Source organism: Tumidithrix helvetica PCC 7403, from assembly GCF_965232925.1.
GTDB lineage: Bacteria > Cyanobacteriota > Cyanobacteriia > Pseudanabaenales > Pseudanabaenaceae > Tumidithrix > Tumidithrix helvetica.
The window spans coordinates 170673-228343 of the sequence record NZ_CBDDRA010000003.1; the positions used below are offsets into that span (position 1 = coordinate 170673).

51 protein-coding genes, 2 tRNA genes and 1 pseudogene (2 of these 54 cut by a window edge) are annotated in these 57671 nt (G+C 44.1%); 34 read left to right on the forward strand and 20 right to left on the reverse strand.

All coding sequences use genetic code 11. The features are described 5' to 3' along the window. Nucleotides 1-1560: the 5' portion of a PAS domain S-box protein gene (locus ACP2WE_RS04445; protein ID WP_425214386.1), read on the reverse strand. It extends 1047 nt beyond the left edge of the window; only the first 1560 of its 2607 coding nucleotides appear in the window; the start codon lies at nucleotides 1558-1560; its stop codon lies beyond the left edge, outside the window. A 422-nt stretch (nucleotides 1561-1982) separates the two neighbouring features. On the opposite strand from ACP2WE_RS04445, the gene ACP2WE_RS04450 reads away from it, so the two are divergent. After that, nucleotides 1983-3107 carry an iron-containing alcohol dehydrogenase family protein gene (locus ACP2WE_RS04450; RefSeq protein WP_425214387.1) on the forward strand — a complete coding sequence of 375 codons (1125 nt, stop codon included), beginning with the start codon at nucleotides 1983-1985 and terminating at the stop codon, nucleotides 3105-3107. Nucleotides 3108-3113: 6 nt separating this feature from the next. Here the strand turns inward: ACP2WE_RS04450 and ACP2WE_RS04455 are convergent, their stop codons facing one another. The 5 genes from ACP2WE_RS04455 to ACP2WE_RS04475 form a co-directional block, all read right to left on the reverse strand. Beyond that, nucleotides 3114-3611: a DUF1648 domain-containing protein gene (locus tag ACP2WE_RS04455; protein WP_425214388.1), complete on the reverse strand. Its 498-nt coding sequence runs from the start codon at nucleotides 3609-3611 to the stop codon at nucleotides 3114-3116. A gap of 276 nt (nucleotides 3612-3887) precedes the next feature. Next, nucleotides 3888-4751, reverse strand: a complete 864-nt coding sequence (locus ACP2WE_RS04460) for a DUF350 domain-containing protein (protein WP_425214389.1) — start codon at nucleotides 4749-4751, stop codon at nucleotides 3888-3890. 5 nt (nucleotides 4752-4756) lie between these two features. Next, complete coding sequence (locus ACP2WE_RS04465) at nucleotides 4757-5842, reverse strand: lipid II:glycine glycyltransferase FemX (protein ID WP_425214390.1); 1086 nt, start codon at nucleotides 5840-5842, stop codon at nucleotides 4757-4759. A 9-nt stretch (nucleotides 5843-5851) separates the two neighbouring features. Then, the gene (locus tag ACP2WE_RS04470) at nucleotides 5852-7426 is read right to left on the reverse strand and encodes a spermine/spermidine synthase domain-containing protein (protein ID WP_425214391.1); all 1575 of its coding nucleotides are present in this window, start codon (nucleotides 7424-7426) and stop codon (nucleotides 5852-5854) included. Between the two features lie 3 nt (nucleotides 7427-7429). After that, nucleotides 7430-8110 carry a hypothetical protein gene (locus ACP2WE_RS04475; protein WP_425214392.1) on the reverse strand — a complete coding sequence of 227 codons (681 nt, stop codon included), beginning with the start codon at nucleotides 8108-8110 and terminating at the stop codon, nucleotides 7430-7432. Between the two features lie 829 nt (nucleotides 8111-8939). Here ACP2WE_RS04475 and argZ point away from each other — a divergent pair. The 10 genes from argZ to ACP2WE_RS04525 all read left to right on the forward strand — a co-directional run bounded on the left by argZ (nucleotide 8940) and on the right by ACP2WE_RS04525 (nucleotide 21177). Beyond that, nucleotides 8940-11048 carry a bifunctional arginine dihydrolase/ornithine cyclodeaminase gene (gene argZ, locus ACP2WE_RS04480; RefSeq protein WP_425214393.1) on the forward strand — a complete coding sequence of 703 codons (2109 nt, stop codon included), beginning with the start codon at nucleotides 8940-8942 and terminating at the stop codon, nucleotides 11046-11048. Between the two features lie 302 nt (nucleotides 11049-11350). After that, nucleotides 11351-13048 (forward strand): iron uptake porin, encoded by a 1698-nt coding sequence (locus ACP2WE_RS04485; RefSeq protein ID WP_425214394.1) that lies wholly within the window; start codon nucleotides 11351-11353, stop codon nucleotides 13046-13048. Between the two features lie 141 nt (nucleotides 13049-13189). Beyond that, nucleotides 13190-14311 carry a putative 2-aminoethylphosphonate ABC transporter substrate-binding protein gene (locus tag ACP2WE_RS04490; RefSeq protein WP_425214395.1) on the forward strand — a complete coding sequence of 374 codons (1122 nt, stop codon included), beginning with the start codon at nucleotides 13190-13192 and terminating at the stop codon, nucleotides 14309-14311. Between the two features lie 128 nt (nucleotides 14312-14439). After that, the gene (locus tag ACP2WE_RS04495) at nucleotides 14440-15630 is read left to right on the forward strand and encodes a putative 2-aminoethylphosphonate ABC transporter ATP-binding protein (protein WP_425214396.1); all 1191 of its coding nucleotides are present in this window, start codon (nucleotides 14440-14442) and stop codon (nucleotides 15628-15630) included. Between the two features lie 24 nt (nucleotides 15631-15654). Continuing rightward, the gene (locus ACP2WE_RS04500) at nucleotides 15655-17427 is read left to right on the forward strand and encodes a putative 2-aminoethylphosphonate ABC transporter permease subunit (RefSeq protein ID WP_425214397.1); all 1773 of its coding nucleotides are present in this window, start codon (nucleotides 15655-15657) and stop codon (nucleotides 17425-17427) included. A gap of 63 nt (nucleotides 17428-17490) precedes the next feature. Continuing rightward, the gene (locus ACP2WE_RS04505) at nucleotides 17491-18231 is read left to right on the forward strand and encodes an HAD family hydrolase (RefSeq protein WP_425214398.1); all 741 of its coding nucleotides are present in this window, start codon (nucleotides 17491-17493) and stop codon (nucleotides 18229-18231) included. A 124-nt stretch (nucleotides 18232-18355) separates the two neighbouring features. Further along, nucleotides 18356-19489: a TIGR03364 family FAD-dependent oxidoreductase gene (locus ACP2WE_RS04510; RefSeq protein ID WP_425214399.1), complete on the forward strand. Its 1134-nt coding sequence runs from the start codon at nucleotides 18356-18358 to the stop codon at nucleotides 19487-19489. A gap of 5 nt (nucleotides 19490-19494) precedes the next feature. Continuing rightward, complete coding sequence (locus tag ACP2WE_RS04515; protein WP_425214400.1) at nucleotides 19495-20136, forward strand: ureidoglycolate lyase; 642 nt, start codon at nucleotides 19495-19497, stop codon at nucleotides 20134-20136. A gap of 28 nt (nucleotides 20137-20164) precedes the next feature. Further along, entirely contained in the window at nucleotides 20165-20710 is a 546-nt protein-coding gene (locus ACP2WE_RS04520) for a phosphonate degradation HD-domain oxygenase (RefSeq protein ID WP_425214401.1), read from the forward strand. A 17-nt stretch (nucleotides 20711-20727) separates the two neighbouring features. After that, complete coding sequence (locus ACP2WE_RS04525) at nucleotides 20728-21177, forward strand: NUDIX domain-containing protein (protein WP_425214402.1); 450 nt, start codon at nucleotides 20728-20730, stop codon at nucleotides 21175-21177. A gap of 389 nt (nucleotides 21178-21566) precedes the next feature. On the opposite strand, the gene ACP2WE_RS04530 is transcribed toward ACP2WE_RS04525, so the two are convergent. The 3 genes from ACP2WE_RS04530 to ACP2WE_RS04540 form a co-directional block, all read right to left on the reverse strand. Then, nucleotides 21567-22469, reverse strand: coding sequence for a Sll0314/Alr1548 family TPR repeat-containing protein (locus ACP2WE_RS04530; protein ID WP_425214403.1), 903 nt, complete (start codon nucleotides 22467-22469; stop codon nucleotides 21567-21569). 129 nt (nucleotides 22470-22598) lie between these two features. Next, complete coding sequence (locus ACP2WE_RS04535; RefSeq protein ID WP_425214404.1) at nucleotides 22599-23435, reverse strand: hypothetical protein; 837 nt, start codon at nucleotides 23433-23435, stop codon at nucleotides 22599-22601. A 52-nt stretch (nucleotides 23436-23487) separates the two neighbouring features. Beyond that, nucleotides 23488-23886, reverse strand: a complete 399-nt coding sequence (locus ACP2WE_RS04540) for a GIY-YIG nuclease family protein (protein ID WP_425214405.1) — start codon at nucleotides 23884-23886, stop codon at nucleotides 23488-23490. A gap of 120 nt (nucleotides 23887-24006) precedes the next feature. Between ACP2WE_RS04540 and ACP2WE_RS04545 the strand changes: the two genes are divergently transcribed. The 9 genes from ACP2WE_RS04545 (at nucleotide 24007) to ACP2WE_RS04585 (ending at nucleotide 31827) form a co-directional block, all read left to right on the forward strand. Then, a complete protein-coding gene (locus tag ACP2WE_RS04545) occupies nucleotides 24007-24141 on the forward strand; it encodes a hypothetical protein (RefSeq protein WP_330483408.1) in 135 nt (44 codons plus the stop codon). 162 nt (nucleotides 24142-24303) lie between these two features. After that, a tRNA-Gly gene (locus tag ACP2WE_RS04550) sits at nucleotides 24304-24375 on the forward strand. A gap of 1001 nt (nucleotides 24376-25376) precedes the next feature. Beyond that, the gene (locus tag ACP2WE_RS04555; RefSeq protein ID WP_503473940.1) at nucleotides 25377-26777 is read left to right on the forward strand and encodes a DNA phosphorothioation system restriction enzyme; all 1401 of its coding nucleotides are present in this window, start codon (nucleotides 25377-25379) and stop codon (nucleotides 26775-26777) included. 49 nt (nucleotides 26778-26826) lie between these two features. After that, on the forward strand, nucleotides 26827-27000 hold the full coding sequence (locus ACP2WE_RS04560) for a hypothetical protein (RefSeq protein WP_330486039.1): 174 nt from the start codon (nucleotides 26827-26829) through the stop codon (nucleotides 26998-27000). Next, the gene (locus tag ACP2WE_RS04565; RefSeq protein ID WP_425214406.1) at nucleotides 26997-29075 is read left to right on the forward strand and encodes an AAA family ATPase; all 2079 of its coding nucleotides are present in this window, start codon (nucleotides 26997-26999) and stop codon (nucleotides 29073-29075) included. The genes ACP2WE_RS04560 and ACP2WE_RS04565 overlap by 4 nt, the downstream gene beginning before the upstream one ends. Before the next feature lie 29 nt (nucleotides 29076-29104). Further along, complete coding sequence (locus tag ACP2WE_RS04570; protein WP_425214407.1) at nucleotides 29105-30148, forward strand: PDDEXK nuclease domain-containing protein; 1044 nt, start codon at nucleotides 29105-29107, stop codon at nucleotides 30146-30148. A 6-nt stretch (nucleotides 30149-30154) separates the two neighbouring features. After that, nucleotides 30155-30400 carry a DNA phosphorothioation-associated 4-like protein gene (locus ACP2WE_RS04575; protein ID WP_330486035.1) on the forward strand — a complete coding sequence of 82 codons (246 nt, stop codon included), beginning with the start codon at nucleotides 30155-30157 and terminating at the stop codon, nucleotides 30398-30400. Next, nucleotides 30401-30859, forward strand: coding sequence for a DNA phosphorothioation-associated protein 4 (locus tag ACP2WE_RS04580; RefSeq protein ID WP_425214408.1), 459 nt, complete (start codon nucleotides 30401-30403; stop codon nucleotides 30857-30859). Then, nucleotides 30856-31827 (forward strand): HNH endonuclease, encoded by a 972-nt coding sequence (locus ACP2WE_RS04585; protein WP_425214409.1) that lies wholly within the window; start codon nucleotides 30856-30858, stop codon nucleotides 31825-31827. The genes ACP2WE_RS04580 and ACP2WE_RS04585 overlap by 4 nt, the downstream gene beginning before the upstream one ends. Here ACP2WE_RS04585 and ACP2WE_RS04590 read toward each other — a convergent pair. Then, on the reverse strand, nucleotides 31821-32045 hold the full coding sequence (locus ACP2WE_RS04590) for a helix-turn-helix domain-containing protein (RefSeq protein ID WP_330486032.1): 225 nt from the start codon (nucleotides 32043-32045) through the stop codon (nucleotides 31821-31823). The two genes, ACP2WE_RS04585 and ACP2WE_RS04590, sit on opposite strands and share 7 nt — an antisense overlap. Before the next feature lie 233 nt (nucleotides 32046-32278). Between ACP2WE_RS04590 and ACP2WE_RS04595 the strand changes: the two are divergent. The 6 genes and pseudogenes from ACP2WE_RS04595 to dndE form a co-directional block, all read left to right on the forward strand. Further along, a pseudogene (locus tag ACP2WE_RS04595) lies at nucleotides 32279-32371 on the forward strand (type II toxin-antitoxin system RelE/ParE family toxin); the annotation flags it as partial. 11 nt (nucleotides 32372-32382) lie between these two features. Next, nucleotides 32383-32691: a HigA family addiction module antitoxin gene (locus ACP2WE_RS04600; protein ID WP_425214410.1), complete on the forward strand. Its 309-nt coding sequence runs from the start codon at nucleotides 32383-32385 to the stop codon at nucleotides 32689-32691. Between the two features lie 7 nt (nucleotides 32692-32698). Further along, nucleotides 32699-32890 (forward strand): hypothetical protein, encoded by a 192-nt coding sequence (locus ACP2WE_RS04605; RefSeq protein WP_425214411.1) that lies wholly within the window; start codon nucleotides 32699-32701, stop codon nucleotides 32888-32890. 178 nt (nucleotides 32891-33068) lie between these two features. Next, nucleotides 33069-34691, forward strand: coding sequence for a DNA phosphorothioation system sulfurtransferase DndC (gene dndC / locus ACP2WE_RS04610; RefSeq protein ID WP_425214412.1), 1623 nt, complete (start codon nucleotides 33069-33071; stop codon nucleotides 34689-34691). Beyond that, entirely contained in the window at nucleotides 34688-36682 is a 1995-nt protein-coding gene (gene dndD / locus ACP2WE_RS04615; protein WP_425214413.1) for a DNA sulfur modification protein DndD, read from the forward strand. Before dndC ends, dndD begins: the two co-directional genes overlap by 4 nt. 35 nt (nucleotides 36683-36717) lie before the next feature. Further along, the gene (gene dndE, locus ACP2WE_RS04620; RefSeq protein ID WP_425214414.1) at nucleotides 36718-37113 is read left to right on the forward strand and encodes a DNA sulfur modification protein DndE; all 396 of its coding nucleotides are present in this window, start codon (nucleotides 36718-36720) and stop codon (nucleotides 37111-37113) included. 38 nt (nucleotides 37114-37151) lie between these two features. Here dndE and ACP2WE_RS04625 read toward each other — a convergent pair whose 3' ends face one another. From ACP2WE_RS04625 to ACP2WE_RS04660, 8 genes are all read right to left on the reverse strand, one after another. Next, a complete protein-coding gene (locus tag ACP2WE_RS04625) occupies nucleotides 37152-37727 on the reverse strand; it encodes a Uma2 family endonuclease (RefSeq protein WP_330486340.1) in 576 nt (191 codons plus the stop codon). Nucleotides 37728-37963: 236 nt separating this feature from the next. Then, nucleotides 37964-39115, reverse strand: a complete 1152-nt coding sequence (locus ACP2WE_RS04630; RefSeq protein WP_425214415.1) for a cysteine desulfurase family protein — start codon at nucleotides 39113-39115, stop codon at nucleotides 37964-37966. Next, on the reverse strand, nucleotides 39105-40040 hold the full coding sequence (locus ACP2WE_RS04635; protein ID WP_425214416.1) for a phospholipase D family protein: 936 nt from the start codon (nucleotides 40038-40040) through the stop codon (nucleotides 39105-39107). Before ACP2WE_RS04635 ends, ACP2WE_RS04630 begins: the two co-directional genes overlap by 11 nt. Continuing rightward, nucleotides 40033-41865 (reverse strand): ATP-binding protein, encoded by a 1833-nt coding sequence (locus ACP2WE_RS04640; protein WP_425214417.1) that lies wholly within the window; start codon nucleotides 41863-41865, stop codon nucleotides 40033-40035. Before ACP2WE_RS04640 ends, ACP2WE_RS04635 begins: the two co-directional genes overlap by 8 nt. Then, nucleotides 41865-43481: a DEAD/DEAH box helicase gene (locus tag ACP2WE_RS04645; protein ID WP_425214418.1), complete on the reverse strand. Its 1617-nt coding sequence runs from the start codon at nucleotides 43479-43481 to the stop codon at nucleotides 41865-41867. The genes ACP2WE_RS04640 and ACP2WE_RS04645 overlap by 1 nt, the downstream gene beginning before the upstream one ends. A gap of 37 nt (nucleotides 43482-43518) precedes the next feature. Further along, nucleotides 43519-43989, reverse strand: coding sequence for a hypothetical protein (locus tag ACP2WE_RS04650; RefSeq protein ID WP_425214419.1), 471 nt, complete (start codon nucleotides 43987-43989; stop codon nucleotides 43519-43521). A 3-nt stretch (nucleotides 43990-43992) separates the two neighbouring features. Beyond that, entirely contained in the window at nucleotides 43993-45765 is a 1773-nt protein-coding gene (locus ACP2WE_RS04655) for an ATP-binding protein (RefSeq protein WP_425214420.1), read from the reverse strand. Nucleotides 45766-45810: 45 nt separating this feature from the next. Beyond that, on the reverse strand, nucleotides 45811-46623 hold the full coding sequence (locus ACP2WE_RS04660) for a phosphoadenosine phosphosulfate reductase family protein (RefSeq protein ID WP_425214421.1): 813 nt from the start codon (nucleotides 46621-46623) through the stop codon (nucleotides 45811-45813). Nucleotides 46624-46678: 55 nt separating this feature from the next. Between ACP2WE_RS04660 and ACP2WE_RS04665 the strand changes: the two genes are divergently transcribed. Together ACP2WE_RS04665 and ACP2WE_RS04670 are read left to right on the forward strand one after the other, a co-directional pair. Then, on the forward strand, nucleotides 46679-46921 hold the full coding sequence (locus tag ACP2WE_RS04665; protein ID WP_425214422.1) for a ribbon-helix-helix domain-containing protein: 243 nt from the start codon (nucleotides 46679-46681) through the stop codon (nucleotides 46919-46921). Continuing rightward, entirely contained in the window at nucleotides 46903-47271 is a 369-nt protein-coding gene (locus ACP2WE_RS04670) for a type II toxin-antitoxin system PemK/MazF family toxin (RefSeq protein ID WP_425214423.1), read from the forward strand. The genes ACP2WE_RS04665 and ACP2WE_RS04670 overlap by 19 nt, the downstream gene beginning before the upstream one ends. Here ACP2WE_RS04670 and ACP2WE_RS04675 read toward each other — a convergent pair. Both ACP2WE_RS04675 and ACP2WE_RS04680 read right to left on the reverse strand, forming a co-directional pair. Further along, nucleotides 47257-50745 (reverse strand): hypothetical protein, encoded by a 3489-nt coding sequence (locus ACP2WE_RS04675; RefSeq protein ID WP_425214424.1) that lies wholly within the window; start codon nucleotides 50743-50745, stop codon nucleotides 47257-47259. The genes ACP2WE_RS04670 and ACP2WE_RS04675 overlap by 15 nt on opposite strands. Then, the gene (locus ACP2WE_RS04680) at nucleotides 50738-51646 is read right to left on the reverse strand and encodes a DUF4007 family protein (RefSeq protein ID WP_425214425.1); all 909 of its coding nucleotides are present in this window, start codon (nucleotides 51644-51646) and stop codon (nucleotides 50738-50740) included. The genes ACP2WE_RS04675 and ACP2WE_RS04680 overlap by 8 nt, the downstream gene beginning before the upstream one ends. A 90-nt stretch (nucleotides 51647-51736) precedes the next feature. Here ACP2WE_RS04680 and ACP2WE_RS04685 point away from each other — a divergent pair, with 90 nt between their 5' ends. The 6 genes from ACP2WE_RS04685 to fabD form a co-directional block, all read left to right on the forward strand. Continuing rightward, nucleotides 51737-53800: a DNA phosphorothioation-associated putative methyltransferase gene (locus tag ACP2WE_RS04685; RefSeq protein WP_425214426.1), complete on the forward strand. Its 2064-nt coding sequence runs from the start codon at nucleotides 51737-51739 to the stop codon at nucleotides 53798-53800. A 151-nt stretch (nucleotides 53801-53951) separates the two neighbouring features. After that, nucleotides 53952-54083 carry a helix-turn-helix domain-containing protein gene (locus ACP2WE_RS04690; RefSeq protein ID WP_425214427.1) on the forward strand — a complete coding sequence of 44 codons (132 nt, stop codon included), beginning with the start codon at nucleotides 53952-53954 and terminating at the stop codon, nucleotides 54081-54083. 126 nt (nucleotides 54084-54209) lie between these two features. Next, a tRNA-Leu gene (locus ACP2WE_RS04695) sits at nucleotides 54210-54275 on the forward strand. A 145-nt stretch (nucleotides 54276-54420) separates the two neighbouring features. Then, complete coding sequence (locus ACP2WE_RS04700) at nucleotides 54421-56649, forward strand: AAA family ATPase (RefSeq protein WP_425214428.1); 2229 nt, start codon at nucleotides 54421-54423, stop codon at nucleotides 56647-56649. 128 nt (nucleotides 56650-56777) lie between these two features. Then, nucleotides 56778-57269, forward strand: a complete 492-nt coding sequence (locus tag ACP2WE_RS04705) for a hypothetical protein (RefSeq protein ID WP_425214429.1) — start codon at nucleotides 56778-56780, stop codon at nucleotides 57267-57269. Nucleotides 57270-57434: 165 nt separating this feature from the next. Continuing rightward, a protein-coding gene (gene fabD, locus ACP2WE_RS04710; protein ID WP_425214430.1) for an ACP S-malonyltransferase crosses the window boundary here: on the forward strand, nucleotides 57435-57671 show its start. Its footprint extends 642 nt past the window's final position; only the first 237 of its 879 coding nucleotides appear in the window; the start codon lies at nucleotides 57435-57437; its stop codon lies off the right edge, out of view.

Here is a 57671-nt window from a genome sequence, read left to right on the forward strand (position 1 = left end):
CTTCACCGTAAAATGGGTGCGAAGCCCATCTGTATGAGGAATAATTTCTTCAACTTCGCTAGGCTGTCTTGATTTAATAATGCCAATGTAACTGTCGATAAAAGCAGCGGCAATTTCGGGCTGCCAGACATCTGTGACATTTTTACCCATCAGTTCGCGATCGGTTCTTGCTACCAAGCGCTCGTAGCTGCGATTGACCAGCATATATTTGCCTTGCCAATCTACGACAAAGATCGAAGAAGGCGAGTTATCTAAAATTGCTTGTAAGAGTTGTTGGGCTTTACGTAATTCAAATTCAGCCTGCTTGCGTTTGGTAATATCGTGAGAAATACAGACACTGCCACCATCGGCCAATAGGGTGAGAGATAGTTCGTGGGGAAATCCCGAACCATCTTTGCAAGTTCCTGTCAGTTCGCCATTCCAATAGCCGATCTCAAGGGCTGAAGGCAGCACCTGAGATTCAATGAAATGTACGATTGCGGAACTATAGAGGTTTAGCCAATTTTTACCAATTAATTCCTCGGCACTGTCATATCCAAAAATATGGGCATGAGCTTGGTTTAAGTAGGTGTATTCCCCCTGTGCGTTCATGATCGCAATGCCATCTGCCGAAGTCTCCATTGCCGCCAACTGTTTTTTGAGCGTTAATTCGGTGGTTTTTCGTGTAATAGCCACAGAGGCATAGGTGGTGATAGTTTTTGCGAGTTGAATTTCCTCCTCAGCAAATTGGTGGGGTGTATCGTAATAGACAGAAATCCTACCTAGTTTTTTGCTCTGATATCGCATTGGAAAGGAAGCGATCGCTTTAATTCCTTCCTTTTCTCTAATCGCATCCAAAAATTCAACGCCCTCTTGATTTTCAAGGTCAGGAATAATCAATGTTCCTGTTTCCTGTCTTTCATTGATAGCCGTAAAGTAATCTTCAACAGCCTGGGTATAGACTTTACTCAAACCTAAAGAAGCCTGATAGCGACCAATGCCATCGCTGTCGGGGATCAGTAAAGCAACTCGTTCTATTTTCAGCGTGTCACGAATCCCTTCCAATACAACTTTATAGATATCCTGTAATGTCTCGGTTTGATTGAGGGCAGAGACCAGGCGATAGAGTCCATTTAGCCTTTCTAATTGCAAATTGAGGGCAGCTTCAGTTTGTTGCCTTTCGGTAATTTCTACCAGCAATCGCTGATTTAGCTGGGTTAATTCCTGCGTGCGCAGCTCGACGCGTTCCTCTAACTCAACATTCAGTTGCTGTAAATCAGACAATTTGACTTCAGGCACTGTTGTTGTAAAGGGTAAGAGACAGTGGGCAAAAAAATCGGCACCCCTTTCGACCGCAGCAAAGATTGCTTCGCGATCTAAGAGATTTTGGCAGCAACGACGCAGCGATCGCTTGTGTAAGCGATTGAGTTCGGTGATATCTAGTCCTGCTTCGATCGCCAGACAACCGATCTGATAGGCTCTCTCTAAATACAAGAATGCCTCATCACCCGAAATATAGCTTGCGATTGCGACATTGTACTGTTCGCAAATCTCTTCAAAAGTTGCCTGTCTAAGCATCATACTTTTTGACTAGTGAAGCTGCTTTCGATCGTTCTCTATTAACTATTTATAATTACTTTAGCTGAAATTACTGAAAATCCAGAGAAATTTTAGCTAAAGTACCTCATTTGCCCATTGACGATTACTTTGCCAGCAGGTTACAAACGCGATATGAACTGAAAGCTCGTTTGCCTGCACTACAATGAAGTACAACTCATTGAGGATCGCCATGTACTCAGTTTTTACTCAGAAAACTGTATTTCTAATCGTTTTTCTTGGTAAAAATCGAAATCTGGTTCTCAAAACACTTTGTCATAAGAAAATACTGGCATTAATATTCTGAAGAGCCTAATTCTAATTGGTTTTAGGCTCTTTTTCTCTCCTCAAGATGAATCATTCAGGTTAGACAATACGAACACTAATTGCGGGAAAAATGACAAACTATGATCGATGCCGAACCTCTTCCTATGCTTGCGATCGCTCCAGCTCAACTACTGCGCGGGCAGGGCATTTTGTCTCAGTTAGCCGAGCATCTCCTCGCTTTAGGGGGACAAGGCGGAAAAAAAGCGTTGGTTGTTTCTGGTGCCACGGCAAGATCCAAGTTTGAAGCCAAGCTCGAACCATTTAGCTTAGAAGCAGCAGAAATTCAACCGATCTTTGCCCCAAGCATTAAAGGTTGCACCGAAGCAAGTTTGGCATCCCTACACCAAGAGATCGCCACGCATCAGCCTGATGTGATTTTGGGCGTAGGGGGTGGCAAAGTGTTGGATACGGCGAAGTTAATTGCCTATCAATCCAAATTACCCATTGTTACGATTCCGACAACGGCCGCTACCTGTGCGGCATGGACGGCTTTAAGCAATGTTTACACCCCAGCAGGTGCGTTTGATTACGATGTCTCCCTGCCAAAATGCCCCAACATGATGCTGGTAGATTACGACCTAATCGCCACAGCGCCACAGCGCACTCTGGTGGCTGGCATTGGAGATGCGATCGCCAAGTGGTACGAGGCATCGGTCAGTAGTGGGCATAGCGATCGCACCTTGGTAATTGCGGCGGTGCAAGAAGCAAGAATTTTACGGGATATTTTGCTACAAAAATCTGTAGAAGCAATACAAAATCCCCAGAGTGCTGTTTGGCAAGAGGTTGTCGATGCTACGGTTTGTCTGGCAGGTGCGATCGGTGGGTTGGGGGGTGCTAATTGCCGAACGGTGGCGGCTCACGCCATCCATAATGGGCTGACGCATTTGCCCCAAGCCTATGGTACGCTCCATGGCGAAAAGGTTGCCTATGGCATTTTGGTACAGTTACGACTGGAAGAATTTCAAGGAAATGCACTTGCAGCAACGTCAAGACAGCAATTACTCAAGTTTTACGATCGGATTGGTTTGCCTAAAACCTTGTCTGACTTGGGTTTAAAAGACGTGACCTTGGCAGAATTGGAAACCGTTGCAGCGATTACCTGTCAACCCAACTCTGATATTCATCGGATGCCTTTTGAGGTTGTTCCCGATCGGGTTTTAGCTGCAATGGTGTCTACAACTAGTCCAGTTGGAGTCAAAGTCTAAAGAGGATTAGGCAGGGGGCTTTCCAAAGCGCTTATATAGCGCTACTGTCCAGACCACGATCGCGATCAGATAAGCGCCCAAACCGACAAGAAACCAAACAGAAGGGAAAGATTTCGCAGGATCGAGGTTTGCCAAAAAAGTAAGCTGAAAGGCAAAGATGACCAGCAATAGGGTAATCACGCCAAACCATGCAAAGCTCTGCTTGAGATAGGCGATCGAACTATGGCGATTATCGTCAGAGAGCCAATATTCTTTATTGGGTAGATTGATGATAGAAATCGGAAAGAGATTGAGTAGATTTGGAAGACCAAGGCTAATTCCGATCGCGATCGCTACGACCAGAAAATAGAGCCCAAAATAGGCAGCTTTAGATGACGCCCCATTTGCTTGACCAGCAGCGTTGAAGTGCGATGCCACCGTGTCGGGAAGCAAGGGGAAATAATAGACAACCTGCGCGATCGCCAAACCCAGCAAAACCAGAATTCCATAAAAAGGAAACTTCATTGAGTACCTCTATAAATATCAATTTTAATGGAGGAAATAAAAAAGGAGGAAATAAAAAAAGACTGAGTTGGTAGTCCAAATCTATTCAATCATTGAACAGCCTACTAACCCTAACGATCAGCTTAAAAGAATTGTTATGTTCTGTCGATGACTTTTAGCAAAAGTTTGAAAAGGATATTTCCGCCAGCAATTCCTATAAGGTGCAACAGTTCGAGCCTGCTGGGAAATCGACTCTCGCCCTCCCCAAACGACTGACACGGACGAATAGAGGCAATTTCAGAAGCTCCATGCCACTAAAAAGGAACCTGCAATATAAGCAAAGGCTTCTACTAAACCCGCACCGAGATTGGGAACTTCTTGCCGCACAATTTCATCGGAGATTTTTACCCCAGGAACGAGGATGAGGTCAGCCAACCAACGAATCCCTACGAGCAGAGTTAACCCAAAAGGTAGTGCTAAGGCGTAGATTGTCAGACTAACCGTCCAATTTTCAAACTCTGGCAAGAAAGCGACGCGAATCACATTGCCTACGGCAATCAACAGCCCCGCAAACGCAACACCCGCCGCAGGGTTATTCCGCTTTTGAATCTCCCCAAATACATCGTAAGCCGCAATCCTTGGGTAGGCTAGACTCGCCAAAATCAGAGTTGCCAAGCCCAAGAGCCAACAGACTAAGCTTACCCATACCGTGCCAGTGTTTCCAGCGATCGCACTACTCAAAATCAAACCAGTGGCGACATGGCATCCTGCTTCTAAAGAAGCCGCGCCCAGATTATGCTCCTCTTCAATTTCTCTAGCACAATCACAACGACACAAGATCGCGCGATCGCATATCCACGCACTGAATAACATCAGCAAAATCGTCATAATGCCGTAGCTAGCTAAGTTCATCAGTATTTCAAGCCAACTACCCGTATCTTTTCTCAATACGCCGCCAAGGGCGACAATGATACCTAGGTAATAGCCCACCAAAGCGATCGCCACCGCCACATTGTCGCGCACAAATAGCTGTAGATTTAACTCCATGCGCCGAAATAGTTTCTGGTAAGCGAACTGCCCCACCCAAAACAGCGCAAAGCCAAGGAGGATCTCGGTTAGTACGAGAGGGACACGACTAAGTTCTTGCCAGACTCTTTCCATGGGGGCTACTCCAGCGTTTCTAATTTGTTGAATAATTCTATGATTGTATCGGCTAGGCGATCGTAGAAAAAATAATCCTGCGCCCCAATTGTGTTTGCAACTGTGCCACCAAATTGCCGCTTAAATTGAGAAAACTTGGCGTAATTATGATTTGGGTCAGAACTATAGCCATAAAAGTCATAAACCTTGCAGCCCCTCAGTTTCGCTCTCTGCATGGCGTCCCAATGTAAGGCATAACTCGACATCACCTGCGGATTCTTGTCCGTGCGTCCACCATAGAGATAGGTGCAGCGATCGCCCCAATAAACGACCAGAATCGCTGTCAGCAATTCCCCTTGCCACCACGCCAAACCAATTTCTGCCATATTCTCGCGAAACAAAGTCTGACAAAGATTGATAAAAAAGCCAAAGGGTTCGCCAAAAAACTCCTGTCGCTGCACGGTTTCCCAAAACAAATCGTAAAACAACGCAATCGCTTGTTCGTCCGTAGTGAATTCCGTCTTAACCCCATATCGTTGACTCAGACGCAGGTTATAGCGCCCTTTGGGTTTCATGGCTGCTAGCATTTGGTCAGAAGTTGGTTGCAGATCGATTAAGAGCGTTTCTTTGGGCATCAGATCCGCAGGCGATCGCACAAAATCTTTTGGCAACCACACAGGCTTCTCTTGCCACAACGGCTCTATACGCAAGGCAATCGCACCATAGGACTCAGATATCTTTGCGGCAAGTTCTAGAAACAACACCATCCCCAAAGCAGCGAACTCTGGCAAAAACAATGGTCCCCCTGTAGCAATTAACAAACTAGACTGAGATCTCTGAGCGTAGAGATGCAGAATACAACCACCCACTAGATTTTTAACTTCCAAATGGGATAACGAAGCTGGTAACTGATAACTTTCTGCTCCCGACACCTGACCACCGACAACTGATAACTGACGACTAAAAAGCCCATATCGAAACGTCTTATAGCCTTCTAATTCTCGAAAGTTTGCCCATGTCCAAGATTGCATAAAGCAACTATTTGGATGGGATTTGACAAAGTCATCCCACAAATGGCGATCGCTTTCGATTAAAGGCTCAAAATACAACAAATTCTTTTCTTATGAATTTTCATCACCAACAAGACAAATGAGCCAAATTACACCCCCCATGGTTAAAAACAGACCCAGTAGACCAGGGCTCAAATCATCGCCATTACTGGATCCGCCAGACCCACCATAATAAGTTCCTTTAGCAAACACAGAGTCAGGTGCGATTACGTTGGCTACCAATAAGGTCACACTAAGGGCAGCGATCAACTTAGCGATTGTGGTCGGAACAGTGGAAAATTCTTGGTCGGTTGTTTGAGGCTCCCAACGTTGGAATTCTTGCATATCCCGCTTGAATTCCGTCGAGGTTCCCGAATCTGATGCTTTCAACTTGGTGAGAAGTTGGTTTAAGTCATTGCGAATATGGTTGGGCAAGGCTTTCCCGCGTTCCAAAATTGTCTGGAGTAAGCGAGGCAAATCGATTTGCGCGATGAACTGTTGGGTTGACTGTAGCCAAGATGCAGTCATCTTAGGCGTGTGATAAGGATGCTGAACTGGCAAAAGAGAAGGCAAAAAAGAACGCATCTGAGGGTGAGAGGATTGTATTTGGATGAGCCAATGCCTCGCCAAAGATTCCAGCTTAAGCGGATCGGCATTTAGCTCTTTCCTTTCGGATTCATCCTGCCAAATCAAGCTCCGTGTCACACTCATTAGCTCGTCGAGTTCTGAAATCTCTAAGAAGTTACATGTTCCATCTGGTAGTGTTTTTTCGGTCAGATCGAGGCTGGGATCTAGAATCAAAGGATTGAGCAAATAGTAAAGGATCTGAGGATTTGCAAGGCTATGAATGGGAACTTGCGTGCGTTGGTCAGCGATCGCCCGCTCAAAAATAAAGGTTGAAAGAAAATTCTCTAGGCTAAAGGTTTTTAAATTATTTGGGAATTCTGCGTTCAAGATTTCCGATTTAGCGATCGGCTGACCAGAGCTAGCCAGAAAAAAGCCCCATTTCCCATAGTCATGACGATGAAATGAAGGAATGGAAATCACCATTGGTTTAGGCTGTAGACCTGCACTCCACATAGTTTGATAGATGCACCAAAATCCTAATGTCTCTTTTTCGGGAGAAACAGCATTCTCGGCTACAATACCCTGCGGATAAAGAACTTGGTAGAGAAGTTCATACCATTCTTGACTTTTGACTCTTGTCTCAGCATCGGAACTAGGGTAGGTAAAGTCACAGATCGCCACATGGTAGAAATCGTGGGATGGAGCATTTGTAACGATATTCTCTAAAAACTCAAAGGCATCCTGCGAGTGAGTAGTCACTTTGTGATTTGTTAAACTATTTTGATTAAAAGCCGAGAATACCGTCCTGCCCAATTCCAAAACATCGGGGTTGTAGTCCACCAAGTCAATGTGGCTCACTTCTGGAAATCTCAGCACATCTCTCGCCGCTAAGCCATCGCCCCCACCACAAATCAAGACACGTAAAGGCACTTGAGGAAATCGTTTGACTGCCAAAGAGATCGCAGGAATCACCAAATATTCATGATAAATCTGCTCGTCTTCGGTATGAAACTGCAATTCCCCATTGATATAAAAGGCAAGTCCATTCGGGCAATGTTCGATAAATAACGAAGCTGGCATGCCTTACCAACCTCCAAATAACATGAGACAAATGCCCAAGATCGTCAAAGACCAAGCGGCAACCCACTGCCATGTCTTTTTGGGTTTGCTCCGTTTTGGCGCCGAAGCCATGGCATAACGCATAGAAGTCATAGACTTTTCCGAGTTTTCAATCTCTGAAAAATCACTCGGATCGACCTTTTTGGTGGAGTAAACATATAAACCGCCATCTTCCCAAGCTTCGATCGCAAGATTCCAGAGGCGATCGCTGTCCCAATAGTCCCAAGTCGTGCGAGAGGTTGCACCTTTCTCCCCCCCAACGTAAGTCCCTGTGGTCTTAGACTCAAAAAAGTAGTCTCGCCCCAAAGCCCTTAGTCTTTCATGGGGGTGCTCGCCCTCGCGCATCGATCGCCACAAACTAAATTTCAGATTGTCCCCAGGATGCTCGCTCGCGACCTGCTCGATTTTAATTTCTTGGGAAAAGTACCAATTTACAGAGGTCTCAGGATTGGCGGGATCGACTTCGCGCAGTAGGTAATAGCAGGTATTACCACCAGAGTTGAGTTCCCATTCCTCAGTCTCGTAGCCCTGCGGATCTGTATAGGTACTGTAATCGAGGACATCCCACTGGACACCCCCCCCATAGGTGACGCGATCGCCTGGTCGCAGCCGACGCAGTTGTGCTTGAGTAAAAAGGCTAGGCATAAAAATCTTGCCCTACTGAATTTCTAAATCTAGATAACTAAGAATATCTCGAAGATCTGTACATAATCGGGTCAATTCATAAATCGATCCGACAATTCTAGATAAAGCACAAATCTCATGTACTGTGTGGGATTGCGATCGCAACATTCAATCAACAAGAGCTTAAAAAACTATCTCTAGCATTACAAAAATATTCTATTGTAAAATATAAAGTATCCCTTCGGCATCAGCAACATCCATGCCCTTGTAACGTCGGTTTAGGTATGCTGATTTGCGCCTGAGTCTTTCAACTACAGTAGCCATTTCGGGGATAGCTGGGCTACACGGGGGGGAATAGGATAGCCCTACAAATTAATTTAGCGGAATCAAAGAAAATCTGCAAGAGAAATATGGAGAAAACTTGGATTTATTACATAACTTTACAATCAATTGTTGCGGTCCTGAAACTTTCAGCAATGTTTTCCATCTATAATTCTTGCGAATTGTAACGAGTTTTGCTCAAAATATTTTGCCAATTGAATTCCAAGGAAATCGTCATTCAATTCCTCTAGGTAAAACCGTTGAAATTCATACACTGCTGAAAATTGCTGCACTATCAAAATTTCACGAGGAAACATCACCATCTAAACAAAACTAGGAATCCTTTTGCGTATATGCTCCTTGCCGTTAAGTACTTTGCCTGTAAGACGGATAAACCCTAGATACTCTCACGCAAATCCCTGAAATGTCATATCAAGAGGTGATGACATTTGGTACTAAGTATGCTCCAAAGTGGAGAATCTCCTAATTAAACCGCTATCATGAATGCTTGTCAGCTTTTAACTTGATTATGACCGCCCCAATAAGTATTTTAATGTGTTCCCCCGATCACTACGACGTCGATTACGTGATCAATCCTTGGATGGAAGGGAACGTACATCGTTCTAGTCGCGATCGCGCTGCCTCTCAATGGGAAGGACTCTACCGCATCCTCAAAGATTTAGCCGTAGTGGACCTAGTAAAGCCTCAAAAAGGCTGGCCCGACATGGTTTTTACTGCAAATGCAGGGTTGGTTTTAGGAGATAAAGTCGTCCTCAGTCGTTTTTTTCATAAAGAGCGGCAGGGTGAAGAGCCCTACTTTAAGGAATGGTTTGAGTCTAAAGGATATGAAGTCTTTGAATTACCCAAGGATCTGCCTTTTGAGGGCGCAGGCGACGCTCTCCTCGATCGCGAGGGGCGCTGGTTGTGGGCAGGCTATGGATTTCGCTCTGAGCTTGATTCTCATCCTTACTTAGCAAAATGGCTAGATATCGAAGTGTTATCCCTACGTTTGATGGACAATCGCTTTTATCACCTAGATACTTGCTTTTGCCCCTTACTAGATGGATATCTACTCTATTACCCACCAGCCTTTGACTCTTATTCCAATCGTTTGATTGAGATGCGCGTGCCCGAACACAAACGCATTGCGATCGAAGAAGCCGATGCCATTACCTTTTCCTGTAACGCCGTGAATGTCGATCGCACGGTCGTCATGAATAAAGCCAGCGATCCGCTCAAAAAGAGATTGGAAGCCTGTGGATTTACGGTAGTCGAAACCCCGCTCACAGAGTTTCTGAAAGCGGGTGGTGCTGCGAAATGCCTGACCTTACGAGTGACGGAACCGCTTGCACCTTTGCACACCGAGCATATCGGCGTAGAGTCGCGCACCATTGAACTGAACGGACATTTGCTGGATTCGGGCATTGTCAATCGCGCTTTAGATCTTGTCAACGAAGGTGGCGGCAGTTTCCAAGTTTTAGAATTCAATCTCGGTACGCAAAAGCAAAGTACTTCACAGGCAAAAATTCGGGTTTCTGCACCTTCTCATGACGTGATGTCATCGATCATGAGTCAGTTGATCGACATGGGAGCCGTATTACCTGAAGTAGAAGTCTGCGATGCGCTTTTAGAGCCTGTTATCCAAGCAGGTGTTGCTCCTGACGACTTCTATGTTTCCACAATTTATCCCACAGAAGTTCGGGTGGGTTGCGAATGGATTCGATGCCAACAGCAGCGCATGGATGGCGCGATCGCGGTAACCACTAAAGATGGTAAACCGACAGCAACCTGCAAGCTTCTACGCGATCTAGAAGTTGGTGAAAGTGTCGTTGTTGGCGTTGACGGTATTCGTACTGCTCATAAAAAGGAAACTCGCGATAATTTGCAAAAAGAGTTCTCATTTATGGGTGCAGGGGTCTCTAGTGAGAGACGCGTCGAATTGATAGTCGAACAGATTGCTTGGGAATTGCGCCAGATTCGCGATCGCGGCGGTAAGGTAGTCGTCTCTGGTGGGCCAGTAATCGTTCACACGGGTGCATCTCCGCATCTTGCCTATTTGATCCGTGAGGGCTATGTGCAATCTCTTTTGGGTGGCAATGCGATCGCGGTTCATGACATCGAGCAATCTACATTAGGAACTTCATTGGGTGTAGACCTGCAACGTGGTATTAGCGTGCGTGGTGGTCATCGCCATCATCTGAAGGTGATTAATATGGTACGTCGCTACGGCAGCATTCAAAAAACCGTTGAAGCAGGTGTCATCAAGTCTGGTGTCATGTATGAATGCGTCACCCATAATATTCCCTTTGTATTAGCAGGCTCCATTCGCGATGATGGACCTTTGCCAGACACAGAGATGGATTTGATTAAAGCCCAGCAAAAGTATGCTGAGCAGATTCGTGAAGCCGATATGATTTTGATGCTCTCATCGATGCTACATTCGATTGGAGTCGGTAATATGACTCCAGCGGGCGTCAAGATGGTGTGTGTGGACATTAATCCTGCGGTCGTAACGAAGCTCAGCGATCGCGGCTCCGTAGAATCCGTCGGTGTTGTCACAGATGTGGGATTATTCTTGAGCTTGTTGGTTCAACAGTTAAAGAAACTTGTGAGCCCAATTACGCAAGTAAGTGCTTAGAGGAAAACATTTAATCAGACAGTTTCCAACCTAATAAAGCAGGGGGAATTCCATCTGGATTGCGGGCATGCTTTCGCTTCCAAGAAAAAGAATTTCCCCTGTTTTTTGTGCTCATACTTCACCCCTTTTGAAGCATATCTTTTGTAATGCATCTTCAATGTCCAGAATATTCCCTGAAACTAAATCTCTGGCTAAATTTAGAGATTTTGAAATTCAACCAAAAGCATAAACGAAGCTTAACCCAAACTTAAATTATGGAAGCTGGTGCAAAAGTATGATGACTGAAAGTGTGAGGAAATGTCATGGTATTTTATCAAGGAAAGTTCTCTATACAACCGTTTGTGGTTGCCTCGGTTCTATTAGCTCCAGCATTCAATATTGGTAGCGCAAGTGCGAATGAAGTTTTCACAAACGCTGCTTCTCAGAATGTCGCGAATGTAACCAGTACTGTTGAAAAAATTGATGCTGACAAATTAGCTCAGCCTTTAACTGTCGAAGACTTCAAGACCTCCCAGAACGTTACCTCTGTTTCTCAACTCTCTGATGTGAGACCGACGGATTGGGCATTTACAGCATTGCAGTCTTTAGTGGAAAGATATGGATGTATTGCAGGCTACCCCGATCGCACCTATCGCGGACAGAGAGCCCTATCTCGTTACGAATTTGCCGCTGGTCTCAATGCTTGCTTAGACAAGATTAACGAAATTATTTCGGCTGGTTTAGCAGATAAGGTCAGCAAAGAAGACCTCGCCGCACTCCAAAAATTACAAGAAGAATTTGCTGCTGAACTTGCCACCCTCAGAGGTCGTGTAGATGCATTAGAAGCAAAAACAACTAAGTTGGAAGCTCAACAGTTCTCCACAACCACCAAACTATATGCAACCGTAATTTTTGCTCTTGCTGATACATGGGGTGGCACTGGATCCACATCCGTACCTGCTGCAAATAGAGTCGTGGATAACACCAACTTTACCTTTTCTTACCGCGCTCGTTTAAACTTCGACACCAGTTTCACTGGCAAAGATCTGCTTCGCACCCGTTTGCAAGCAGGGAATAATCCTAACTTGGGCGCTGGTGGGGCAACAAACACAAACATGGCTCGTCTGGCATTTGCCCAAGATACTGGCGGTGGCTTTGAACTCGATAAGTTGTACTACAGATTTCCAATTGGCGAGAACTTGGTGGGATATTTAGGAGCGAATGCTCTCGATCCCGATGATATCGCCGATACGCTTAACCCATATTTTGAAGGCAGCGACAGAGGTGCTTTATCAAGATTTGGTCGTTTCGATCCGTTGCTTTTCCGCGCTCCGTCGGGTGCTGGAGCTGGTCTGGTTTTCAAGCCCAGTTCTCAATTTACAATTGTTGCAAGTTACCTAGCCAAGACAAATAATGGGAGTACGACTTTCACCGCTGGTTCTGCTACTGGTCAAGGCGGTTTAACCAATGGTGGTTATTCTGCAAACATCCAACTAGTTTTTGCTCCTGCAAAAGAGATTAAAATTGGCTTAGCTTATGTACGAGCCTTTGAACCAGGTGGGATCGTGAACGTGAGCGGCAGCACTGGCAGTTCTTTTGGTGGCGCACCTTTTGGTGCTGTAGACACTTCAACAGATCGCTATGGTGCTCAATTTAACTGGCAGGTATCTAAAGCCTTTAACTTTGGCGGTTGGATCGGTTTTGCGAACGCGCGGCAAGAGTCAGGGGGCTCCAACAATGCAAGTTTGTTCAACTGGGCTATCAATTTTGCCTTCCCAGACTTGTTTGCTGAGGGTAACCGAGGCGGCATCCTATTTGGTCAGCCGCCAAAGGTAACTTCCAACTCTTTTGCAGGAAGAACCGATGTTGACACCTCTTACCTCTTGGAACTTCAGTATGGTTTCAGGGTCAGCAAAAACATCACGATTACCCCAGCTATCTTTGCTGTGTTCAACCCCAACCATAATAATGGGAACCCCACAACTTGGGTAGGAACGATCAGAACGCTATTTACTTTCTAAGTGGAGATAACAGAGATTGTCCTAGATTGCAGGAATTGAGATAGCAAATCAAGAGAGTAGTCTTTGCTGCTCTCTTTGGCATTTTAGAGAAATGAGCGTGAATCCTAACAAATTAAGAAATCCATATACAGGTATTTCATTATGCTTATCTATAAAAAGTGGGTGCGTTTTGCCTTAAGAGCTTTATCTGTGTTTCTGTTAACCGTATTTGTAACTGCTTGCGTTCAGACACAAACCCCAGAAAATAAGCCACAATCCAGTACATCTGCAAAACCTGCCTCCACAGAAGTTGCTAAAGCGCCTTCAGGTGGAATTACCGTTTACACGGCTCTCGAAGACGATCAGTTGGCAGAGTATTTACCTTTGTTTGAGAAACAATATCCAGATATCAAGATTAACAAAGTTCGCGATTCTACGGGTGTAGTGACTGCGAAGCTACTGGCAGAAAAAGATAACCCTACCGCTGATGTGGTTTGGGGACTTGCAGTCTCTAGTTTACTTGTTGCAGACAAGCAAGGACTACTAGAGCCCTATGCACCCAAAGGCATTGAAGCCGTTCAACCCCAATTTAAAGACAGTCAAAACCCACCACATTGGGTTGGGATCGATGCTTGGGAATCTGCTTTTTGCGTCAATACCGTGGAATCTGGGAAAAAGAATTTACCGATCCCTCAATCTTGGGCAGATCTGATCAAGCCTGAGTATAAGGGACAGATCGTCATGTCCAATCCCGCTTCCTCTGGAACTGGTTTTCTTTCTGTTTCTGCTATCCTACAAATGATGGGCGATACCGAAGGCTGGAAGTATCTAGATGCTTTACACCAAAACATTGCCCAGTACGTGCATTCTGGGTCTAAGCCTTGTAAACTCGCTGGTTCGGGTGAATATGCGATCGGGATTTCCTTTGGCTATCGCGCGGTCAAACAGAAAAAAGCTGGAGAACCCATTCTACCCGTTTTTCCTAAGGAAGGTTCGGGATGGGATATTGAAGCCAACGCACTGGTTAAGAAAGCCAATATTAATCCTGCGGCGAAAACCTTCTTAGATTGGGCGATTTCTTCTGAAATCTCTAAGAAATATGCCAAGAACTTTCCTTTGACTGCGGTTAAAACGGATGTTCCCATTCCTGAGGGGTTTCCAGAGGATCCGATCAAGCAGCTATATCCTAAAAATGATTTCAAATGGGCTGCTGCCAATCGCGATGCGATCCTGACAGAATGGACGAAGCGATACGATTCCAAATCTGAGCCTAAAAAGAAGTAAAGCAAATATCTTGAATAGAATCGATCTGTAGGGATAGTGTCCCTGTGCCTATCCCATAAGTACTTGTGGAACCACAGGGGACTATCTCTCATCGTTTTATCCCATTTTATTAGCTCCCACAAAAAGTTATGGCAAATTCTCCAGAACGGATAGATGCGATCGCGCAATCAAAGGAATCCCTCAAAAAACAAGAACGTACAGCTTCTTTGGGGGATTCAACCCATCAACAAGACCTCGGACAACCCTATCTCCAAGTTCAGAACATTCGCAAATCATTTGGGCAATTTGTCGCCCTCCACGATATCAGTCTTAATGTTTATGCTGGAGAGTTTGTCTGCCTGTTGGGCCCCAGTGGTTGTGGCAAAACCACCCTACTGCGAATTATCGCGGGATTGGAACAACAAACTAGCGGGCGGGTAATTCAAGGGGGTAAAAATGTTTCCCATTTACCTCCATCTAGGCGCGATTTTGGCATTGTGTTTCAATCCTATGCCCTATTCCCCAATCTGACTGCGGCACAGAATATCGCCTATGGGTTGCAAAACACGCCCATGCCTAAGCCTCAAATTGACCAGCGCGTCAAAGAATTATTGGAAACTGTCGGTTTAGAAGGATTTGGGCAAAAATATCCCGCCCAGATGTCTGGAGGTCAACAACAGCGGATTGCTTTAGCCAGAGCTTTAGCCCTATCGCCCAGCTTGCTGCTTTTAGACGAACCGCTCTCGGCATTGGATGCCAAGGTCAGAAATCGTTTGCGCGTCGAAATTACCCAGTTACAAAAGCGTTTGGGTGTGACAACGGTAATGGTAACCCACGATCAAGAGGAAGCCTTGACGATGGCCGATCGCGTTGTGGTGATGGACAGAGGTTCGATCGCTCAAGTGGGAACACCGCGTGTCGTGTACCAAAATCCCAGCAATCCTTTTGTGGCAAACTTCATTGGTTCCACCAATCTTTTGACGGGCGAAGTTGTTTCCGAGACCCAAGTGCGATGTGGGAATATCTTGCTCGATGCAAACATTGGAGAGTTTTCTGTAAATAGCCCGATCGCGATCGCCATTCGTCCCGAAGCAATTCAGCTATGCGATCGTAGTGAAGAGGATGAGGCTGCATCGAATGTTTTATCCGCTGAGATCGAAGGCATAGAATTTCTCGGCTCGGTGTATCACCTCACCCTGCGCCCAGATGGGAATTCTAAATCCGTCGTGACCATTGAGGTCTCGATTCATCAAGCCCAACAAATTGATTTGAATTTAGGCACGTCCTTAAGAATTCAACTTCCTGCCCAGCATATTCAAATCTTTCCCAATCGCGTCTAAATGACACCTTGAATTGGCAATCCTATGACATTAGCACCATCCAAGAAATCTATCTTCCCATTTCCAGCTCAAGCGGAAGTTCGCCAAATTCCTACCAAGGAAGACTGGATTTTGAGAATCGCGATCGTTGTCAGTACGCTATGGCTTTTGGTTGGCGTGTTGCTGCCGCTTTATCCCATGTTGATTCGCAGTTTTCAGGATATGGATGGGCAGTGGATCGGACTCGACAATTACCTTCGCTATTTTCAAACACCTTCGCTTTCTGTTTCTCTTTTTAACACGTTTTATATCGCGATCGCCAGCGCCGCTATCTCCGTAGTTTTGGGATTTATTTATGCCTATGCCCTCACCCGCACCGCCATGTTTGGCAAGCCATTTTTTCGCATTCTTGGTTTGCTACCCCTCTTCATCCCTCCCCTAGCGCATAGTATTGGGTTAGTTTACCTATTTGGGAACAAGGGTTTGATCACCACGGGGTTCTTTTCTCTGTTGCCGGGGTGGGACATTAATTTATACGGCTCGAATGGCATCATTATTGGCGAAGTTTTGTATTGTTTTCCCCAAGCTGTGATTCTTTTGATTACGGCATTAAACATTACCGATGCCAGACTTTATGAAGCAGCGGCAGCCCTACGTACCCCCGCCCATCGCGTATTTTTGACCGTGACTTTACCGAGCGTAAAATACGGACTCATGAGTGCGATTTTTGTTTGCTTTACCCTAGCCTTCACTGATTTTGGCGTGCCCAAAGTTGTAGGCGGCGGTTTTAACGTCCTCGCCACGGATATCTACAAGCAGGTGATCGGACAGCAAAACTTCTCGATGGGAGCGACGATTGGCGTATTTTTATTACTTCCAACAGCGATCGCCTACGTTCTAGACCGCGTTTTTCAAAGACGCCAAACTGCTTTGGTCAGCAGCAGATCGGTTCCATTTCAACCGAGTCCGAATCCAAAGCTAGATTGGCTGATGTTTGTCATTTGCAGCGCGATCGTCGCTTTTATTCTGCTCGTGTTTGGCACGATCGTTTTGGCATCTCTCGTCAAGGTTTGGCCTTACAATTTCGCCCTCACAACAAAACACTACGATTTTAATGCTGTGGGAGGCGGAGGGCTTGCTGCCTATTGGAATAGCATCCAAGTTTCTCTCTATACGGCAGTTTTTGGCACGATCGCTGTTTTTCTGGGTGCTTATCTGGTCGAGAAAGGTAAAGGATTGACAATACTGAGATCGTTCAATTATTTCTTGTCCACGATTCCCTTAGCCCTCCCTGGTTTGGTCTTGGGACTCTCCTACGTGTTTTTCTTTAACAAGCCCTTATGGAATATTCCCTATACAAATCTGGCTTTAGTGAATCCTTTCCACGGACTTTACGGCACGATCGCTTTGCTGGTGATTTGTAACATCATTCACTTTTATACGGTCGGTTTTCTCACGGCAAGTACGGCTTTAAAGCAAATTGACCCAGAGTTTGAATCTGTTTCTGCTTCTATGAGGGTGCCATTTTACAAAACTTTTTGGCGAGTCACAATTCCTTTAACAATTCCTGCGATTCTGGAATTAGGTAGTTACTTTTTTGTGAACTCAATGGTAACAATCTCGGCAATCATCTTTTTGTATCCACCCAATGCTCCTTTAGCTGCGGTAGCGATCGTAAATATGGATGATGCGGGGGATGTGGCTCCTGCCGCTGCGATGTCTACGGCGCTCGTACTGACAAGCATTGGCGTAAGGATTCTCTACTGGCTTCTAACTCAAGGTTTAGCCAAACGCACTCAAACCTGGTTAAAACGTTGAAACATTCAATTTTAACAGAAGGATACCTACGATGGCTTGTCGATTTCACATCAGGAAAACCCCATGACTGCAATTAAATTAGTCGCTTTGGATATGGCTGGCACGACCGTCAAGGACGATCGCGAGGTAGAAACCTGTTTCATGCGTGCTGCTGAAAAAACAGGACTGAAAGCCTTGCCCGAACGAGTAATCGCCATGATGGGACTCTCAAAACGACTCGTTTTCCAAACCCTCTGGGCAGAGCAAATTGGCACAAACGATCCGAACTATCTTGCAAATGTGGAAACATCCTTTTCAGCTTTCAAACATATTTTAGAAAATCACTATCTCACCCAACCCGTAGAACCGACCATCGGATGCCTAGAACTATTTGACTGGTTGCGATCGCGACGAATTCAAATTGCTTTGACTACAGGGTTTTATCGCGAGGTTACGGATATTATTCTCAAGCGTTTGGGGTGGGATCGGGGATTGAACCCTCACTATATCGGCTCCGAATCATCAATAATTCAAGCTTCGATTACGCCCTCAGAAATATACGATCTAGAAGGTCGTCCCGCGCCATATATGATTCAAAAGGCAATGTATCAGCTAGGAATTATCGATCCCAAACAAGTGGTCTGCATCGGCGATACGCCTTCCGATCTCTTAGCAGGACGCAATGCTGGTTGCCTCTATACCTATGGTGTTACCAACGGAACCCATACAAGAGAACAATTAGCGATCTTTCCCCACGATGGTCTTTTTGCATCCTTGACTGAATTCCAAAAGACCTTAGCGAGTTTATATAGCGCTCCTGAATGATATAAGAGATTCTTTGTCCTGTATAGAATCGTAGGGGCAATTCATGAATTGCCCCTACACACAAATCAAATTAGGATTGCTATAGACTTTCAAATCACAAAGAATTGACGATAATGAGCCGAACATGAGTCAAACAAATCATACAGAAATTGCGATCGTGGGTGCCGGGATTGTCGGTCTCGCCCATGCACTCGCGGCTGCCAAAAAAGGGTTCAAAGTAACTGTATTCGAGCGAAATCTCGCTGCTGTAGGAGCTTCCATTCGCAACTTTGGCATGGTGTGGCCGATCGGTCAACCTGCTGGGAAATTGCGCGATCGCGCCCTCAGGTCTAGAGAGATCTGGTTAGAAGTTGCTGAAAAAGCTGGACTTTACTGCGATCGCTGCGGTTCTTTACTGCTTGCCTACCGCCAAGACGAACTCGACGTGCTCGAAGAATTTATCGCCACCAACGAACCCAACGATTCCATTGCTTTGTTGATTGCCGATAAAGTAGCAGGAAAAAGCAATGCAGTTAATTCAGATGGTCTGCTCGGCGCACTCTGGAGCGATACGGAAATGACGGTCGATCCGAGAGAAGCAATTCAAAAGCTCCCAGCGTTTTTAGCGCATCACTATCCGATTGAGTTCCAGTTTGGCAAAACCGTAACGGCTATTTCCCATCCCAATTTCCAAGTAGGAAGCGAACTATGGACTGCCGATCGCATTTTTGTCTGTAGCGGCGCAGATATGGAGACGCTGTATCCCCAGATATATGCGGAAACAGGGATTACAAAAGTCAGGCTACAGATGATGCGAACTGTACCTCAACCAGAAAGTTGGAGATTGGGTCCTTCGCTCTGTGCGGGATTGACCCTAACGCACTACGCATCGTTCGGTCACTGTAGTACGTTGGATGCCTTAAGAAAAAGGATAGAGCTTGAAACACCAGATTTTCCAAAGTGGGGAATTCACGTCATGGCTTCTCAAAATGGATTGGGAGAAGTAATCCTTGGAGACTCCCATGAATACGGATTGAATCCCGATCCCTTCGATCGCAGCGAAATCAACGACCTCGTTCTCGATTATTTACAGAAATTCGCTAAGTTCCCATCGTTAGCGATCGCGGAAACTTGGCATGGGGTTTATGCAAAACTTCCTGGTAAAACCGAATTTATCGCTCAGCCAGAACCCAATGTCGTTCTGGTGAATGCCCTTAGCGGTGCGGGTATGACCCTATCCTTTGGCTTAGCTGAGGAGAATATAGCAACTTATTTGTAGCTTCTATGACCGTAGATTATCTCAACCCCAACCTACCCTCTGGACTCAAGCGGATTGTGATGCCAGCGATCGAGGCAACCGATGCCACGTTAGCTGGATATGGATATTTAGTGAACGATCCTGCTATCGCTCAAATAGAAATTGTGCAATGGCCTGCCCAAGGATGGCGATCGGTCGATCTGGGTAGCGGCGATGGCGCAGGTACTACTGAAGGAATTTTTTGGAGTGAATGGCAAGGAGAAATTTTATTTGGGCATAATGAAGCCGTTGATGGCAACTATATTCTAGCCTATGCCACAGAGCCATGCCTTGCCGTTCTTGAAAGCGATCGCGTACCAGAGCAAATCCTCCTTTGGCATGCAAACTATCACCCTGATGGCGGACAGCTATTCTTTCCTCTCGATCGCAAACCTTTCTTCGTTCCTCTCGCATTACCGGGCGATGATGTGAAGCCTGAAGATTTCATCTGTTTTCGATTTGATGGAAATTGTGGACTTTATATCCATCCAAATGTTTGGCATGAAGGTGTATTTCCCCTCTCTGGGAAGCAACGTTTTTTTGATAAACAGGGAGCAGTCCACGCTCGTGTTTCCATCGATTTTGCGAGGGAATTTGGTTGTTTGCTCGCAGCGAAGTGCAGGTTTTAATTGGCAATTGGTAATTTGGAGCGATCGCATGAAATTTAGCCTCGATGAAATTCTCGATATTTTTGCCACGAGAGGGCACGCTCAATATGGTGGAGAACCTGTGAGCCAGTTAGAACATGGATTGCAATGCGCCACACTGGCGAGAGAACGGGGTGCAAGTTCAGAACTGATTACCGCTTGTCTCCTGCACGATCTGGGACATTTGTTGCATGATTTAGGTGAGAACTGTGCAGAGAAAGCGATCGACAGTCGCCATGAATATGAGGGTGTAAAACCACTGGAACTGCTTTTCCCACCAACGGTCACAGAGCCAATTCGGCTACATGTGGAGGCTAAACGCTATCTCTGTGCTGCCGATCCTACTTACCTTGCAGGTTTATCTCTCGCATCTCAAAGCAGCCTGATTCTGCAAGGCGGGATTTTCTCTAAAGAGGAAGCATTCGTGTTTATGGGAAAGCCCTATGCTAAAGATGCTGTAAGCCTCAGAGCATGGGACGATCTCGCGAAGGTAGAAGGATTAAAAACACCAGATTTAAACGATTTCGTAACCATTGTGGCAAGTTGTCTACGGTAAAACAGAAAAGCATGCAAATGACAGAACAGACGAGATTGAGAGTTACGGTCAATGGCTTCTTTGTGGATGCCGATGAGGTGTTATTAATCCACCAAATGACTTTACCCGAAATAGACTGTTGGGATCTGCCCGGCGGTGGGTTGGAGCCCAATGAGACCGTTCTTGAGGGGCTGCATCGCGAAATCCAAGAAGAGACAGGAATCGCAGTCTTTGATGTGCTGCAGTTATTAGCGGTCACAGATAGCTTTTTTCCCGATCCGCTGATTTCGGGGGGGGTACTCCATAATGTCAATATTATTTACCAATGCTCCGTAGACCGCCAGTCTTGCGTTCTGAGCAGCTCCGACCCAGAGATAGGCTCAAAAGGAATTCAGTGGCTCCCTATTCGTACAATTACTTCTGATATTTGTTCTGTGCGCTGTTGGCAAGCTCTAACAGCATTCAGAAGAACCAATACTCTTGAGTAATCCCATTTTCAAAAAACTGCATGTAGCACGGAACTCATACCAATTTAAAGACCAAGGGTAACAGATCTAGCATGTGGTTAAGAATTACAGTGTCTTGCATTTCCTATCTGTTGCTTTCACCAATTAAATTGGTATGATACCAATTTCTCTTAAAATTGCGACAGATCGGGTTTTGTGTTCCGCGCTCCGCGCGGTCTTTTCAAAAAGATGCGTTGCATCACTTTTTGAAAATGGTATCAAATTCAGAGCTGTGGCAAATTTATCGGAAATCTTGTGAAAAAATCACCCTCAACGAAGTCTTCGCTGAGGGTGAAATGATTCAAGGAGCTAAGTAAACAGAACCTGTTTATGCAAACTGAAATTTTATAGAAAAGCGATTTAACTTTGTCCTAATTCTGTATGGGGCAACTATCTGGTCTACCCGTAAGTTCGTTTGTCAGGTTTCGGCATTCTGTACTGATAACACCGACCAAAGGTGGAGGTAACTGTTTAGCTTTGCTCAATGCTTTAACGTAATTTTGTTTGGCATCTCCCAGGCTACTGCCTCCCTTGAGCCAAAGAATTTGTCCCTTGAGGTAATACAGCTCTGGATTGTTTGGTGCTGCAATGAGAGCCTTATTCACTGCTTCTAACGCAAGGTCGGTTTTTCTAGCATCGCGGTAGGCTAAAGCAACTCCACGCCATTTGACATAATCAGGAGAAGCATATTGTTTTAAACTGGTAAGCGCATTCTCTAGATCGGAAAGCGGCAAAACGGAAGCAATCAGCATATCCATATAACCTTTGACCACATTTAGCTCTGGGTCTTGAGGGTCAATGTCTTGGGCATTCTTAACTTCGTCAAGAGCTTGTTGAACTAGCGGTAATGCTTTAGGTGCACTCGTGAGCCCTTCTGTCTTTACGACATAGCCTGCTTCAATGAGATTGCTAGCAGCGAGGTAAATATGACCCCGTAATTTGTCAGTACTCAGCAATCTCCGAGCCTGGGCCCGAGTTTTGTCACCATAGACCTTCATATCGAGATAATCTTCACGAATAAAGGCAACAGAAGCTCTTAGGGCTTGAATCAACGGCTCATCGTATTCAGTTTTGAGCGCGATGTCAATTTGTTTGACAGCATCAGAAAAGTTCCCTTCCCTAAATAGCAGTTCAAAAGCTTTTTGCGTATCTGCACCAATCGGACGCGGATTTGATGTGCGAAAGGGATCGCCCGCCCAGCTCGGCAGTACGATCACTGTTGCCAAAACGCTGGCAATCAGGGAAGCTGAAACAAAGTTAACAGGTCGCATCATATATTGAGTTCCTTGCTTATCTCAAACGAGAGATGTTTTTGGTAAAGACAGATTTTGAGGAGATGAGCTTCTTAGATCGTAAGTCACAATCTTCAAGACGCTACGATCGATCGTAAGGTTTCCACCTGATTAAATTCTACGCTTTAGAACATTGGGAGCAGCGATAGTTGCCGAAAATTCAGCCAAATCTTGTATTTGAGATAGGTCATAAACTCCAGCCCAAGCTGCCAATAAGCGATCGCCCATTAGCCTGCCAGTTTCTAAGATTTCCAAACCTATATCATCCTTGTATTCTGCTGGCACTTGTCCTTGGTAAGCCCCTGCGATCGCACCGATACTCGCCCCAATAATCGGATTCATTAGCTGGGTGCGCTTTGTGGCAAGTCCCCAATGACGGGGGGTGCTAAGAAAGCAATAGAGTCCATAGGCGATCGGTTGATGTAGGGTATGACGAGCAATTACCCCACTTTGTCCGCGATCGACCAAATCTTGTGCCAACCGCAACTGCTGAATTAAAGTTTTCAAACCCTCCGCATTAAGTTCCTCCTCTAGTTCCTTGGGTAAATACGCACAAATATGACCGATCAGATTTCTTGGATAGAGTGCATCTCGACAGCAGAGCGCGATCGCATAGGCCAAAATCAAATGCTCTGGAGTCGCCACATAGCTAGATAGCACCTTGGATAAAGTATGTACGTCTTGATGCCAAAACAAACCTAGGGCGATCGCTTGGCAAACCTTTGTCCAGACATCCAGTTCTTGATTGGCTATGGGTTCAATCGGGAACTTTGTCTGAGATGCGATCGCGATTTCAACCGCACCAGATATTTTCTCGCGCTGATGGGATGGCAAAACAAGCAATGCACCTGTTAAGGCCGCCCGAAACCGACTTTTGAGTGAATGATGATTTACCAAAATGCCCTTAAAGTTTTGAGCGAAGTTTTGAGCCTTGAAGTATTTTCGCAAAAATAAAAACAAACAAATTTTGCCAGAAAAACCTAAGTCTGAATCATTAAATTCAAAGAAACCAAATGAGATAGATTGCGATCGCAACCAAAGCGAGCATCATCAGGGTGTAAACAATAACACGCAACCATACACCTAGAAATAAAGTTAACAGCCCAAAAAAATCTGGCACCCTGCTGTAATTCCACACAGGTTTATAGTACTTGATTTCAGCCTTTTCGTAGGTAGCGATCTGGGATGCAGGCATGGTCTTATAGTGAAGCCGACCAAAGGGGGCAAGCAGTTTGAATTGGTTATACCTCTGATGGTTTTTACGCCAGCGATTCCGTAGATTTTTTGCCTGCCCCACATAAAACACTAGCCAAAAAGCCGTGACGTAATAAACTCCAGCTTCAGTGGGTAATTCGTGGAGCTTATGAATAGATTTGCTAGGCAGCAGAAAGATTTTCATCCCTCGGCTAGTTGTGATAGAGGTTAAATAAATGCAAAGGATATTGCCTCAGTATTTGCAGGTAGTATATAAGTAAGTCAGCCTTAAGTAATTGAAATAAGTAGGTTAGGTTTTACTTATATGTCAGACTTTAATCGTGGCATTATGAAGTTTGATGGTGCTGATAGCCCCGTGGCGATCGCACTTTCAGCAGTTGTAGTTTTAAGCGCGATCGGCGTTTTGTTATGGTGGGGTTTCCAATCTGCTTATATGTAAATATAAGTGATTTTGGTGGGTGCAGAATCTGCTCGCCAGTCTCTGCAAGGGTTTGGCTGAGCAGGCACTAAAAAACTTTATTACTATTCAACTTTGCTTAAAAAAGTGCTTGACTTGGTGATACAAGTTTGTCATTATAGTTAAGCACTTTTTGAGTGACGTGCGGGTGTGGCTCAGTGGTAGAGCATCTCCTTGCCAAGGAGAATGTCGAGAGTTCGAATCTCTTCACCCGCTTAACTTCTAGGAAACTATCTTAATTGTCTACCCAGTTTCTGGGCGCTGGTTCCATCTGACAGGATTATTAGGCTAAAGTCCTTGTCAAGTAAGGGGTTTAGTCATTTTAAGACCAAATCATCGAAATCCAGAGACCAAAAGGATTTTAGAGCTTTTTCCCATAGTGCGGAACCAGTGCCCAGGATTCATATAGTCATCATGTGGTGTAGCTACCACCAATGGTATTTAAACAGCTCGACCAGTAGATAGAGTAAAGGGGAAAGCGTAACAGTTAGGAGGCTCGAAAATTGGCTCTGAGCAATCTAAAACTCAAAAATGAGTATCGTAGTGACAACTGCGATCTTATCCAAGATTTCTATATTCCCTGTCTAGAGAATTCCTTTCTCTACTGTCGGGCAGTGGGATTTTTTTCTAGTACCTCCATGGCAACAGTGGCAAAAGGTTTGACAGCATTGCTTCACTCTGGGGGCAAAATGCGCTTAGTGTCATCTCCCTGTTTATCTCAAGAAGATGCGGCAGCGATCGCTCAAGGACTAAGTCAGCGAGAAGAGATCGTTACCCAGAGTCTGTTAAGAGAATTAGAACAGGAGTTTGAAGAAGTTGTTAAAGATCGCCTCGCTTGCCTTGCTTGGTTATTGAGCAAAGGTTTGCTAGAAATCAAGCTTGCCATCTGTAGGGACATCCGCAGTCATAGGGGCATTTATCATGAGAAGCTAGGACTTTTCTCCGATCGTGAGGGAAATCTTGTGGCATTTACTGGATCGGCGAATGAAAGTTCGAGTGCTTTAATGGATAACTTTGAGTGTATTGATGTATTCTGCTCGTGGGAGAAGGGCGTCAGGGAACGCGCACTGAGCAAGCAAGAGAACTTTCTACGGTTATGGGAAAATCGCACACCTTCCTTAGACATTCTTGACTTTCCCGAAGCAGCAAAGCGATCGCTTCTGCGTTTGCGTCCTAACAATCCACCGATTGAGTCAATTCCGAGGAAAAATTCCGTTGTGGGAGAAGCAGAACAATGCTACATCCCCATCGTCAGCAATCCCGAACGAGGGATACCAATATTACCAAATACCTTAAGTTTGCGGGATTATCAGAAACAAGCGATCGCAAACTGGTTTGAGAATCATGGGCGCGGCACGCTCAAGATGGCAACGGGTAGCGGAAAGACCATTACGGCATTGGCGATCGCGACTGAGCTACATCAAAAAATTGGTTTACAGGTTCTATTGATCGTCTGTCCTTACAGGCATTTAGTGATCCAATGGGAAAGAGAATGTCAAAAATTTGGGCTAGAGCCAATCCTTGCATTTGAAAAAGTGCATAACTGGCAAGCCCGATTGTCCACGCAACTTTACAACGTGCGATCGGGGCATCAGAAATTCCTGACAATTATCGCGACAAATACCACGTTAATTGGTCAGGGATTGCAGTCGCAGCTTCGCTACTTACCCGATAAAACCTTAATTGTGGGAGATGAAGCGCATAACTTAGGCTCAAAAAGGCTAGCAGAAAGTTTGCCGCGCAATGTGGGCTTGAGATTAGCGCTATCTGCTACACCAGAGCGTTATTTTGACGAGTTAGGAACAGAAGCTCTGTTTGATTATTTTGGTGCAGTGATTCAACCCGAGTTTACCCTTGCGGACGCAATTAGAGCAGGGGCATTGGTACATTACCTTTACTATCCGATCTTGGTAGAACTAACGGAATCTGAGACTGAGAAATATGCTGAGTTGACGAAGAAAATCGGCAAGGCGATCGCATTGGAGGGTGACAGCGAAATCATCGCGGCTTTACTGATGCAACGGGCAAGGTTATTAGGGTCTGCTGCTAATAAGTTGACCGCATTAAGGGAACTGATGCAACAACGCCTTGAGACAACACATACGCTGATCTATTGTGGTGATGGCTCAGTTGAGGATGAGGTTGCAGAGACCAGTACCAGCCAATTAAATGCGGTGGCGCAATTATTAGGCTCAGACTTGGGGTATCGAGTCAATACTTATACAGCAGAGACATCTTTAGAAGAGCGGGAGAATTTAAGGCTTTTGTTTGAAACTGGAGATTTACAGGGACTTGTAGCGATTCGTTGTTTAGATGAGGGTGTGGATATTCCCGCGATTCAAACTGCAATTATGTTGGCAAGTAGTACGAATCCTCGCCAATTTATTCAGCGACGCGGACGAATTTTGCGCGCACATCCCAATAAAACCCGTGCGACTTTATTTGACACGATCGTTTTACCACCCGATCTAGGTAGGGACAGTATAGATGTCGAACGTAATTTACTGAGAAAAGAGTTACAGCGCTTTGTGGAGTTTGCTAATTTAGCAGACAACTGCGGAGAGGCTAGACTAAAGCTAGTAGACTTGCAAAAACGCTATGGGTTGCTAGATTTGTAAGCATAGCGATCGCAGTCGCTAGTGTAAACGAGTATATAAAGTAGAATCGATGACCAAAGTTCCCAACCTGAGCAATATACATGAGCCGATTGATCGGGCTTCACCCGCAGTTCAACAAATTATTCGCAACGTCTTGACGATCGAGAAAGATCGTCTCGACAAAAACGAGCTAGGTCGGATCAATGAAGATATTCTCAAAATTGTCAAGGAAGCTGTGCAATGAAGCTGATCTCCATCAAGCTGTTTAACTTTCGCTGTTTTTATCAACAAACGCCTGAGATTGTGTTGGCAAGATCTGACGATCGCAACATCACAGTCATGCACGGCAACAATGGCACAGGCAAAACTTCGCTGTTGAATGGCTTTACATGGGTGCTATACGAAAAATTTACAGCGGCTTTTGGTGACCCAGAGCAGTTAGTCAATCGTCAAGCGATCGCCGAATCCCAACCGAATCAAGCTGTTGAATGTTGGGCGGAAGTCTTATTTGAGCATGATAGCAAGCGCTATAGAGTCAAGCGACAGTGCCGCGCCTATAAACGCAACATTAGCGAAGAGAGAATTATTGACTACAGCAAAAGTGAATTACTGCTATTGGTTTCAGGGGATGACGGACGCTGGACTCCCCACAAGCAAATGCCTGAGGCAGTAATTAATGGCATCTTGCCCAAGAGCTTGCATCAATACTTTTTCTTTGATGGAGAGCGCATCGAACAAATTGTGAGATCGGATAATCGCAATGAGATTGCGGAAGCGACAAAAAAGCTTTTGGGCGTGCAGGTTTTAGACAATGCGATCAAGCATCTTAAAGAAGCCAAAAAATCCCTAGAAGAAGAACTCAAAAGTGTGGGTGATGCTCAAACCAAGACCTTAATTTCTCAAAAGCAGCAAATAGATCGAGACATCACCGCACTAGAGGCGCGACTGGAGGAAATCGATCGCGAAGTCGAGTGCCAAGCTCAGCTAAGGCGAGACTGTAGCCAACGCTTGGCAGAGTTGGGCGGCGTAGAAGAAATCCAAAAGCGGCGAGAAGCGCTCGAAGCGCAAGAACGCGACAATCGGGATAATCTCCGTCGGGTAAAAAACGAACTGAAGCAGGCGATTTCCACTCAAGGCTATAGTGTGTTTCTGCCGAATGCGATCGCTGATTTTCGAGAACTGGTGGGTGGGTTACACGAACGTGGCGAACTTCCTGCGGATATTAAGCAAACCTTTGTACTCGACCTGCTAGAACGTCAACGCTGTATTTGTGGTGCAGAACTCCATGAAGGCTCACCCAATTACGAACAGGTAAAAACCTGGTTAGACAAGGCTGGCCTGGCAGATGTGGAAACTGCCACTTTAAAGCTTGAGGGCTTTGTCGATGAAGTTGAAAAGCAAGCAACAGATTTTTGGCAAGGCATTGATACCAAGCAAGCAAATATCAATCATCTCAAAAGCAATATTTCTCGCCTTGAGTTAGAGTTGGAAGCTATTCGCGATCAGTTACGCCATAGCCCGATTGAGGATATTCGCCAGATGCAAACGCGCATCGATCAGGTCGATCGCAAGGTTGAAGACTTAAATCTAGAAAAAGGCGCAAAGCAGCAAAAAATTACTGACTATCGGTTGCAAATCGAAAATTTGAGCAAGCAAATTAAAAACAGCAAACAAAATGAAGGCAAGCAAAAGCTAGCTCAAAAACGCATTAATGCTGCCCAAGAGGCTATAGATTTACTGATTGATTTAAAAGCAAATCGTAACGAACTCTTTCGCAAACAATTGGAAGCTCGCATCGCTCAAATCTTTAGCCAGATCTCTTTCAAGGCACTAACGCCAAGGTTGAGCGAAAAGTATGAATTGAGTCTAGTTGAAACTGTTGCTGGTCAAGAAGTTCAGTCGGGTGCTTCCACAGGTGAAAATCAAATCCTTAGTTTGTCTTTTATTGGTAGCATTATTGATTGTGTGAGGGAATGGAGCAAGACAGGGTTGGTGATGGGGCCAGATAGCAGTACGTTCCCAATTGTCATGGACTCGCCATTTGGTAGCCTAGACGAAATCTATCGCAGGCAAGTGGCACGATTAATTCCTAGATTGGCAAATCAGCTTGTGGTGATGGTGACAAAAACCCAGTGGCGCGTAGAAGTTGCAGAGGAAATGACTGCGCGGATTGGGAAAGAGTATGTATTTGTATTCAACTCTAATAAACCCGATCCTCAAACAGATGAAATCGTTTTGTATGGTACGAGCTATCCGTTAGTGCGAGAGAGTGCCTATGAATACGAATATACCGAAGTTTTGGAGGTCAGTCATGGTTAACACACTTGCTCTAATTCTAAAAACTTTTAATGGATAGAGAGATGACAGGCGATCGCGTAAATTTGTCTGAGACCTATACAGAGTTGTTGGTTGCAGTAAAGCAACGGATTCGGGCTGCTCAATATGAGGCTTTGAGGTCAGTCAATCGGGAACTAGCTATGCTCTATTGGGATATTGGCAAGATGATTGTGACTCGCCAGCAAGGAGAAACTTGGGGCAAGTCCGTTGTAGAACAACTAGCCAAAGACTTACAAGCGGAGTTTCAAGGGGTAAGCGGTTTTTCTGCTCGTAATATCTGGAATATGCGTAGTTTTTATTTGAGCTACAGTCAAAATGAAAAACTGCAACCAATGGTTGCAGAAATTGGTTGGTCGCATAATTTGGCGATTATGGAGAGATGCAAAGACGATTTAGAGCGTGAGTTTTACCTTTGGATGACTCGCAAATTTGGCTGGACAAAAAATGTGTTGATTCACCAAATCGAGAACCAAACTTACGAAAAGACGTTGCTGAATCAGACAAATTTTGATGCAACGCTATCTGAAGAGAGTCGCGATCGCGCTAAGCTAGCGATTAAAGATGAATATACGTTCGATTTTCTAGAGTTGGGAGATGAGCATAGCGAGCGTCAGCTTGAGACAGCTATTTTGGCACAGGTTGAGCCATTTTTGCGAGAGATGGGTGGGATGTTTGCGTTTGTGGGCAGTCAATATCGGTTAGAGGTGGGGGAGGATGAATATTTTATCGATTTGCTGCTGTATCATCGGCACTTGCGATGTTTGGTGGCAGTTGAGTTAAAGGTAGGTAAGTTTAAGCCTGAGTATGTGGGGAAAATGCAGTTCTATTTAGCCGTGCTAGATGATAAGGTGCGGATGATAGATGAGGGGCAATCGATTGGAATAATTCTCTGCAAGTCAAAGGATAAGACAACGGTGGAATATGCTTTGAAGGATGCGAATAAACCAATTGGGGTAGCAACCTATCGGATGGTGTCAACGCTGCCACAGGAGTTAAAGGATCAGTTGCCTGCTCCCGAACAGGTGGCGATGTTGTTAAGTGGGATTGAGGAGTAGATCACGATGGCTGATGCAAGGGTTAAAATCGCGAAGGATAAGGCTGATTTGGTTAAGTCTTTAAAGGCTGATGGGGTGGATGATACGACGAAGCCGTTTCAGACTTATGCTGAGGTGTTGGTGTTTGCCGCATCGTTAGGAGCAAAGCGCGATCGCAGGGAGCCTTTTAGTGAATTCTCAAAAAAAGACCCAGATCCGATTTCGCAAGAAATTTTTAGAAAATATTGCAAAGTAATGGCTTGGTCTTGGTAAATGAGTATTCGTAGAGTTTATATTGCCGAAGATAAAGCAGAATTAGTTCGCTCCTTAAGAGCTGCGGAAAATCCTACTGCGCCCTTCCAAACTTATGCTGATGTCATGACGTTTGCCGCAGTCCTTGGGCTAAAGCGTGGCAAAAAGACACCTCTTGGTAAAACATCAAGAAAGGAGCCCGATCCAATTCCACAAGATCAGTTTTTAGCGAGAGGCTATGAACCTGCGATCAATTTAATTGCGATCGCAGATACAAAAGATCCGAAAAGTCTTGCTCTTGACGAAGAATCTAGCAACATTCGCGTTCAAATCTTTGAGGAGTATGCCAATGGAGGACTTGAAGCTTTGCAAAGCGAATTGCAAGGAAGTGTTGACTATACCGATACAATTCTGCTGATGTTGCTAGCTGAAAAGAATAGAGAATCTCTAGAAGATTTTGATTTGAGTAGATTTTTATGAACAAAGATCTACTTTTCTATTCCAAAAAATTTGCCAAGCTGCGAGTAGACCGTGTGCGTGGAATTGCCCCTCATAAGCCCATACTCATCCTATCTGCGATCGCTCTAATCCAACAGGAAGTAATCACTCAAAATCGCATATTTTTATCGCCAGAATTAATCGCCACATTTCTCAAGTATTGGAGTCACTTGGGTTCAGAATCTCATCGTTCAGATATTGCCCAGCCATTCTTTCATCTTCAGGGTGATGGATTTTGGCATCTAAAAGCAAAAGTAGGATTTGAACCCGTAATCAACTCAAAAGTCAAAATCAAAACCCTCAGTGGATTGAGAGATGCTGTACAGTATGCCTACTTCGATGATGAGCTTTTTGAACTAATCCAAGATCCATCCTCAAGAAGTGGCTTGATTGATGTGCTCGTAAACACTTGGTTCTCCGATAAAACATCACAAATCGCACAACTTTTTCAAATCAATTCCTTTCAGGAGTTTCAAGATCGCTTAAGAGAACAGGGTGGCATTGTCTATTCTGCTGATGAAATAGAAGACGAATCTAGATTGATTGTTCGAGATGCGGCATTTCGTAAAATAGTAGTTTCTGCTTATGAATTTCGATGCGCGTTTTGTGAGTTACAGATTCTCAATTCTCTAAATCAACACATCGTTGACGGAGCGCATATCAAACCATTCTCTCAATTTCGCGACGATCGCTTTGATAATGGTCTTTCTCTTTGCAAAAATCATCACTGGGCTTTTGACCGTGGCTGGTTTACCGTTGATGATGACTACAGGATTATTGTCTCTGAGGATTTAAGAGAAGCGTCACCTCATGCAAGGACTATGAGAGATTTTCATGGTCAGTACATTGCATTACCAGCACAACAGAGCTACTTTCCTAGAATTGACGCTTTGCGTTGGCATCGAGAAAATGTTTTTAATCATGGCGAGCAACTTTTTCTAACTTACTGATTGCCCATATACAGACTTTTGAATTCTTTTGCAGCATTGGGATTAATTTTCTCTAATGCTTCAACAATACGCAGGACTGTCTCAGAGTTAGGATCTCTAACTTCATTAGTCCAACGATAAATATTTGAACGACCAACTCCTAGAGCATTAGCCAGATTTGTTTGACTAATGCTATATCTTTCCAGAACTAGCCCAAGTGCTTTACCTGCTTTACCCATGCCTTTGATCGTGTCAGAGGATGTTTAGCATGTAAAGAAATGTGACCATATGGACTACACGACGTATAATTCTGTAGTCCATTTAGTTTCGTTTTACCTGTTTGTAGGCTATTTAGTCTACAAAGTTACTGTTCGCGTCAGCAAATTTTGAACATACTCCCGATATTTGCTTACTTTCTCCATTTCACAATATTTACAGGATTATGGATAACTAGCAAAATCTGAGATCGCTGTATAGCTTCTGCATTAACGATCAGTGGCGAATTTGCTTTGTGTGGACAAATGAAAACAATGCGGATCGAGTTGAAATTGTAGACTACCACTGAGGAAAATTGCTATGGACAACAACCTTCTTCCAAACATTCACCCTGGCGAAATTCTGCGGTTAGAATTTCTGGAGCCACTAGATATAACTCCCTATCGGTTAAGCAAAGATATAGGTGTAGCTCAAACGCGAATTAGCGAAATTTTAGCTGAAAAGCGTAGCATTACAGCCGACACGGCTCTACGTCTATCTCGCTATTTTGGTAATAGTGCTCAGTTCTGGCTAAATTTACAGACACAGTACGATTTACGTCAAGCTCAGGAAGAAAACAGAGAAATTTATAGTCGCATTCCTATAGCTCAGCTTACTCATTTAACCTAGCTGAAACATGGCAAATACAACTATGAGACCTAACACAAGACTCGACAGCGATCAAAAATTACACAAAGAATCCTCTAGCCCCCTGCAACTCCTCCAACAAGCAGGGCTGATTGGTTGCATTGAAGCAGAACCAGATTTGTCAGTTCAGTATAAGAAATACCTCAGCGAGAGCCTAAGTGACAAATATAGTCATCCTTGACACAAGGCTTCGCTTTATACCTAATCACTGGAAAATCGACACCCTTTCGATAACTTGATGCAAATCAACTAGTGAATGTAGCAAAATCTTTACCCCATGGTTTATCGTAGACTATTTGTAGTCCATATGGACTACAGCAGTAATAGGGATATCCCGAAAACAAGGCAAGTTGATAACCATGACCGATCCCCAACGCACTACACCCCAGTTAATCGAAGACATTCAGGCGCTGATAACTGAGATCCAGCAGTTGTACTGTCATGACGAAATTCCTTGGATTATTGGCTATTCGGGCGGCAAAGACTCCACCACCACCCTACAACTCGTTTGGCAAGCCCTCCAGCAATTACCCACCGAACGACGCACTAAACAGGTCTACGTCATCACCACCGATACCCGCGTCGAAAACCCGATCGTTGCCACATGGGTAAAGCGATCGATCGCGAATATGCAAACCGCTGCGATCGAGCAAGGGTTGCCCATCGAGTCCCACTTACTCTTTCCTGATGTCAAAGACACCTTCTGGGTCAACCTCATTGGTAAAGGCTACCCCGCACCCCGTAACGGCTTTCGCTGGTGTACCGAACGCCTCAAAATCAAGCCATCTAACCAATTTGTGCAAAACATCGTTCGTGCCAAAGGTGAAGTGATCATCGTACTAGGCACGCGCAAAGCTGAAAGTACTCGCCGATCTAGGTCAATGAGCGACCATGAAATCGGTAGCATCGGCGATCGCATTGGTGACAGCACGCTAACCTCTTGGCTTTACCACGGCAGCCTACCCAACTCCTTGATCTATAGCCCCATTGCTGATTGGCGCAACGACGAGGTTTGGCTCTATTTGCATCAGTATCCCAATCCTTGGGGCAACAGTAATAAAGATCTTTTCACCATGTATCGCGGCGCAACCGCCGATAACGAATGTCCCCTTGTTCTTGACAGCAGCACCCCTAGCTGTGGTGACTCACGTTTTGGTTGCTGGGTCTGCACCTTAGTCAACAAAGACAAATCCATGGAGGCAATGATTCAAAACGATGACGAAAAAGAATGGATGCAGCCCCTGCTTGAACTACGCAACGCCCTAGACAATCCCGATGATTGGGATAAACGCGATTTTCGCCGTATGAGCGGCAACGTGCAGTTATTCACCCACAACAACGACGGCAAGCAAGAAGTGAAGCCAATTCCGGGGCCTTATACAAAAAAATGGCGCGAACATTGGCTCCGAGAGTTGCTCAAAGCTCAAACCCTTGCTCGCAAAAATGCACCACCCGAAATGCAAGCGATCGAACTGATCACCCAAGCCGAACTCAGCGAAATTCGACGAATTTGGCGCGAAGACAAACATGAATTTGACGACGCACTTCCGCGTATTTATCTCAAAGAAACAGGCGAAAAATTTCAAGACATCAATTCCAATGATAGCCAGAGTCTGCTCGGAGCTGATGAATGGGAAATCCTTGCGAACCTCTGCGGTGAAAATGCCATGCATCTAGAACTGACTACCAAACTCCTAAGTGTAGAAAGACAGCATTACGGCAAAATGCGGCGGGTTGGCATTTATGAAGCCCTAGAAAAATGTTTCGAGACCAGTTCGCGTTCTCAAGAAGAGGCACTTGAAAATGCGCATCGTTTCAAAGATCTTAAAGATGCTGCCCAAGAAGGAGATGTTGACAAAGTGCGTCAACTAGCTCTAGGGGAAGTACAGAAGAGTGCTGAACCTGAGACCTCACCTAAAGCGAGTAATTGGGCATCCATGAAATTTGGCGCACCCGTAGCACCATCAGAGGTAAAGTCTTGATTTTTCGAGAATTAATTCTGCAAAACTTTGGTGCATATCAAGGGCGACACATCATTGACCTCACCGTCTCAGTCAATCAGGAACATCCCCCTATCATTCTATTAGGAGGATTGAATGGAGGTGGGAAAACTACCTTTATTGATGCATTACGCCTCGTACTATATGGTGCAAAAGCCCAATGCTCCACGAGAGGGAACCTAAGCTATGGCGAATTTTTGTCTCAAAGCGTGAATCGTGATGCCAAAATGGGTGAAGAGGCGACGATTGAACTAGTTTTTGAGCAAGCCAGTTTCAATAAATCCGAACTTCGCCAAGTCCCGATCTCTGTCTCCCGTCGCTGGACGCAGCAACCCAAAAACGGTCGCGATATTTTAGAAGTTCGTGTCGATGGCTGGAATAACGAAGTCCTGACGAACACTTGGGATGAATTTATCGAAGAGATCATGCCCATTGGTATTTCAGGCTTATTTCTGTTTGATGGTGAGCAAGTTCGAGAACTTGCCTTACAAGACACGCCGACCCAAGGAATAGTCGATGCCATTCGTACCATTCTAGGACTAGAACTAGTCGATCGCTTAGAAATCGATTTAGAAGTATTAGCCAGCAAAAAACGTCGTGAATCCGTTGATACAGAAGCCTTTAGTAAACTTGCAGAAATTGAGACATTAATTACACAACAATCCGCAGAGATTGAATTAGAAGAAGAACACAAGACCCAACTGGAAGCCGATCTAGAAACGGCTAAAGTATCTTTAGGAGAAGTCGAACGCGAATTTATGCGTAAGGGTGGAAAAGCTGCGGGAGACAAACAAGAACTAGAGCAAAGCTATCAGCACCTGAGAGCAGAAGCCGATCGGCAGAGAAAGGAATTACTAAGTGTGGCAGAAACCTGTTTACCACTGATGCTGATTAAATCTCCTCTTTTAGAGCAAGCAATCGAACAAAGTAAAAAAGAGCTACATCTTCAAAAAGCCAAAGCTGCCCTAGATCTGATTAAAGAACGCGATCGCAAATTATCTGAATTCATTCAAAAGCAAAACTTCCCTAAAAAATATATCCGCTTAGTTCAGGAGTTTCTAGAGGCAGATCTTGCCCAACTGGAAGATGAATCTCAGCACGGTGAAGCATTGCTAGGCGTTGATTCCGACCTACTGCATGCACTCTCAACGCTCTTGGAATATGATTTACCTCAAACTGCTGCCTTAGCAAATTCTATAGTGCAAAAGCTAGAATCCTGCGATCGCGAAAGTATGCAAATACAAAATGTTATTGCCTCTGCTGCAAGCCCAGAAATCTATCAACAGCTCTTACAGAAGAAAGAAGAAGCTGAATCAATTTGTGAATCCTTAGAAAATGAGCTAGACGATACTAAGCGGAACTTAGCACTTCTCGAACGTAAGTTAGCCTCAAGCAAAAGAGAACTAGAAAACTATGGAACAACCATTGTCGCAAGAGGCAATCTAGAATTTTTCTTCCAATCCGTAGGCAAAGTACAAACAACGCTAGATTTATTTAGGAAAGAACTCACAGCTCACAAAATTGCTCAACTGGAAAATAGTGTCACAGAATGCTTTCTACATCTTTTGCACAAATCTCGACTCGTTCATCGCATTACGATCGCACCTGATACATTTCGGCTAGAACTTTATAATGCAGAAGGTAAGCCTGTCCCCAAACATCGCCTCTCAGCAGGTGAAAAACAAATGCTAGCGATCGCTTTCCTATGGGGATTAGCCCGTGTTTCAGGCTGTCAATTACCAATTGTGATTGATACACCCCTCGGTCGGCTGGACTCATCCCATCGCCTTAATCTTTTAGACCGCTACTTCCCAAATGCCAGCCAACAAGTAATTTTACTCTCTACCGACACAGAAATTGGCAAAGAAGAAGTAACTCGTCTCCGCCAAAACAACCTTATTGCCCACGAATACCTCTTAGATTATGACGAATCTACAAACCGAACCTTCGTGCGATCGGGATACTTCTGGTAATTGACAACTGACAACCGATAACCAATCACTAACCTATGGAACCACCTGTTGACCGCATTCGTCTCTCCCAAACTGCCAGAGAGCAACTACTCAAACTCAAACGTACTACTCATATCGAACATTGGAATGTCCTCTGTCGTTGGGCATTATGCAAATCTTTAGCCGAGCCTACTCCCCCTTCCATCATTAACATTCCCGCAGACAGTAATGTGGAGATGACTTGGCAAGTTTTTGCAGGCAACCTGTCAGATATTCTTGCGATCGCTCTCAAACAACGCTGCCACAATGATGGACTAGGAACAAATAAAGAAACCCTTGCTACTCAGTTTCGCCTCCACCTCCATCGAGGGATTGGATATTTAGCAGGCGATCCAAGCATTAAGAAACTAGAAAACTTGATTGAAGTTTTAGGAATCACAGAAGATAAATAGCTAAATGTTTTAGATGGCTAAAGGGAATCAAGTTCATTCTAAACATTGAAAATCCGATCGGGTGTTAGCTGTAACTCGGTAAATAGTAAAGATTTAATATTTTCTTCTTCTCGATAAACTATCTCTTCATAAAGTCCATCTTCGAGTAGTAAAACAGTAACCTTGCGATCGCTAAAATCAATAATCCAATATTCAGGAATCTCGATCGCATTATATTCTGCTCGTTTCTTTCGGTAATCAATATTGCGAGTACTATCGCTCACAATTTCTACAACCAGTAAAGGAATAGAATCTATTAACACGGCTTCGCGGAACTTGATTTCATTCCATTGCTCAGAGGTAACCACCATAACATCAGGTATCCGACAAGTGATTTTGCCACCTATAAGCCCTGTTTGAACAGCAATTAATTCTTGTTTTGAGATCAGAGGCAATTGCCGACGTTGAATCTCTGAGCGAAAAGCATCATTAACAAATTCGCTCATGCCTCCATGAATTCCTGTAGGCTGAGCCATCGCGACTAACTCCCCATTTACCAGTTCATAACGTGCATCTGTTCCGTCATTGTATTCAAGATATTCTGAAAGCGTCAGTAAAGGACTTACAACAATCATTTTAATTCTCCTGATAGTTTCAGAGTCTTTTCAGGCTCTAAGACTCAAAATAATCTTCTAAAGCATAAATTCAACTTAGTTTCGCTAATATTGATATTTTAGCAACTTACGTAAGGATTAGCTTGTTTTATCTCCGCTCGTTTATTGTTAAAACATAGTGCGTCAAGAATACAACAAGCTGGTCAGGAGCGATCGCTCCTGTGATGTTCGTATTATCTTGGAATACTCATCCACTTTTACACTAATATGAGTTGGCGAACTTGATGAACTGCCTCAGCCAAGATATTTGCAGCGCGATCGCACTCTTCATCTGTGGTGAATTTACCGATGCTAATACGCAAGGCTCCTTCAATGAGATTTTCAGGTAAGGCGATCGCCTGCAAAACATGAGAAGGGGCTTCTACGCCTGAGGAGCAAGCCGAACCTGTAGAGATGGCAAGGCGATCGCGGATTCTGGCGATAATTGCTTTATTGGGGATGCTAGGGATCGAAATATGAAGATTGCCTGCGAGTCGGTTTGTGCGATCGCCATTGATTACAAGATCGGGAATGCTTTCTTGTAGGAGAGTTTGTAGGCGATCGCGCTTGGTGGCAATTACTTTTTCATCTTCTGCCATTTCTAACTGACGTAGGCGGCAGGCTTCGCCTAATCCAGCTATACCCGGCACGTTGAGCGTTCCCGATCGCATTCCTTTCTGATGACCACCGCCGTGAATTATGGGTTCGAGATAATGCCCCTTTTTAACAATTAATGCGCCTATGCCTTTAGGGGCATAGAGTTTATGTCCTGAAATTGCTAGGTAAGTAATTCCACATTCAGTAAAATCAATGGGGATTTTGCCGACTGCTTGGGAACCGTCGCAGAGAAAAGGAATGTTATATTTTTGGGCGATCGCGCCGACTGCTTGAATGGGGTAAATCGTGCCGATTTCGTTGTTGGCTGCCATGACGCAGAGCAAGGATAGTCCCTCGGCGCAGACTTGTTCGAGATGCTTGAGGTTTAGTTTGCCTTGGCGATCGACGTGCAGGAATACAATCTCAGCTAGCCCTTTCTTCGATAGTACTTCGCAGGTATCGAGAACGGCTTTATGCTCAACAGGTAAAACGGCGATGCGCTTTTTCCCAGAACTGGGAAGTCCTTGTAGGACGAGATTGATGCTTTCTGTTGCTCCAGATGTGAAGATGACTTCTCTGGGCAAAGCTCCCACCAAATCTGCAATTTGTTTTGATGCTTGCTTGACGGCGATATCGGCTTTATCGCCGTAGATGTGATCGATGCTGCTAGCGTTGCCAAAGGTATTGGTCATGTAGTGAAGTACGATCTCTGCTACACGTTGATCGCATGGAGTAGTTGCATGATAGTCAAGGTAGATAGGTTTATGACTCATCTTTTTTCAACCTGTAGAAGACTTCTGAGTGATTGGGTACAGATAAGGCATAGCGATCGCTTAAAAAATATCTTAACCAGCGCATAAGAGTTTGCCAAGATCGATCAGCATCAAAATCTTCAGCCTGGTTGCATGGGAGAGATTCCCTTCGGGATGCGTACCGCCGCATAAATTCAGTTACTGCTCCAAATCTCTGTGGATATTCAAGAAATGAATCTATTTGCCGTATAAGAGGCTTCTGTAGTAAAAGGGTTCCTACGCATACTTCAAAGACCTGTTTTTGCAATCCTTTAGGAATTAGAAGCGATCGCAAGTCAATTAAAGCAGCTTCACGAGATACTGTACTGAGCTTAGTCCCGTTTCCACAATAGGCAATATATAAATCCTCTGGATTACGAAGTCTAGGTAGCCAAGTAGAATCTTGAGTATTCAAAAGTTCTATAGTCGTAGGAACTTCAGGACAATCATCTCTAAGCAGTTCAATAGTCTTGAATGTTTGCTCATATAGGTCTCGATCGACCAAAACACATTCAGAAAATAGGTCTTGCTCAAAGGATGGAATCGCAGGAGATGAAATTAACAGTTCAAGATTTGGATGGGTTGACCACCCTAAAGCAGCATTCGTTAGGTTTGCTGAACCAACCAAGCAGCGATCGTCAGTTCGATAATACTTAGCATGGAGGTTAGAACGTAACCAAAGAGACGACCCTTGTCTTTCTCTAAATAGCGACCATATTTCAATATCCGAAACTCCAGCTAAAATATCCTCTAGATGCCAGCGTGTGACGCATTTAACTGAGATATTTGACGACAAATGTCCAAATAGTCGCGTTAAAGCCGAGACTTTGATAAAGGGTGCTACCAGTAAAATCTCATTCTTAGAATCTCTACAAAGGTCTTCTAGCTGTTTACCAACTTCACTCATCTTGCTCTAAGAATTGTCGAGCAATACGTCCCCAATCTACACGAGCATCTTGGGCTGCTTGCCGTCTTTTACCATCAGGTTGCTCATCTTCATAACGTGCCCATGCCATGAGCAAAAGCTTTAAACCGTCAAGTGAGTTAGTTAGTCGCGATCGCAAAGTTTCTGCATCAACGCCTTCAACTTCTTCTTCTAAGACTTCGACTAAATTTTTATAGGCGGGATGGCTTGTATTTAAGGTGACGATGATAGCTCCACCTCTAGGCTTGACCGAGAAGAATGCAGCAGTCTCTAAGTCTGCTTCAACAAAGGTGTACTTTAGCCCGTCATCGACAGTGGATGCAGCTAGTTCTTTTGCTTTAATTTCAGCGATTCCCTCATCTTTGAGCGTCAACTCTATAGCTTCTTGCCTTACTGCCTTTGGTAAAGTCTCATCTAAATCGCTCTGTCCCGGATGTCCTTCTTCTTTACGCTTTTCCGTTACTGTAGTGGCTACTTTCTCAGCTAAATGTACATCGTGGCGCTGACTAGATGGACGAGTTCCCTTAGTCTGTGCTGTTAACCATCGGCGAATAATTCTAATCTGATTATCAATTTTTTGAATTATATCGAACAATGGAATTCTCGGATCGTTGTTATCTCTAAGTTCTTCCTTTAGCTGAGCCATGGTAAGACCATCTTCCAATAGAGATTCTGGATCGATTTTGACTAATTCTGCAAAATTACGGGCTGATTGTTTGTTATTTGTAACTCCAAATAGGTCGTCAAGGGAGGGTGGAAAATCAATCTCAACTCCCCACCATCGTTCAGTAGGATCGTACTTAATTACCAAAGACTGATCGAGTTCAAGTTCTCTCCCAGCGCGAACAATGGAAATCCCTACATTTTTCTCGGCGTGCTTGCCATGCGGAAGACTCCCAGGATTAACTCCCGGTTTAGGAGGTGTTCTCGCCTCTTCTTTTGCATAGGAGAAGCGGACTTTAACCTCATGTTCTTTGTCTCGAAAGTCAATCTTAAAAGTTGCTTCATAGGCAGAGTCACTTTCCCAAACCTGAAACATCGGGGTATTAGCAAAAGGCTCAGGACAGGATGTTTTAGCCATGAGATAGGATGGATCGTTAGGCGATGCTATTTTTTCAGATATTTTGTTACCGTGATTGTCTATATCAAAAGCCAGCATCCGAATAGAAGCTTGCCCATTTTCTAGAAACTTGCGGTACATTCTGCCAATCAGAAACTCTGAGTTGTCAATGATTGTCTTCCCAGTTTTCCAAATACATCGATCAATTTCTGACCAAACAACAAGAGTGCCACTTTTCTCAAAACCTTTGCTAACTTGCTTCCAAAAATCTGGAATTCTTTTATCGTTTTTAGGCTCTGGGACTTCTGTTAATTTCTTCTGCCTAATTTCATTGAGGTCAAGATAGCTATGCAAAGCATTTTCACTACCATTCTGCCATGACCAAACATCAACACGCTGACATTGAGATATAGAGGAGGAGGGTAAACCCATACCAAATCTGCCAATTCCTGTGTGTTTTTCTTCATCCAAATAGGTGCCATTTCCAAACTGAAGAGCCAAACGCAAGACATTTGCATCCATGCCCGTGCCATTGTCTAGAACAGCTATTTGAAAAATGCGAGAACTTGCTCTTTTAGCAACCATTTCTTTTTTCTCGGCACAGAGTAGCTCAACTTTGGTTGCACTCGCTTGAATGGCATTATCCATCAATTCTGCAATCGCATAGGCAGCATTCTTATAGCCATTGTCACGCATCGCCTGAACAGCTAAGTGAGCGGGTACTATGTCATGTGGGTTATTTGCCATTAGTCTTTTCTCCAAACATCTTCCCAATTTGTAAAAGCTTCTGATATTGACCCAAACCCCGGTAGTCCACTGTCAACAACAGTAACAATTTCTGCGGTTGCATTACCACCTGCTTTTACTCCACGAATCACCCGCCCGACCATCTGGCTGTAAAGCACAAGAGAGCTTGTAGGACGAGCAATCACAGCAGCACTTGTTTGTGGAGCATCAAAACCAGTAGTTAATACCCCATAATTGCATAATATTTGTGGCTCTGGACTGTTGGTCTTAAATTCTGTGATTAAGCGATCGCGCTCTGAAGATGGTGTACTGCCAGTGATTACATTTGCTTTTAGTCCTCTTACCTTCAACACCGTAGCTAAAAGCTTGGCATGGTTAACCGAAATGGCAAATACTAAAATACGGCGATGTCTGTAAGTTAAATTTTCTGCTTCAAGTAAAATCCGTAAATTGCGCTGTTCATCATCAGCTAAACGATTTAAAATATGTTGCGGTAGTTCTAATTCTTCTTGGATAAGGAGGCGATCGCGTTCTGTTAGCTCTAATCCACTTTGATATAGAAGGGACTTAAATATGGGTTTGGCTAAGTATTGCTCGGCAATTAAATATTCGACTGGGCTACTGTAACCTTCAATTTCAAGGGTGACTTTATTCTGTCCAAAAAATTTAGCAAGCTTTGCATCAGCATTAATATCTGACCAAGTACGTCCGGGGGTTGCAGTTAATCCTAATAATGCTGTCCTCTCGTAGGGGATAACTAGGCTATCAAGAACAAGGCTGTAGGTTTCAGCGATCGCCTGATGTGCCTCATCAATTACGACCAAACTACTCCGACTTCCCAATTGATTAATAAATTGAATACTCCGTTTAGCCCGACTGTATAGTTTTGAGAGTCCAGCAACCACTATGCCATCTCGCACATCAGCTAAATCGAGTTCGTGATTACCCCAGAAGCGATAGAGATTAATTGGGCGATCGCCTAGAAACTTCCATGCCTTAAAAAATTCTACTGCCGCTTGCTCACAAAGCTCTTCACTATATGCCAGCCAAACTATTAAGGTTGGTTCTTGGGAACGTAAGCGATCGCAAATTACATTCATTGCTGTCCGAGTTTTGCCCGATCCCGTAGGCATATGAAGCAACACTCTTTTAGGCTCCTGCAATAGATACTGCTTTACCTTGTGAATGGCATGACGCTGATGAGCGAAAAGAGCATACTGTGGTTGGGCAATCTCCGTTGATGGATTTTCGTCTATAATTTCAGGCTTTGGCAGAGATAACTCAAAAAAGTTAAATAATGCCCGTTCTCGCTCAGAATTCTTACGAATTTTTACTTCTCTCAATGCTTTGAATACATCACCATTGGTAGGAGCATCATACAAAATCGAAGCTAAAATCTCTGCCTGTTCTGGACGTAGTAACTCAAGTAGTTGTCTACGACTTGTTTCATTTAGAAGTAAACTTTCAGGGCTGTGAAATTCTAGTAGGACTTCTCTCAATTGGCTTGGAGATGTCAGACTAGAGTCAAGTAACCTAAGCGATCGCAATACTGCACTACCAAGCAAATTCTGTAGTACCTCATCATCAACTCTTGATAGAAGGTCATCAAATTTCATCTGAATCAAATAATCTAAAAACACCTGTCATCTTTAATCAAGAAGCAGAATAGTTAGCTTGGAAGTTTTTGACAATTTCCATGGCATACTTCCTAATAAAAGGGGAAGAAGTTCTATCGCTACATCTAATGTTGGAAATTACTTGAAATTTTGGTTCTACATCGCCACGGATATCTCGAAGTCCAATCTGAACAAGATATTCAATAGCCTCACGATATGATGTCTCTATTCCAAAATATTCTGGTTCTTGTGGAAGTGGATAAGATACTAGAATCAAATCATCTGCCTCCTCAAGTTTTACACCGACCTCTTCTTCAAATCTCTGACGAAGTGTTCCTTTATTTTGAATATGACTGAAGGCTCTACCAATTGAGCCTCGTTTATCATTTGTTTGTCCAACATAGATGATTTGCCACTTCTTCGATATCCACACGTAAATGTATGCTTTACGGTATCCATCAAAGCATGACGAGATAATACTCCAAACTGGTGTCTTTGCTTTAACCATAACTTATGACTGACCCAGTGGAGGTAATTTACCATCTAACTGTCTACACATTGCAGCTAAATACTCTGAAATAATTCGTCTATACTCCGAGATTATTTGCTGAACGTCTTTTCGATCAAGAGATGTAATGGTTTTCTGTGCATATACTTCAGCATCAGACATTTGAAGTAATAATAGCTGGATCATTACTTGAAGATCCTTATTTTCACTATTTTCTTCAAAAACCAGACGTGCAAATCTATGAAACTTATTTATCCTGACACACCCTCCATGGTCGGTGTCATAATAAGGCTCCCAAAGAGCATTGTCCTCGACATTAGAAACCTTATATATTTTGTTACCTGCTGGATTAGTATCCTCTCTTAAAGCCTTCGCTAAATCATCCTCATCTAGCTCACTATCATCAACCTCTCTACCTTCTGTGTCGCTTTTCAATTGAACTGCAGTTTGACGTAGTTTAGTTTGCATCTCTTCTTCAACTTCTTTTCCTCTCTTAGCTTTTTCTCGCTCAATAGCAGGAGTTGCAATCGGCTCACCAGGGAGACTATCTAAGGGCTCAAACTCTGCAGCAATTTCATTCGCAGTTAAATTTGGATCTTGCCCTTCAAACTCTTTCTTCAAAAAGTTTCCTCGTAACCAAGCTCTTTTACTTTTTCTCTTGTACTCATCTGAACGATCACTAATTTCCCGATAAGCTTCATCGGAGAGAGTTAATGTAGACTTCTTTACATCAATATTGAAACTATCATCAGCACTTTCATCAATTAAAATTCTGCCTCTAAAGGCATAAAAATCTTGATCTTGAGGGATAATTCCGTCAAAAGATTCTGCCCATGATATGAGCCGCTTGTTGCGGTATACATAATAGCCATAATTGCCTGCTCCTATTTTATATTTACTAGCAACCTGGCTACGTTTTCCTCGTTCTTCTAAATCAAATATTGGAGGATAAGGAAGCTGAGTTACTTCAATCTTAGCTTTAACAGCTTCTCTCAAATCAAGAGTGATTTCTTTCGGCTTCTCAATCCATTTTACAGTCTTCCCGTCCCAAGAATTCTCGTCCAAGTTACCATTTGAGTCAGCTTCGTCAATAAAAAGGACATCAAAGGGTTCAATACTCTTATCATTGATTGAGATTTTTATGTCGTCTTCTCTCATAAAGTAGTAATAAATAACTCCTACTTTAGTTGTCAATTCTTCTGTGGTTTTCTTGACGCTTGGATGATTGACCATTCTAACTTTTCCAATCCTCACAATAGTTCCCTTCCCAGAAGGTAGATATTGATCAATTAAACATTGGTCATCTTCCGTCAGTTCAAGTGACTTAGCAAAATACCTACCCTCTTGTTGAATCTCAGGTAAAGATACAATATATTTTTTGAATGGATGAGTATCGCCTGGTGATGATATGAGGTGTAATTCTTCTCCCTGCGAAAATACTGCCGATTTTAACCCAAGTCCAAATTTAGAAAGCGAGTTTGCTTCATAAGCCTGATCAGAAGACCCTAGTTTCAGAGCTTCTATCATCTCAGTCTCATTCATTCCCTTACCATCATCAATGACAAGATACTCTTTAATATTGTTTTTTTTATTATCGTTTAAATCTTCCCGTTCCTTAAGAATTTGGATATAAATATTTTGGGCTTTTGCGCGAACAGAATTATCCAGAATGTCACATATTGCAGTTGCAGGAATATAACCAATTCGGCTTAATCCAAAAACTATTCTGCCTGGATCAATTTCTAGGCTTACTTCAGTAACTTTTTGCTCAGGCATTTTATTTTCTCTTTTGTACTAACTTAGTATAAAAATAATTCATTGTTACAAGTGACAAGCCATACATGGCAACTCAAAATCCTGATCGTCAAGAACAGTTTCTAATACTTCTGCCAGCGATCGCTTAATCGATAAATTTTGCTCTCTTAGCAGCGATTTCTCATGATCGGCAATAATTTGATCCTTACGCTCAATAAGTTCTAACAAAGTTTCACCCTGAACCCATGTATAGGGATAACCCCGATCTTCCGTAGTTTTTCTTTCATACTCTACAGCTTGGGCAAAATATTCAGGATGCTCTTCTGAGAGTCTGACCCATTCATATTTACGTTGGAAAAAGCAAAAGAAACAACCTGACCGAGTACGCCAACGGTAGTAATCTGGCAGCCCAATACCACTCTCATCCAGAATCTGTAAAATATCAGTTTTAACTAACCCATCCTCTTTGAAGGGGAAAACGGGCTTAATATTTGGCTTAGTAGAGATATAACCATCCCGCTTTTCGTCTGCTCGAATGCCGATGTAGCTAACAGCTTCATCTGTCCCGATAAACTTCTCTAAAGGTTTGATCTTCATCATGTCAGTACACCAGCGCATCTTTGGAGAGGGCAAGACCCCACCATAAACATCTAGCCAGTGGTCAAAGCCTCTCTCAGGGCTAAGATAGGAAATCTTTATGCCTAAACGAGCCTCAATGCGATTAAGGTAATCATAGGTTTCAGGTAATTCTTTGTGGGTATCGCAGAAAAAGTATTCCATTGGCAATTCTGGATATTTTTGCTTCATCCAAATCGCCAAAGCTGTACTATCTTTGCCACCTGATAACCCAAGAATATGTCTAACAGGTTTACTTGTCATAGATTATATTTGCCTTTAGCAGTATCATACACATATAGCATGTGTATTACCAGCCATGAATCAACGAATTAATATCACATTACCTACCGAAACTTTAGAACTAATAGATCGCAATGTCCAAAAAGGCGATCGCAGTCATTTTATTGACCAAGCAGTTCAACACTATATTAATGTTACTGCAAAGGAAAATCTAAGACAAAAGCTTAAACAAGGGGCAGTGCGGTGGGCAGAAAGAGACTTAGGCATTACCCAAGATTGGTTTAATGTTGACGAGGAATCATGGCAAAACAGCAGGTAACATTTCCTAAAAGAGGTGAAATTTACCTAGTAAACTTTGACCCAACTGTTGGCTCAGAGATTCAAAAGACTCGACCAGCACTTATTCTCCAGAATGATATTTCCAATCAGCATAGCCCGATAACTATTGTTGCTGCTCTCACATCACAATTTGATGCCGAACTATTCCCCACTGAAGTTTTAATCAATCCGCCTGAAGGCGGACTAACCCACCCGTCAGTTGTTCTACTCAATCAAATCCGCTCGATTGATAGAAAACGCTTAGTAAAAAAGTTAGGGATTATCTCTGAAGGACTAATAGAGAAAGTAAATAATGCAATTCAAATTAGCTTAGGCTTAATTGATCTTTGAACTTCTCTGAGAATGCTTTTGACTTGTTGTTTTTGCTGAAATTGGAATAATATCTTCAGAAGCTTGAATGTCCAAGGCGGTCTCAGCAAATATAGCAACCAAGCCTTCTTGTAGTCTTTTATTATTCTGGTACATTGGCTTTTTGAGAATTTCAGCAACATCTAGTGCAATTTGCTCCTTATCTTCAGGAGAAATCCAAAGTAAACGGTGAACTTCATAACCATCAGGACGAGCGATAGTAATCCTTCGGGCATCAAAGCCTTTATTCTTCGATGCTGCCATCCCTTTTTGCAATGCTTCAAGGTTAATAAATCGCCGAGCTAAATCACCGAGCTTAGATTCAAAGGCAACGACATCATTATCTGACCAAGACTCAGCAGGCTTATCAGAGACAATCATCAGCAATGACTCTAGCCATGTTTTATCTTCACTATTTTTTTCCGCAGCAGCTAAAGTAAATCGCCTCAAAGTACGCTCTAGACAGGCATCGGTCAAATAACTCGCTCTAACTCGTAAGTCTTCTCTCAATACTTCTTTACTACTTGTCACGCCAAAAGCAGCATACAAAAGATCGTAGCAGTAGGCAAGAAGTGAATCGTAAGCAGTTTGAATTTCATGTAATACCTTTACTAACTTACTCTTGAACTCTTTTGCAATTACTGCTCCATCCTCACTTTCCCCACTAATAATTGGCTCCATCCCACAGGCGACAGGAAGAGAGTTGAAAATCAATTCATCGGGTTCTTGCGCATTCCCCAGAGCTTTTACAACCTCCTGTGCTTCTGAAGTAATGCGCTTAGTTTTGGCAGTATAGGCAGGCAGGTTCTTAGCAAATTGGAATAAAGGTTTAACCACAGATAGCATCGTCACATTACGAATTTTGGTATTTACCTTCTTAGGATTTGGTGATGTTAAGATTGCCTCTAACTCTCGGAATACCTGCGATCGTACACCGATAATTTCAAAATATCTCACAGCAAACCTCTGGGGATGCTTGACCAATAGTTCAAAATGTTCAGAACCCAGTACAGGAATAAACACCCCATCTTTATAGATACTGACATCATCATTGTGATAGAGCAGTACCGATGCTAATAAAATAGGAATTAAGCCCCGTTTTACCCCGTAAGGAGGAGCCTCTAGTTGCTGATACAGATTATTCAGGGTCAGGGATTTCTGAACTGCTGATAGGCAAAAGCTCTCGATTGCCAGCCAAAATAATTTAATACTTTGCTCTTTTGGAGGATAAAAGCCTAAAACCTCATTCTCTTGACGGTGGATACCTGTTTGGTTGAGAACGGATTCATAAATACTGGTTTCTGGCCCATAACCTGCTAGTCCCAACCGTTCTTGTTCAGGATGATTGAGCATAGCCTCAATTAGAGTTCGCATGGCTTTAACAGCCTGCCCAGTGAGTTCTCGCCTATTTATCAGCTCATTCTTTAGGACTGGACTCTTCTTATAAACTAAATCACAAGCCTTAGAAAGTTGTGCATTAAAGTCTTGATTACGGGCGATCTCTACTTTTTCCCCTAACACCCAGCATTCACATTGTAAGAGGTTAAAGGTTTCTCTAAAAGTGCTACCTAGCCGTAATTCGGCTTGATGAAAGCGAAAGTTCACTTCTCCTCTAGCCACCCTATCATGCAGAAGTTCAGAACGAGATTGTAATTTTTGTAATGCCTTATACTCAACCGCTACAGCTTTAAGAACCCCTAGATTAGTCGTAGTAATTAATACTAAAGGCTTTCCCTCAATAGTTAATTTAGGATAGTTGGTTGGGGCTACCGAATCAAGCCAATAGGCAATCATGCCATCGTAACTGGGATTAGAACATTGAAGTTTGTCCCAGTTGGTGCAACTATCTAAATATTTGAACTCAAAGTAACGAACTGTCCCCGTTTGATAGCTATGTCTTTGAGCGATCGCAGGTTTTAGAGAAAAAGAACTACTTAGGATTTCCGCAAGAGAATCTCTTTCGGACGCGATCGCGCTGATTAATTCGGCTTCAATATTAAAGTCCGTTCCTTCCCATAGTCTTAATTCATCTTTGCGGTGATTGATAAATCCTTTGTATGGAAAATCGTTAAGCAGGAGCTTGATTTCAGCTTCACCATCCCTAGAAACATCAATGGTCGTATCAATTAGAGCTAGTCTGACTAACTGTGGAGTAGCCTTGAACTCACCGACAGAATCTACTAAGTTCAAGATGCCAATCGTTTTCAGCAAATTTAATTCCGAGGTCGAAATTTTCTGCTCCATGCTGCTAATTAAAGTATGGATTTCTACCCATTTATTCAGTTGAGGACGAGAACCAAAACCCGTCCCAATCGCTTCCACAAAGTAATCATAAATGCGGTCTAACTTCAGAAGGGGGAAATCTTTATTAAACTCAGTTTCCTGTAAATAATTTTGGAAAGAGTAAGCTTCAGGACTTGCTAAAAAGGTAAACAAAGAGCGATCGTTTTGGGCATAACTATTACAGAGAATCGGTAATACCAAGGCAGCGATTGGATGTAAAGGATAGGTAGATGCCAATAAGTCAGTTGAAATATCTTTGACTCCATACCGAGTCAATTGTTTACACCAGTTTTTCGCCCAAGTGTTTATCTTTTTGGAATCGTTTGTTGGAAGTGAAGATACGATCGCTTGCCCCATCAATTTAGTCATTTGCCTCGGCAAATCGCTAAAAGCGAAGTCTTTGAAGCGCCCCTGAATTTTTGACCATTCATTGCGTTGCACTGTAGCAAGGCTATGTCCATAATCCGCAAAAGATTGGTGCAGCATTCCTACAAAATAGAAAGCCTGAGATTTATTGAGCTTTAACTCAGCAATCTGTTGAAGCAGATACAGATCGTCATTTCTGTGCCGAAGCACAGCAAATTCTAAACTTTTTCCTAGTTCGTCAATAATCAGAATCACAGGTTTTTTAGCAGTCTTTAATACCTCCTTGAGCAGAGTTAAAACATCTAAATTGGCAACTGTTTCCCCATTTGCTATTTGAGTTGCAAAACCCTCAATTCTTTTTCCAGTGGCATTCGATGATTTACTTACCCCAAAAGCCAATGCCCGAATAATTGTGTGGGCAAGGGGCTCTCTCTGAGCAGTGGCGATCGCCCTCAAAAATCCTTGCTTAGATAGATTAGCCAACAATTTTTGAAGTTCTGAATCATCTAACGACTTCTGAGCGATATTTAATGCCATCTCCCGAACAGGACTGCCCTCAGTCGCACATAGGGAACAAAGAAAATTAGCAAAAGCCGACTTTCCAGTTCCATAAACACTGGTGATAGTTGTGGCACGGGTTATATCAGAGTTCTCTGAATCAATCAGAATATATTCCAATGCCGCAACGGAGCGATCGGTGAGAATATAGCCCTGCAAAGCATCTGTGGAGTCAAAATCACGCTCTAAGTTGATTGAACGGGCAAAGCGACGGTTGATAGTAAAGTATTCTGAGAGTGGCTTAGTCATAGTATCTACTTATCAACTTTTGGCTTAATTGGGCTGAGTTTTCCCGAAACGACATCTGGAGAATATTAGCACTCTCAGCAAGTGAAATAGCTGATTCTTGCCGTGCTACCTGCTCGATCGCATCACACAAGACACTAGCGGTTATTTTGAAAGCCATACCGGGACTACCTACTTCGTATAAAAGTCGGTTTAAGGAAATTGTCTGGGTTGTAGGGCTGACAAGGTTAGCAAAGTCTAAACAGGAGGCAACAATTATTTCTGGCGGTAAGCTTGGCTTCTGCCCTATGTTAAATACCAAATTAGAGCCAACCTCAGTCATCAAGCCTAACTCAGCAAAAGGGCAATCTAGGTTGTCTTCATTAAGACTATCCTTATCCCTCTGGCTTAGATACATTCTAACTAAACAGGCGGCATCTTTTTTAAGCGAAGACTCAGCAATACGGCTACCAAATGTTTGCTCAGAATATATCTTTAAATCTGAAAGCAACGATTCATCAACCTTAAACTCATTTTTCCTGAACAGAAAGAAAACGAAATACCAAGCCGTTGCCCAGTAAGGTGGTTTTAGTAGTTGCCAATGGAGTAACCATAAACTGGCGGGGTCTTCAAGGTAGGGATCAAAGCCATCTTCGTCAAGCAACTGCTTTCCAAAAGCGGTGATCCCATTATCATCTATCAACTTGAAGGCTCTACACCAATAGCGAATCGACTTCGCCATATTTTTACCTACACCTAACTGAATATGAGCATCATCAGCCAAAAAAATATTAGGATTACAGCAAACTGCATCAAACCCTTTCTTGAGCCAGCCAAAACGTGGGTGAAACGTCTCATGCCGCGCAAAGATTGGTGACAAGGCTGTATTTGGTGGGTTATTTTCAAGAGCAAGTTGGCTGATCATGGAGGCAGAGACTATTGACTATCTGATTTTAGATGCTTTTCACGCTTACATTTCTTTAATATGGGTATCAAATAACATATTTAATATTTCATGACAGTGATCGCACAGCAGGAAAACATTGAAAAACAAATTGCCTCACTATGCCAGCAAAGTAAAATTGGCAAAAAACTTCCTGCTGCTCTCTACGTTCATACTTCTGCCTTGGTTAATCTCGATTCTGAACTACAGAAATACGAACTGCAAGCCAGAATTCTATTACCAAGCTCTTATACCTTTACCCTAATTAAGTTCAGTTACGACCAGCCTAAAATATCTTATCTGTTCTATCCAAATTTTGATAACGATCCCCATCCTGCTTTACACACCAGCATTCAAGTTAATTTGCAATTAGGTGAAATTCAGCAAAGGGATTACAGCACTTCCAATAATCCCCCAATCCTCCACCGCAAAGAAACCTTTGTTGCAGTCAACTATCCCAAATATCAAGAATTTGCCGAACTAACGCGACAAGAAGAAGCGATCGCTCTACTCCGAAACACAAGTACCATTGGTACCCGCAATGGCTGGCAGCAAAGACTACAGGAATTAAATGTAAAGGTTGAAGGACATAGAGTAATTACTCAGACTGAGTTTCAGCCCAAAATAGAACGCCACAAAGCCGCTATCCATCGACCAGATTTATCCAAGCCCGTTCGTCTAGTATTAGAAGCAGGGCTACTAACTGAAGGCTCAACCTTTTTTGACTACGGCTGCGGTCATGGAGAAGACATTAAGAGGATTCGCGATCGCGGCTTTACCAGTAGTGGTTGGGATCCATACTACCGCCCTCAAAGCGATCGCACCCCTGCTGATATTGTAAATCTTGGCTATATTATCAACGTAATCGAATCCCAAGCAGAAAGACACGAAGCACTGCTTAAAGCTTGGGAACTAGCACAACGGGTTCTAATCGTCTCCGCACAGGTTCTGATCGGCGATGTCGGACAAGGACAAATTGCCTACAGCGATGGTGTGGTCAGCAGTCGAAATACATTCCAAAAATACTACGAGCAAGAAGAACTCAAACTCTACATCGATCGCGTCTTAGGAGTAGATTCTGTTCCCGTCGCCTTGGGTATCTATTTTGTGTTTCGCGATGACGCACAAGCGCAGAGTTTTAGAGCATCGCGTTTTCACTCCCGTGCCACAACGCCCAGAATTAGAGTCGCCTCCAAACGCTTTGAAGATTACCGAGAGCTGCTGTCGCCTCTCATGGAATTCTTCACGGAAAGAGGTAGACTGCCCCTTGGCGAAGAATTGCGAAACTTCGATGCCCTGCTGGCTGAATTTGGTACAGTGCGTCGAGCCTTCAATATCATCGTGCAAGCAACCAATCAAGATGAATGGGATGCGATCGCCGATAAACGCCGTCAAGATATTCTGGTGTTTCTCGCCCTCAGTAACTTTGACAATCCCTACAAACGGCTCAAACTCAGTCAGCTCTCGACCCAATATCAAACCGATGTCAAATCTTTATTTGGCTCTTATCAAGGGGCAAGCACCACTGCTGACCTGATGTTATTCAACTTAGGCAGACCAGGATTTATCGCTACCTGCTGTCAAAACAGCAAAATCGGACGATTAGATCGCCAAGCCCTTTACGTTCATGTTTCTGCGCTGGATCGTCTCGACACGATGCTGAGGCTCTATGAAGGCTGTGCCAGTCGCACCATTGGCAGAATGGATGGAGCCACCCTGATCAAATTTCACCTGCACAAGCCGAAAATAACCTACCTGTTTTATCCCGATTTTGATGACACTCCACACCCCAAGATGCAAGCCTCGATGCAAATCGACTTGAGAGATTTGCACGTTCGCTATCGCGACTATCACAACTCTGACGATCCACCCGTGCTGCATTGCAAGGAGACCTATGTGATGCCTGACTATCCACAGTACGAGAAGTTTGCCAAGTTGACCAAGCAGGAAGAAAACTGGGGACTGTTGGACAACTTGAAGGAAATCACCCATTTTCAAAGCTGGCAACAAACCCTTCGCGATCGTTGTGCTGAACTCCAAGGGCATCGAATTGTTTGGAGTAAGGATGCTGACCCAGAGAAGGTTAAGTTATTAAAAGCAAAACATAAAGTTAAGAAATCAGATGAAACCCTGTGAAATGTGTCAGTAACTTAGTAAAGTCCGTTACCGCATTCAATATGACAAGGTGCATCACTAATCTGTCCATTATGTTGGCAGCAATGGAAAGCTTAATTCTCTCGAAAATCAAGATAACATGGGTATATCTGTGATAATCCTCGCTCTTTCCATGTTCGCCACAAATGAAACCCAATCAGCAAATTTAGTCCGCGAACTACGGTTTCGCCTAGGCTTAACCCAAGAACAACTCGCCGCCGAACTAGGCATAACGTTTGCCAGCTACGCGCCATCGCAACCGTAACCAGCTATCAGATTCAATGGCAACTGTCCCTTTCTGTCTACCCATTTGCTACCCAAACTTGGCTATAACCTACCCAAGTTTACCCAAAAAATACCTAGGTAAAGGGCTTGCAGGACTAGGATTTGTGTGGATATACTAATATAAGTCTCCTTACCAAGGAGAATGTCGAGAGTTCAAATCTCTTCACCCCCTTATATTTTAAATTTAATTTTGTTCTTTTCGAATCATGCCACTGTTTTCTTTTCCATCTTGCCATTCATAAAGGTTGCATGCATTCAGGACGGTCATTCTTGGGACTGTTGACTTTAGCGCTGACAGGAAGACACCATTAGTTCAGATGGATCTATTCGAGAGCCACCGACAGCAAATCACCGCAGCAGAAGCACCCCTCGCCGATCGCTTACGTCCGCGCACCCTTGAGGAATTCATCGGACAGGAGCATATCTTGGGACAGGGGCGATTGCTCCGTCGTGCGATTCAAGCCGATCGCCTATCTTCGCTGATCTTTTATGGACCACCAGGGACGGGTAAAACTACCTTGGCGCGGATTATTGCCAATACCACCAATGCCCACTTCATTGCGATTAATGCTGTGCTGGCGGGTGTGAAGGATATTCGCGAAGCGATCGACGGGGCGCAGACACAGAGAGGCTATCACGATCGCCGCACAATTCTCTTTGTCGATGAGGTGCACCGCTTTAATAAAGCCCAACAGGATGCGCTTTTGCCTTGGGTAGAGAATGGCACGATTATTTTGATTGGCGCAACGACAGAGAATCCATTTTTTGAAGTGAATAAAGCGCTGGTCAGCCGATCGCGACTGTTTCAATTAAGACCACTCACAGAGGAAGACTTACGTGGGGTATTGACGCAAGCACTCAGCGATCGCGAAAGGGGCTATGGCAAGTTAGCTGTGCGGATGGATGAGGAGGCGATCGCCCATTTAGCAAATGTAGCGAATGGTGACGCGCGATCGCTGCTGAATGCCTTAGAATTAGCAGTGGAGACGACTCCAACTGAAGATGGGGAAATTCTGATTACGTTAGCGGTCGCCGAGGAATCCATTCAGAAACGGGCAGTTCTCTATGACAAGGAAGGAGATGCCCATTTCGATACGATTAGCGCCTTTATCAAGAGCGTGCGCGGTTCCGATCCTGATGCAGCGCTCTATTGGCTGGCAAAAATGGTCTATGCAGGCGAAGATCCGCGTTTTATTTTGCGACGATTGCTAATTTTAGCAAGTGAAGATATTGGGCTTGCCGATCCGCAGGCAGTGGTGGTGGTGAATGCCTGCGCTGAAGCCTTCGATCGGATTGGGTTGCCCGAAGGTCGCTATCATTTGGCACAGGCAACCCTCTATCTTGTCAATGCCCCCAAATCGAATAGCATTATGGGGCTTTTTGACGCGATCGCAGCGGTGGAAAGCGAACGTCAGTCCGATGTTCCCAATCCGCTCAAAGATGGCAGTCGCGACAAAAAGGGATTCGGTCATGGTGTGGGCTATCTCTATCCCCATGCCTATCGCGATCATTGGATCGAACAACAATATTTGCCCAGCAGCCTACAGGGACAGGTCTTCTATCAACCTTCAGAACAGGGGGCAGAGGCAGCGATTCGCCTACAGGTCGTGCGGCGACGCGAAGCACAGTTGGCGGCAATGGTGCGCGGCATGGGAACGGAAATTCCTGAGGTATTAACCTTTAGCCCAGCGGATTCTGCGACCGATCGCTGGTTGCAACGCACGATCTCTCAGGCAGGCGATCGCTTGGGAACGATTCGCGATCGCTTGTTCTCCCGTTTGTCCCTGCAACGCCATCATGTAGTTTTAGATGTAAATGCGGCAACGGGTTTGCTAACTTGGGAAGCCCTACGTCAGGTTCCTGAAGGTGGCGTTTATGCCCTCACCTATCAAAAAACCGATGCCATAGCTTTGCAAGAACAGGTAGCAGGATTGTCCGAACTGGCTCGCCCCATCGTTATGTCGGGAAATTTAATCGAAATCCCCCCTGCGATCGCATCTGTTCGTTTCGATCGGATTCTCGGCTACAACGCGCTGATGCGCGAACCAGATAAGCTCGCCTGCGTGCGGCAGTTAGTAAAACTCTTGCAACCCGATGGCACGATCGCGCTTTACGAACCAATTCCCAAACACACGCAGCGCATATATCAGTTGCTCGATCGCCCTACCCTAGGTTTATCTGACGATTTTTACGATCGCTGGGTGCAAGCCGAGGAAGCGATCTACGATCGCCCTGATGCCCCCATGACCAATTGGGATGCGGACGACTTGCGATCGATCTTTAAACAGGCAGGCTTGGCTGTGGCAATCGAAGTCGAACAAATTACCATATCTATGCAAATTTCTGCGGCTTTACGCGATCGCTGGTTCGAGTCTTCTAAAACCAAAGCAAAACCATCCTATGGTACTTATCTCGCGAAGTTTCTCACGGTTGATGAAGTGGCGATCGTGCGGCAGTTATTAAGCGATCGGCTATTGAATAAAACGGTAGCTTGGGCGAGTTCTGGGTGCAGTGTCTTTGCCTCAGTTTTTCGATCGAGTCCCTAGTTTTTTTAGTAGGTTGTTCGACAAGAAAAAAACTTAAAAAATCAGAAAGTCTTGCATAATACTTTCTGAATAGGGTAAAAGATGCTAAATATAAGCTTGGTGTAAGTAGAGTGCCTGCAAATAAAAAGATGACTTCAAGTAGAGCCAGAGTCTCAGAGCAGTATAAATACGCGGAGCGACCCTCCCAGCGCAGCACCCGACGGTCTCCCGCGCCGCAAAGAAATGTAAAAAATTTACCTCGCCGTTCTTCAGTCCCCTTACCTGCGTGGCTTCAGTTTTTAGTTGCTATCCAAAAGCTCTCGATTACATCGACAGTCATGTTAACTGTAGGTGTTTTTGGCATCTACGGTTGGACGGTCTATGCTCAAGAGTCTTGGAATAACCAGCACAAGAAACTGGAGCAATTGCAACGACAAGAACGTCAATTAACATCAGCAGAAGCATCGCTCAGCTATGACCTGATTAAAAAGTTTCAAACCCAACCAGGTGAATTGGTGCGTGAAAGCCCCGAACGCTCCATATTTCTTGAGAGCGCACCCACAAGACCTAATCGTGCCCCCGCTCCTGTCCCAGCCGATACAGACACAAAAGCAAAATCTCCTACCCCAGTTGGTTACTAAGTCGGATATTTAATGCCAATTCGATATTAAGCTAGTAAGTTAGCTGTTATCGTTTCAAACATTAACCAATTGAATTTATGACGATGAGCCATCAGCACCAGTTGATGGCTTGTTGTTTTGAGAACAGTCTATTTTTAAAATTTCTTTGAGAGTGGTTTAAATTTTATGGCGATCGCATGGGTATTTCCAGGACAGGGCTCACAGGCAGTAGGAATGGGGCTAGACCTACTCGAAGTAGGACAAGAGAAACTAGCTCAAGCCGAGCAAATTTTAGGATGGTCGGTTTCAGAGAAGTGTCAAGCGGAGATTGCTGAACTTTCCAAGACGGAATATACCCAGCCCTGTTTGTATGTGGTTTCTGCGATTTTGCTCGATATTCTCAAAGCCAAAGGCAAAATGCCT

Excerpts from the sequence above, each read along its gene's own strand:
- ACP2WE_RS04450 (WP_425214387.1), top strand. The coding sequence starts at position 1,983 with ATGATCGATGCCGAACCTCTTCCTATGCTTGCGATCGCTCCAGCTCAA.
- ACP2WE_RS04455 (WP_425214388.1), bottom strand. The coding sequence starts at position 3,611 with ATGAAGTTTCCTTTTTATGGAATTCTGGTTTTGCTGGGTTTGGCGATC.
- ACP2WE_RS04460 (WP_425214389.1), bottom strand. The coding sequence starts at position 4,751 with ATGGAAAGAGTCTGGCAAGAACTTAGTCGTGTCCCTCTCGTACTAACC.
- ACP2WE_RS04470 (WP_425214391.1), bottom strand. The coding sequence starts at position 7,426 with ATGCCAGCTTCGTTATTTATCGAACATTGCCCGAATGGACTTGCCTTT.
- ACP2WE_RS04475 (WP_425214392.1), bottom strand. The coding sequence starts at position 8,110 with ATGCCTAGCCTTTTTACTCAAGCACAACTGCGTCGGCTGCGACCAGGC.
- argZ (WP_425214393.1), top strand. The coding sequence starts at position 8,940 with ATGACCGCCCCAATAAGTATTTTAATGTGTTCCCCCGATCACTACGAC.
- ACP2WE_RS04485 (WP_425214394.1), top strand. The coding sequence starts at position 11,351 with ATGGTATTTTATCAAGGAAAGTTCTCTATACAACCGTTTGTGGTTGCC.
- ACP2WE_RS04490 (WP_425214395.1), top strand. The coding sequence starts at position 13,190 with ATGCTTATCTATAAAAAGTGGGTGCGTTTTGCCTTAAGAGCTTTATCT.
- ACP2WE_RS04495 (WP_425214396.1), top strand. The coding sequence starts at position 14,440 with ATGGCAAATTCTCCAGAACGGATAGATGCGATCGCGCAATCAAAGGAA.
- ACP2WE_RS04500 (WP_425214397.1), top strand. The coding sequence starts at position 15,655 with ATGACATTAGCACCATCCAAGAAATCTATCTTCCCATTTCCAGCTCAA.
- ACP2WE_RS04505 (WP_425214398.1), top strand. The coding sequence starts at position 17,491 with ATGACTGCAATTAAATTAGTCGCTTTGGATATGGCTGGCACGACCGTC.
- ACP2WE_RS04510 (WP_425214399.1), top strand. The coding sequence starts at position 18,356 with ATGAGTCAAACAAATCATACAGAAATTGCGATCGTGGGTGCCGGGATT.
- ACP2WE_RS04515 (WP_425214400.1), top strand. The coding sequence starts at position 19,495 with ATGACCGTAGATTATCTCAACCCCAACCTACCCTCTGGACTCAAGCGG.
- ACP2WE_RS04520 (WP_425214401.1), top strand. The coding sequence starts at position 20,165 with ATGAAATTTAGCCTCGATGAAATTCTCGATATTTTTGCCACGAGAGGG.
- ACP2WE_RS04525 (WP_425214402.1), top strand. The coding sequence starts at position 20,728 with ATGACAGAACAGACGAGATTGAGAGTTACGGTCAATGGCTTCTTTGTG.
- ACP2WE_RS04530 (WP_425214403.1), bottom strand. The coding sequence starts at position 22,469 with ATGATGCGACCTGTTAACTTTGTTTCAGCTTCCCTGATTGCCAGCGTT.
- ACP2WE_RS04540 (WP_425214405.1), bottom strand. The coding sequence starts at position 23,886 with ATGAAAATCTTTCTGCTGCCTAGCAAATCTATTCATAAGCTCCACGAA.
- ACP2WE_RS04545 (WP_330483408.1), top strand. The coding sequence starts at position 24,007 with ATGTCAGACTTTAATCGTGGCATTATGAAGTTTGATGGTGCTGATAGC.
- ACP2WE_RS04560 (WP_330486039.1), top strand. The coding sequence starts at position 26,827 with ATGACCAAAGTTCCCAACCTGAGCAATATACATGAGCCGATTGATCGG.
- ACP2WE_RS04565 (WP_425214406.1), top strand. The coding sequence starts at position 26,997 with ATGAAGCTGATCTCCATCAAGCTGTTTAACTTTCGCTGTTTTTATCAA.
- ACP2WE_RS04570 (WP_425214407.1), top strand. The coding sequence starts at position 29,105 with ATGGATAGAGAGATGACAGGCGATCGCGTAAATTTGTCTGAGACCTAT.
- ACP2WE_RS04575 (WP_330486035.1), top strand. The coding sequence starts at position 30,155 with ATGGCTGATGCAAGGGTTAAAATCGCGAAGGATAAGGCTGATTTGGTT.
- ACP2WE_RS04580 (WP_425214408.1), top strand. The coding sequence starts at position 30,401 with ATGAGTATTCGTAGAGTTTATATTGCCGAAGATAAAGCAGAATTAGTT.
- ACP2WE_RS04585 (WP_425214409.1), top strand. The coding sequence starts at position 30,856 with ATGAACAAAGATCTACTTTTCTATTCCAAAAAATTTGCCAAGCTGCGA.
- ACP2WE_RS04590 (WP_330486032.1), bottom strand. The coding sequence starts at position 32,045 with ATGGGTAAAGCAGGTAAAGCACTTGGGCTAGTTCTGGAAAGATATAGC.
- ACP2WE_RS04600 (WP_425214410.1), top strand. The coding sequence starts at position 32,383 with ATGGACAACAACCTTCTTCCAAACATTCACCCTGGCGAAATTCTGCGG.
- ACP2WE_RS04605 (WP_425214411.1), top strand. The coding sequence starts at position 32,699 with ATGGCAAATACAACTATGAGACCTAACACAAGACTCGACAGCGATCAA.
- dndC (WP_425214412.1), top strand. The coding sequence starts at position 33,069 with ATGACCGATCCCCAACGCACTACACCCCAGTTAATCGAAGACATTCAG.
- dndE (WP_425214414.1), top strand. The coding sequence starts at position 36,718 with ATGGAACCACCTGTTGACCGCATTCGTCTCTCCCAAACTGCCAGAGAG.
- ACP2WE_RS04625 (WP_330486340.1), bottom strand. The coding sequence starts at position 37,727 with ATGATTGTTGTAAGTCCTTTACTGACGCTTTCAGAATATCTTGAATAC.
- ACP2WE_RS04630 (WP_425214415.1), bottom strand. The coding sequence starts at position 39,115 with ATGAGTCATAAACCTATCTACCTTGACTATCATGCAACTACTCCATGC.
- ACP2WE_RS04635 (WP_425214416.1), bottom strand. The coding sequence starts at position 40,040 with ATGAGTGAAGTTGGTAAACAGCTAGAAGACCTTTGTAGAGATTCTAAG.
- ACP2WE_RS04640 (WP_425214417.1), bottom strand. The coding sequence starts at position 41,865 with ATGGCAAATAACCCACATGACATAGTACCCGCTCACTTAGCTGTTCAG.
- ACP2WE_RS04645 (WP_425214418.1), bottom strand. The coding sequence starts at position 43,481 with ATGAAATTTGATGACCTTCTATCAAGAGTTGATGATGAGGTACTACAG.
- ACP2WE_RS04650 (WP_425214419.1), bottom strand. The coding sequence starts at position 43,989 with ATGGTTAAAGCAAAGACACCAGTTTGGAGTATTATCTCGTCATGCTTT.
- ACP2WE_RS04655 (WP_425214420.1), bottom strand. The coding sequence starts at position 45,765 with ATGCCTGAGCAAAAAGTTACTGAAGTAAGCCTAGAAATTGATCCAGGC.
- ACP2WE_RS04660 (WP_425214421.1), bottom strand. The coding sequence starts at position 46,623 with ATGACAAGTAAACCTGTTAGACATATTCTTGGGTTATCAGGTGGCAAA.
- ACP2WE_RS04665 (WP_425214422.1), top strand. The coding sequence starts at position 46,679 with ATGAATCAACGAATTAATATCACATTACCTACCGAAACTTTAGAACTA.
- ACP2WE_RS04670 (WP_425214423.1), top strand. The coding sequence starts at position 46,903 with ATGGCAAAACAGCAGGTAACATTTCCTAAAAGAGGTGAAATTTACCTA.
- ACP2WE_RS04675 (WP_425214424.1), bottom strand. The coding sequence starts at position 50,745 with ATGACTAAGCCACTCTCAGAATACTTTACTATCAACCGTCGCTTTGCC.
- ACP2WE_RS04680 (WP_425214425.1), bottom strand. The coding sequence starts at position 51,646 with ATGATCAGCCAACTTGCTCTTGAAAATAACCCACCAAATACAGCCTTG.
- ACP2WE_RS04685 (WP_425214426.1), top strand. The coding sequence starts at position 51,737 with ATGACAGTGATCGCACAGCAGGAAAACATTGAAAAACAAATTGCCTCA.
- ACP2WE_RS04690 (WP_425214427.1), top strand. The coding sequence starts at position 53,952 with ATGTTCGCCACAAATGAAACCCAATCAGCAAATTTAGTCCGCGAACTA.
- ACP2WE_RS04700 (WP_425214428.1), top strand. The coding sequence starts at position 54,421 with ATGGATCTATTCGAGAGCCACCGACAGCAAATCACCGCAGCAGAAGCA.
- ACP2WE_RS04705 (WP_425214429.1), top strand. The coding sequence starts at position 56,778 with ATGACTTCAAGTAGAGCCAGAGTCTCAGAGCAGTATAAATACGCGGAG.